Origin of the sequence: Kitasatospora sp. NPDC085464 (assembly GCF_044541955.1) — a bacterium.
GTDB lineage: Bacteria > Actinomycetota > Actinomycetes > Streptomycetales > Streptomycetaceae > Kitasatospora.
Genome location: NZ_JBITTM010000010.1, coordinates 168,437 through 210,206 on the forward strand (window position 1 = coordinate 168,437; position 41,770 = coordinate 210,206).

General features: G+C 71.8%; 42 protein-coding genes and 1 pseudogene (1 of these 43 only partly in view). 15 read left to right on the forward strand and 28 right to left on the reverse strand.

Annotation, left to right across the window (positions count from 1 at the left end; all coding sequences use genetic code 11):
• The 3 genes in view from ACIGG8_RS11475 to ACIGG8_RS11485 are tightly spaced (each overlapping or abutting the next) and all read left to right on the forward strand, a layout consistent with a single transcriptional unit that may run on beyond the window.
• Positions 1–802 carry the 3' portion of a hypothetical protein gene (locus tag ACIGG8_RS11475; RefSeq protein ID WP_396547230.1) on the forward strand. 779 nt of this gene lie to the left of the window's left edge, so the window shows 802 of its 1,581 coding nt (coding positions 780–1,581); its start codon lies off the left edge, out of view; it ends in the stop codon at positions 800–802.
• Positions 799–1,188, forward strand: coding sequence for a hypothetical protein (locus ACIGG8_RS11480; protein ID WP_396547231.1), 390 nt, complete (start codon positions 799–801; stop codon positions 1,186–1,188). Before ACIGG8_RS11475 ends, ACIGG8_RS11480 begins: the two co-directional genes overlap by 4 nt.
• On the forward strand, positions 1,188–1,679 hold the full coding sequence (locus ACIGG8_RS11485) for a hypothetical protein (protein ID WP_396547232.1): 492 nt from the start codon (positions 1,188–1,190) through the stop codon (positions 1,677–1,679). Before ACIGG8_RS11480 ends, ACIGG8_RS11485 begins: the two co-directional genes overlap by 1 nt.
• Before the next feature lie 73 nt (positions 1,680–1,752).
• Here the strand turns inward: ACIGG8_RS11485 and metF are convergent, their stop codons facing one another.
• Positions 1,753–2,721, reverse strand: coding sequence for a methylenetetrahydrofolate reductase [NAD(P)H] (metF, locus tag ACIGG8_RS11490; RefSeq protein ID WP_396547233.1), 969 nt, complete (start codon positions 2,719–2,721; stop codon positions 1,753–1,755).
• A gap of 244 nt (positions 2,722–2,965) precedes the next feature.
• On the opposite strand from metF, the gene ACIGG8_RS11495 reads away from it, so the two are divergent.
• The 3 genes from ACIGG8_RS11495 (at position 2,966) to ACIGG8_RS11505 (ending at position 4,159) form a co-directional block, all read left to right on the forward strand.
• Positions 2,966–3,292: a heavy-metal-associated domain-containing protein gene (locus ACIGG8_RS11495; protein WP_396547235.1), complete on the forward strand. Its 327-nt coding sequence runs from the start codon at positions 2,966–2,968 to the stop codon at positions 3,290–3,292.
• Between the two features lie 114 nt (positions 3,293–3,406).
• Positions 3,407–3,688 carry a metal-sensitive transcriptional regulator gene (locus ACIGG8_RS11500; protein ID WP_350521159.1) on the forward strand — a complete coding sequence of 94 codons (282 nt, stop codon included), beginning with the start codon at positions 3,407–3,409 and terminating at the stop codon, positions 3,686–3,688.
• Between the two features lie 177 nt (positions 3,689–3,865).
• A complete protein-coding gene (locus ACIGG8_RS11505) occupies positions 3,866–4,159 on the forward strand; it encodes a hypothetical protein (protein WP_396547237.1) in 294 nt (97 codons plus the stop codon).
• 73 nt (positions 4,160–4,232) lie between these two features.
• On the opposite strand, the gene ACIGG8_RS11510 is transcribed toward ACIGG8_RS11505, so the two are convergent.
• Both ACIGG8_RS11510 and ACIGG8_RS11515 read right to left on the reverse strand, forming a co-directional pair.
• On the reverse strand, positions 4,233–4,775 hold the full coding sequence (locus tag ACIGG8_RS11510; RefSeq protein ID WP_396547238.1) for an MOSC domain-containing protein: 543 nt from the start codon (positions 4,773–4,775) through the stop codon (positions 4,233–4,235).
• A 125-nt stretch (positions 4,776–4,900) separates the two neighbouring features.
• Positions 4,901–5,545 carry a TetR/AcrR family transcriptional regulator gene (locus ACIGG8_RS11515; RefSeq protein WP_396547240.1) on the reverse strand — a complete coding sequence of 215 codons (645 nt, stop codon included), beginning with the start codon at positions 5,543–5,545 and terminating at the stop codon, positions 4,901–4,903.
• 140 nt (positions 5,546–5,685) lie between these two features.
• Between ACIGG8_RS11515 and ACIGG8_RS11520 the strand changes: the two genes are divergently transcribed.
• Positions 5,686–7,371, forward strand: a complete 1,686-nt coding sequence (locus ACIGG8_RS11520) for an FAD-dependent monooxygenase (protein WP_396547241.1) — start codon at positions 5,686–5,688, stop codon at positions 7,369–7,371.
• On the opposite strand, the gene ACIGG8_RS11525 is transcribed toward ACIGG8_RS11520, so the two are convergent.
• Positions 7,353–7,781 carry a DUF4345 domain-containing protein gene (locus ACIGG8_RS11525; protein WP_396547242.1) on the reverse strand — a complete coding sequence of 143 codons (429 nt, stop codon included), beginning with the start codon at positions 7,779–7,781 and terminating at the stop codon, positions 7,353–7,355. The genes ACIGG8_RS11520 and ACIGG8_RS11525 overlap by 19 nt on opposite strands.
• 147 nt (positions 7,782–7,928) lie before the next feature.
• Between ACIGG8_RS11525 and ACIGG8_RS11530 the strand changes: the two genes are divergently transcribed.
• Together ACIGG8_RS11530 and ACIGG8_RS11535 are read left to right on the forward strand one after the other, a co-directional pair.
• Positions 7,929–8,567 (forward strand): TetR/AcrR family transcriptional regulator, encoded by a 639-nt coding sequence (locus tag ACIGG8_RS11530; RefSeq protein WP_396547243.1) that lies wholly within the window; start codon positions 7,929–7,931, stop codon positions 8,565–8,567.
• A gap of 125 nt (positions 8,568–8,692) precedes the next feature.
• Positions 8,693–10,006, forward strand: a complete 1,314-nt coding sequence (locus ACIGG8_RS11535) for a cytochrome P450 (RefSeq protein WP_396547244.1) — start codon at positions 8,693–8,695, stop codon at positions 10,004–10,006.
• Between the two features lie 185 nt (positions 10,007–10,191).
• On the opposite strand, the gene ACIGG8_RS11540 is transcribed toward ACIGG8_RS11535, so the two are convergent.
• Positions 10,192–11,352: a Dyp-type peroxidase gene (locus tag ACIGG8_RS11540; protein ID WP_396547246.1), complete on the reverse strand. Its 1,161-nt coding sequence runs from the start codon at positions 11,350–11,352 to the stop codon at positions 10,192–10,194.
• 292 nt (positions 11,353–11,644) lie between these two features.
• On the opposite strand from ACIGG8_RS11540, the gene ACIGG8_RS11545 reads away from it, so the two are divergent.
• The 3 genes from ACIGG8_RS11545 (at position 11,645) to ACIGG8_RS11555 (ending at position 15,682) form a co-directional block, all read left to right on the forward strand.
• Positions 11,645–12,802, forward strand: coding sequence for a right-handed parallel beta-helix repeat-containing protein (locus tag ACIGG8_RS11545; protein WP_396547247.1), 1,158 nt, complete (start codon positions 11,645–11,647; stop codon positions 12,800–12,802).
• A 350-nt stretch (positions 12,803–13,152) separates the two neighbouring features.
• The gene (locus ACIGG8_RS11550) at positions 13,153–14,505 is read left to right on the forward strand and encodes an MFS transporter (protein ID WP_396547248.1); all 1,353 of its coding nucleotides are present in this window, start codon (positions 13,153–13,155) and stop codon (positions 14,503–14,505) included.
• A gap of 262 nt (positions 14,506–14,767) precedes the next feature.
• Positions 14,768–15,682: a ribosome-inactivating family protein gene (locus ACIGG8_RS11555; protein ID WP_396547250.1), complete on the forward strand. Its 915-nt coding sequence runs from the start codon at positions 14,768–14,770 to the stop codon at positions 15,680–15,682.
• 185 nt (positions 15,683–15,867) lie between these two features.
• Here ACIGG8_RS11555 and ACIGG8_RS11560 read toward each other — a convergent pair whose 3' ends face one another.
• From ACIGG8_RS11560 to ACIGG8_RS11570, 3 genes and pseudogenes are all read right to left on the reverse strand, one after another.
• Positions 15,868–16,701, reverse strand: coding sequence for a hypothetical protein (locus ACIGG8_RS11560; protein ID WP_396547252.1), 834 nt, complete (start codon positions 16,699–16,701; stop codon positions 15,868–15,870).
• 417 nt (positions 16,702–17,118) lie between these two features.
• Entirely contained in the window at positions 17,119–19,173 is a 2,055-nt protein-coding gene (locus tag ACIGG8_RS11565; RefSeq protein ID WP_396547254.1) for a transglycosylase domain-containing protein, read from the reverse strand.
• A gap of 226 nt (positions 19,174–19,399) precedes the next feature.
• A pseudogene (locus ACIGG8_RS11570) lies at positions 19,400–19,564 on the reverse strand (pirin family protein); the annotation flags it as partial.
• A gap of 92 nt (positions 19,565–19,656) precedes the next feature.
• On the opposite strand from ACIGG8_RS11570, the gene ACIGG8_RS11575 reads away from it, so the two are divergent.
• Complete coding sequence (locus ACIGG8_RS11575; RefSeq protein ID WP_396547255.1) at positions 19,657–20,799, forward strand: site-specific integrase; 1,143 nt, start codon at positions 19,657–19,659, stop codon at positions 20,797–20,799.
• Here ACIGG8_RS11575 and ACIGG8_RS11580 read toward each other — a convergent pair.
• Together ACIGG8_RS11580 and ACIGG8_RS11585 are read right to left on the reverse strand one after the other, a co-directional pair.
• Positions 20,744–20,989 carry a helix-turn-helix domain-containing protein gene (locus ACIGG8_RS11580; RefSeq protein ID WP_396547298.1) on the reverse strand — a complete coding sequence of 82 codons (246 nt, stop codon included), beginning with the start codon at positions 20,987–20,989 and terminating at the stop codon, positions 20,744–20,746. The two genes, ACIGG8_RS11575 and ACIGG8_RS11580, sit on opposite strands and share 56 nt — an antisense overlap.
• Positions 20,990–21,116: 127 nt before the next feature.
• Positions 21,117–22,493, reverse strand: coding sequence for a serine hydrolase domain-containing protein (locus ACIGG8_RS11585; RefSeq protein WP_396547257.1), 1,377 nt, complete (start codon positions 22,491–22,493; stop codon positions 21,117–21,119).
• Positions 22,494–22,597: 104 nt separating this feature from the next.
• Between ACIGG8_RS11585 and ACIGG8_RS11590 the strand changes: the two genes are divergently transcribed.
• Complete coding sequence (locus tag ACIGG8_RS11590) at positions 22,598–23,293, forward strand: TetR/AcrR family transcriptional regulator C-terminal domain-containing protein (protein WP_396547259.1); 696 nt, start codon at positions 22,598–22,600, stop codon at positions 23,291–23,293.
• Between the two features lie 613 nt (positions 23,294–23,906).
• Positions 23,907–24,878: a LuxR C-terminal-related transcriptional regulator gene (locus tag ACIGG8_RS11595; RefSeq protein ID WP_396547261.1), complete on the forward strand. Its 972-nt coding sequence runs from the start codon at positions 23,907–23,909 to the stop codon at positions 24,876–24,878.
• 78 nt (positions 24,879–24,956) lie between these two features.
• On the opposite strand, the gene ACIGG8_RS11600 is transcribed toward ACIGG8_RS11595, so the two are convergent.
• The 18 genes from ACIGG8_RS11600 to ACIGG8_RS11685 form a co-directional block, all read right to left on the reverse strand.
• Positions 24,957–25,226 carry a hypothetical protein gene (locus ACIGG8_RS11600; RefSeq protein WP_396547263.1) on the reverse strand — a complete coding sequence of 90 codons (270 nt, stop codon included), beginning with the start codon at positions 25,224–25,226 and terminating at the stop codon, positions 24,957–24,959.
• Between the two features lie 70 nt (positions 25,227–25,296).
• Positions 25,297–26,523: an ABC transporter permease gene (locus ACIGG8_RS11605; protein WP_396547264.1), complete on the reverse strand. Its 1,227-nt coding sequence runs from the start codon at positions 26,521–26,523 to the stop codon at positions 25,297–25,299.
• Positions 26,520–27,401 carry an ABC transporter ATP-binding protein gene (locus tag ACIGG8_RS11610; protein ID WP_396547265.1) on the reverse strand — a complete coding sequence of 294 codons (882 nt, stop codon included), beginning with the start codon at positions 27,399–27,401 and terminating at the stop codon, positions 26,520–26,522. Before ACIGG8_RS11610 ends, ACIGG8_RS11605 begins: the two co-directional genes overlap by 4 nt.
• Complete coding sequence (locus ACIGG8_RS11615; RefSeq protein ID WP_396547266.1) at positions 27,402–28,334, reverse strand: thiopeptide-type bacteriocin biosynthesis protein; 933 nt, start codon at positions 28,332–28,334, stop codon at positions 27,402–27,404.
• Positions 28,331–30,772, reverse strand: coding sequence for a lantibiotic dehydratase (locus ACIGG8_RS11620; RefSeq protein WP_396547268.1), 2,442 nt, complete (start codon positions 30,770–30,772; stop codon positions 28,331–28,333). Before ACIGG8_RS11620 ends, ACIGG8_RS11615 begins: the two co-directional genes overlap by 4 nt.
• Entirely contained in the window at positions 30,769–31,893 is a 1,125-nt protein-coding gene (locus ACIGG8_RS11625; RefSeq protein ID WP_396547269.1) for a PqqD family peptide modification chaperone, read from the reverse strand. The genes ACIGG8_RS11620 and ACIGG8_RS11625 overlap by 4 nt, the downstream gene beginning before the upstream one ends.
• 181 nt (positions 31,894–32,074) lie before the next feature.
• Positions 32,075–32,245, reverse strand: a complete 171-nt coding sequence (locus ACIGG8_RS11630) for a hypothetical protein (protein WP_360261954.1) — start codon at positions 32,243–32,245, stop codon at positions 32,075–32,077.
• Between the two features lie 84 nt (positions 32,246–32,329).
• Entirely contained in the window at positions 32,330–32,497 is a 168-nt protein-coding gene (locus ACIGG8_RS11635) for a thiocillin family RiPP (RefSeq protein ID WP_360261953.1), read from the reverse strand.
• 56 nt (positions 32,498–32,553) lie between these two features.
• On the reverse strand, positions 32,554–32,724 hold the full coding sequence (locus ACIGG8_RS11640) for a thiocillin family RiPP (protein ID WP_396547271.1): 171 nt from the start codon (positions 32,722–32,724) through the stop codon (positions 32,554–32,556).
• A gap of 46 nt (positions 32,725–32,770) precedes the next feature.
• Positions 32,771–32,941: a thiocillin family RiPP gene (locus ACIGG8_RS11645; RefSeq protein ID WP_396547273.1), complete on the reverse strand. Its 171-nt coding sequence runs from the start codon at positions 32,939–32,941 to the stop codon at positions 32,771–32,773.
• A gap of 49 nt (positions 32,942–32,990) precedes the next feature.
• A complete protein-coding gene (locus tag ACIGG8_RS11650; RefSeq protein WP_396547274.1) occupies positions 32,991–33,164 on the reverse strand; it encodes a thiocillin family RiPP in 174 nt (57 codons plus the stop codon).
• Between the two features lie 42 nt (positions 33,165–33,206).
• Positions 33,207–33,923 (reverse strand): nitroreductase family protein, encoded by a 717-nt coding sequence (locus ACIGG8_RS11655; RefSeq protein WP_396547276.1) that lies wholly within the window; start codon positions 33,921–33,923, stop codon positions 33,207–33,209.
• On the reverse strand, positions 33,920–35,563 hold the full coding sequence (locus tag ACIGG8_RS11660; protein WP_396547277.1) for a nitroreductase family protein: 1,644 nt from the start codon (positions 35,561–35,563) through the stop codon (positions 33,920–33,922). Before ACIGG8_RS11660 ends, ACIGG8_RS11655 begins: the two co-directional genes overlap by 4 nt.
• Before the next feature lie 4 nt (positions 35,564–35,567).
• A complete protein-coding gene (locus ACIGG8_RS11665) occupies positions 35,568–36,248 on the reverse strand; it encodes a TOMM precursor leader peptide-binding protein (protein WP_396547279.1) in 681 nt (226 codons plus the stop codon).
• A gap of 37 nt (positions 36,249–36,285) precedes the next feature.
• Complete coding sequence (locus ACIGG8_RS11670) at positions 36,286–37,647, reverse strand: YcaO-like family protein (protein ID WP_396547280.1); 1,362 nt, start codon at positions 37,645–37,647, stop codon at positions 36,286–36,288.
• A gap of 862 nt (positions 37,648–38,509) precedes the next feature.
• Positions 38,510–39,934, reverse strand: coding sequence for an RICIN domain-containing protein (locus tag ACIGG8_RS11675; protein WP_396547281.1), 1,425 nt, complete (start codon positions 39,932–39,934; stop codon positions 38,510–38,512).
• 474 nt (positions 39,935–40,408) lie between these two features.
• Positions 40,409–40,987, reverse strand: a complete 579-nt coding sequence (locus ACIGG8_RS11680; RefSeq protein ID WP_396547283.1) for a hypothetical protein — start codon at positions 40,985–40,987, stop codon at positions 40,409–40,411.
• A gap of 34 nt (positions 40,988–41,021) precedes the next feature.
• Entirely contained in the window at positions 41,022–41,606 is a 585-nt protein-coding gene (locus ACIGG8_RS11685) for a hypothetical protein (RefSeq protein ID WP_396547284.1), read from the reverse strand.
• Between the last annotated feature and the right edge of the window lie 164 nt (positions 41,607–41,770).

A 41,770-nucleotide genomic window follows, 5' to 3' on the forward strand; every position in this document is an offset into this window, starting at 1 on the left:
CGCCTACCTCTGGAAGGCCCTGGCGGCCGGGCACCCGGTGGCCGACGTCCAGCAGTTCGCCGCGCTGATCCACCCCCACGGCGACGACCCGCGCTGGCTGTCCGAACACCTGGTCCCGGCGCTTGGTTCGGATCCCTTGCGGGAGGAGTCCACCACCCAGGCGACCGGGCTGACCTACAAGGGCACCACGGTCCTCGACGGCTCCGACATCTACAGCCAGGGCAGCGTCAACGACTGCGTCGCCGCCTCGACGGTGGTCGCGAGCCTCAAAATCGACCCGGTGACGATGCTCCAGCTCACCACGGGCAACATGACCGACGTCCCGGGGTCCGACTCGCCCGAGTACTTCAAGCAGCGCCTCCAGCAGCTCTTCATCGGCCAGTACCAGCAGGGCCAGCTCGCCGACGGCGGCCAGAAGGTCTACCCGGAGAACAACGGCGGGATCGGACCGAAGGGCAACACCTTCCTCGCCAACCAGAACCTCGGGAAGGCCACGGGCTCGACCTACGAGTACGTCAACCTGGACACCGACGACGACCGGCGCGCGGCCGTCACCCGGATCGAGAAGGCCTTGGACGAGGGCAAGCCGGTGCCGTTCTGCGCCTTCGACGAGGCCAGCAAGGGCGGCTACCACCAGATGGTGATCGTGGCCCGGGACGGCGACCGCCTGCAGGTCTACAACCCGTGGGGCCAGTCGGTGTGGGTGACCGAGGACCAGTTCATCCACAACAGCATCAATACCGGTGGCCTCACCGGCGATGCGAAGATCAACCGGCCCTACGGCGCGGAGCTTCCGAAATGACCGATTTCCTCCCCGACACCGAACTGATGACCGGCTACGACGTCGAGTCCGCCCTCACCCGCGGCCTGCTGATCGACGGAGTCCCGCGCCGGGTGCTGTTCGGCGAGGCGGCCATCGCCGCCTCCTACCAGGCCGAGGCCCTGCGCATCGGCCCCGACCCCCTGGGCGTCCTGGCGCAGTACGTGCGGGCCGGCGGCTTCGCCGCCGCGCTCGACCTGCCCGAACCGGTGATCGGCCGGGAGCCGGCCGAGCTGGTCCGCGGCTGGCTGCGCGCCGCCGCGGCCGGCGGGGCGGACCTCGGCCGCGAGGTCCTGTTCGCCCGCTGGCTGGCCGAGGTCGCGCTCCTGATCACCATGCGCCGTCGAGTCCGGGAAGAGGGCAGCTGATGCGCCGAACCATCACCAGCGTGGTGGCACTCGTGGCCGTCGCCCTGCTGCTCGTCTCCTACCTCGACGGCTGGTGGTCCGACTCCGACCCGGCCGGCCCCGCGGCCGTCACCGCCACCCGGCCGCAGGTGGAGGTTCCCCTCCCCGACAATGGGTGGAACGCCACCTCCCCGTATCCGACCAGCGCGGTGACCCTGACGGTCGGACAGCGGCTCGGCGTCAGAACGGTCAACGGCGCGCTGCAGAAGAGGTGGTACCTCTACTCGGGGGGCGACGGCAGCGTGCTGCGGCCCGGTGAGGACTTCGTCGTCAGCTCCTGCCCACCCGTGCCGGGTTGCACCTCCGAGTTCGATCTGACCTTCACCGCCCTGGCGCCGGGAACCACCACCCTGACGTGGTTGTTCGGCGAGGGGGGCTGCGTTGCCGGCGTACCGAAGTACGAGGGGGACAGGTGCGACATCTCCAAGAGCATCCAGGTCACCGTGCACTGATCGGAGGCCCTGCTTCGGCCGGGCCTCCGCCCGGGCGTTCCGGCTCCCGGGCGCTGGTCGTGGCGCTCTCCCGTCAGGCAGGACTGCCGATCAGGGGTCGGGCCGCGGGTGCCGGGGCCCGGGACGCCTGCTCCTCCCCCGCCGGCCGGTCGAGCCCGAGGTTGCGGTGGATCTCCAGGGCGGCGGTGGAGCGGTTCAGGGTGATGTAGTGCAGGCCGGGCGCGCCCTCGCTCAGTAGGCGCTCGGCCATCCGGGTGGCGTGGTCGACGCCGATGCGGTGCGCGGCCGCCCGGTCGCCGCGGGCGGCCTCCAGGCGCAGCGCCAGGCCGGCCGGGAAGGACGCCCCGCTGAGCTCGGCGAAGCGGCTGATCTGGCGCACGTCGGTGGCGGGCATGATCTCCGGGATGACCGGGGTCCCGCAGCCCGCCGCGGCCAGCCGGTCCCGCAGCCGCAGGTAGTGCTCGACCTCGAAGAACATCTGGGTGACGGCGTAGTCGGCGCCCGCCCGGCACTTGGCGACGAAGTGCCGGACGTCGTCGTCCCAGTCCGCGGAGCGCGGGTGGCGCTCGGGGAAGGCCGCCACGCCGACGGTGAACGCGCCGCACTGCTTGACCAGCCGGACCAGGTCGACGGCGTGCCGCAGGCCCTGCGGGTGCTGCTCCCAGACGCCGTTGGGGTTGCCGGGCGGGTCGCCGCGCAGGGCGAGCACGTCACGGATCCCGACGTCCGCGTAGCGCCGCAGGACGGCCTGCAGTTCGGCGGTGGAGTGGCCGACGGCGGTCAGGTGGGCGACCGGGCGCAGCGTGGTCTGCGCGGCGATCCGCTCGGTGGTCTCGATGGTGCGGTCGCGCGAGGAGCCGCCGGCACCGTAGGTGACCGAGACGAAGGTCGGCGCGGTCGCCTCCACCCGCCGGATCGCGGCCCACAGGGCGCGCTCGCCGGAGTCGTCCTTGGCGGGGAAGAACTCGAAGGAGTACGTCCGTTCGCCGGCGGCGAGGATCTCGCGCAGGCCGCGCGGGCCGGGTCGGGTGGTCTGGTCCATGGGGTTCACCTCGTGTGGTGGGCGGGGTCGGGACGGCGCCCTCCCACCCTGCCCGACCACCCGCAACAGGGGCGCCACAGCGCGGCGTTGACGTATCCGGGGCGGGTGGAGGCGGCCGCCGAGCAGGGGACCGCTCAATCCCTTTGATACCCTAGGGGGGTATGGTACCTTCTCGCATGAAGGAAGCAGCCGGCCGACCGGGCCACTCCGGAAGGCGCCGGGCACTGACGACAGGAGCACACCCATGAGCGAGACCAGCGAGACCACCCTCACCGTCGAGTCGACCACCGCCGGGGCCTCCTCCTGCTGCGGCTCGTGCAGCACCGGCGCCGACGCGGCACCCGTCGGCGCGGGCCTGACCTCGGCCTTCCAGGTCAAGGGCATGACCTGCGGCCACTGCGTCACCTCGGTCACCGCCGAGCTGAAGAGGATCGAGGGCGTCACCGACGTCGCCGTGGACCTCGTCTCCGGCAGGGTCACCGTCGGCAGCACCCGGCCGCTGGCCGACGCCGACGTGGCCGCCGCCGTCGACGAGGCCGGCTACGACCTGGTCGGCCGCCTCGACGGCTGACTCCCGAGGCCCGGACGGACGGGCAGGCGCCACCGCCCGTCCGGGCCGACTCCCCCGCCGGAGCGCGCCGGTAGAGTGAGCTCCCTCCTCACCGCACAGGAACCGGAGACGGCCATGGCCAGCTACAGCTCCCACAAGGACGACTTCCTCAAGCGGCTCCGCCGCATCGAGGGACAGATCCGCGGCCTGCAGCGCATGGTCGAGCAGGACACCTACTGCATCGACGTCCTCACCCAGGTCTCCGCCGCCAGCCGCGCACTCCAGTCCTTCGCCCTCCAACTCCTGGACGAGCACATCGAGTGCTGCGTCCGCGACGCCATCGCCGAGGGCGGCCAGGAGGCGGGCGTCAAGATCCGCGAGGCCAACCAGGCGATCGCCCGCCTCGTCCGGTCCTGATCCGACCGGCACGACACCCGCTCCGCGCGCGGGGCCCGCGAGAACGGGCCCGGGTGCGGCCGAAACCGATACGGCGAAACCCCGGGAGAGCGGCAGCCGGGTACGGGTAGGGGGTATCCGACGAGATATCCTCGAAGCCCTTCGGGCCTGCGGCGCAGACGAGTTGGGGGATCCGCCATGACGTCGATCGAGTTCGTCCGCCGACTGGACGGTCTGGTCTACCACTTCGACCAGGACGGCACCTTCCACGGCCGGCCGTCGTTCAAGCGGACCGACCTGGACGTCTGGTGCCGCTGGCTGCCCGAGCGCGGCTGGTGCACCGTCGACGCCGCCGGGGTGCCCAACTCCGCGCCGCTGCCCGGGGGAACGGCCGGGGAGCCGTTCCCGCCGCTCTGCGCCTGGCGCAGCTGGAAGGCCGGGAAGTCGTACCTCTACGACCTGCGCCGGGTCGACGGGCAACCGCCGCACTGACGGCCCGCGCGTCCCCTGACGTCCGGTCGTGAACCGTCGCGCCCGGGCACGACCTCAGCCCGGTCGCGGACCTTCAGACCCGGTCGAGCGCCCGGTGCGGCCCGTCCGGCAGTTCGACGGCGATCACGTCGCCGGGCCGGACCGCGCCGCCCGTACGGACGATGCCCATGATCCCGGCCCGGCGGACGATCGTCCCGTCCGTGGCGCGGCCGACGACCTGCTTCAGCAGGCCCGTCCGGTAGTTCTCGATCTGCGCGCACGGGTTGCGCAGGCCGGTGATCTCCACCTCCGCCTCCGCACCGATCCGCAGCAGAGCGCCGACCGGCAGGCCGAGCAGGTCCACGCCCTCGGTGGTGATGTTCTCGCCTAGCGCACCCGGCGCCACGTCGAACCCGGATCCGGCGAGCTCGGTGAGCAGTTCGCGGTGGATCAGGTGGACCTGCCGCAGGTTGGGCAGGGTCGGGTCCTGGGCGACGCGCGAGCGGTGCCTGACCGTCACCCCGGCATGCACGTCGCCCTCCACGCCGAGCCCGGCGAGCAACCTGATGCCGGCCCGGTTCGGCTTGGTGAACGCGTACTCGGCGTTGCTGCTGACCGCCACCACGGTGCCGCTCATGCTTCGGACCCTCCTCGCGGACGCACGTTCGATGGGCTCCGAGCATAGGCCAGGCCTGACGGGTCGGCGGGATCGATGCCCGGCGGGCCCGGAGGGATCGGCGCCCCGGCGGGACCGACGGACCGTCAGTTCCCGGACGGGGCACGCAGCAGCGGCATCACGACCTCGTCCAGCACCTCCGCCACCACGTCGTCGGACGGTACGGCGCCGCCCGTCAGGAAGGCGTCGCGCAGCAGGTCGAGCGGGAGCGAGACGACGCGCGGGGTGATCCGGTCGGGGTTGATCTCGCCCCGGTCGGCCGCGCGGCGCATCATCGCACCCAGGCTGCCGACCGGCCCCTCGGCGGTGAGCCCGCCGGTGAAGCCGGCCCGCAGTTCGGGATCGCGAAGCAGGTCGACCAGGAAGCCGTGGACGGCGTCGGTCGGCAGGTCGTCGAAGCGGTGCAGCAGACTGGCCATGAAGAGTGCGAGGTCGGCGCGCAACTCGCCGGTGTCCGGCGGCTCCTGGTAGTCGGGGGCGTTGCGGCCGAGGGCAGCGATGACCAGGGCGGCCCGGTTCGGCCAGCGGCGGTAGAGCACCGGCTTGCTGGTCCGCGCCCGGGCGGCGACGCCTTCCATGGTGAGCCGGTCGTAACCGTGGTCGGCGAGTTCGGCCCAGACGGCGTCCAGGATCGCCCGTTCCAGCTCGCTCCCGCGCCGCCGTGACGCGCCGGCCGGCCCCGCCGCCGGTCCGGTTGCCGATCCCGATCCCGATCCCGCTCTCTCGCTCACCACCGGGTCCCGCGCCTCCCGCGTCCGTCGCACCCACTCTCGTAGATACGTTGCGTTTCTTATCGATCCGAGTCTACAGTCAGAGACAAGAAACGCGCCGTATCTTATGGCCGGATGGATGGGTACCCAGGGGGTCCGTCATGCACAACGTCACGCCTGCTGTCACGCACAACGCCGCACGCACCACCCCGCACACCACGCACGCCCCGCACACCGCACGCACCACCACGCACGCCGCACGACCCGCCGGCGACACCGGCCGGGCCGAGGTCCTGGTGGTCGGCGCCGGCCCGGTGGGCCTCGCGCTCGCCCTCGGGCTGGCCCGCGCCGGGGTGGACTGCCGCGTCATCGAGCGGGAGCCGCGGTTCCGCGACCGCGGCGTCCGCGGCAAGGGGATCAACCCGCGCACCCTGGAGGTGTTCGACGACCTCGGCGTCGTGGACGCGATCCTCGACCGCGGCACGCTCGACCTCAAGGTCCGTACGTACGAGGGGAGTCGGCTCGTCGGCGAGGTGGACCCGGCACCCGGCAACCGCCCCACCCCCGACCGCCCGTACGCCGGCATGCTGCTGCTCGGCCAGCACCACACCGAGGAGGTGCTGCGCGGACGGCTCGCCGAACTCGGCGTCACCGTCGAGACGGACACCGAACTGGTCGACTTCACCCAGGACGCGGACGGCGTGCTGGCCACCGTCCGGCGCTCCGGCCGGACCGAACGGCTGGACGCCAGCTTCCTGGTCGGCTGCGACGGCGGCCGCAGCTCCGTCCGGAAGCTGACCGGGATCCCCTTCCTCGGCGAGACCTGGGAGGAGGAACGGTTCCTCATGGCCTCGATGGAGGTCGACGGCCTGGACACCGACGCCATGCACATCTGGAACGACCCCCGGCTCGGCGTCGGCGCCCTGGCCATGATCCCGATGCGGGCCGACGCCAACTGGGCGGTGCACGCCTCCGTCGCGCCGGACGAGCACGGCGCGATCCCCGACCCGACCGCGGAGACCTTCCGCCGGCTGTTCGCCGAACGCGCCGCACTGCCCGGGGTCACGCTGCACGAACCGAGCTGGTCCACCGTCTGGCGGCCGACGGTCCGCATGGTCGAGCGCTACCGCGACGGCCGGGTACTGCTCGCCGGCGACGCCGCGCACTGCCACTCCGCGGCGGGCGGCCAGGGCATGAACACCGGCATCCAGGACGCGCACAACCTGAGCTGGAAGCTGGCCGCCGTCCTGCGCGGCGCGCCAGACGCACTGCTCGACAGCTACCAGGACGAGCGCCTGCCCGTCGCCCGCGCCGTCCTCGCCGCCACCTCGGCCCAGCACAAGGCGCTGTTCGGCGCGGACGGCGCCCGCGCACTGACCGACCAGTTCGTCAACCCGGCCGCCGCGGGCTCCGACTTCACCGGACTCTCCGTCGGCTACCGGAGCGGGCCGCTCGGCCGGAACCTCGACGACACCACCGGCGTCCGGGCCGGCGACCGCGCCCCCGACGCGCCCTGCACCACCGCCGACGGCAGGCCGACCCGGCTGTTCGACCTCTTCCGCGGCCCGCACTTCACCCTGCTGACCATCGGCGGGCCCACCGATCCGGCCGGCCCGCCCGCTCCGGTCGACCTGCCCGACCTGCTCGACCTGCGCTCCGTCGAGCTGCGCCGGGCCGCCGTCCTCGACCCCGACGGCCACCTGGCGCGGGCGTACGGGCTGCGCGGCGGCGCCGTCGTCCTCGTCCGGCCGGACGGCTACGTCGCGCTGACCGGCGCCACCGGCGACCCGGGTGCCGCCGACCCGGGCGCCGCCGGGCACCCCTGGGGCTACGCCCCGGTGGCCTGAGCCGGGGCAGAGAGCCGCGACGACGCCTCGGCCCGCGCCTGTTCGTCCGCGTCGGCGAGCCAGAAGTAGACCGGCGCGAGCCCGAGTTCGATCCCCATCAGCACCACCTGGAAGCCGTGCGGCCACCCGTCCACCGCGATGGACAGCACCCGCCCGAGGCCGCCCAGCAGGAACACCGCCGCCAGCCACCGCACCACCCGGGCCGGCACCGGCGCCTGCCGGGCGGCCCAGATCCAGGCGGCGCCGTACCCCGCGAAGATCGCGCCCATGAAGCGGCCGAAGCTGTCGATCGTGGGGCCGGCGTCCGCGGCCCCGGGCACCGCGGCGTTCCCCACCAGGATGTGGAAGAACCCGATCGCCACATCGGCGACCCCCATCGCCCACACGAGCACCCGCAGCGTCTTGGCCATGACCCGTCCACCCGTCGTCGGTCCCGTCGGAGCGCGCCCGCTCGGCGCACGCACTCACCGGCATGCGCCCTCACGACGCACGCCCTAGTTGACACGCGTCTACTAAGCTCGACCACAAGTGGACACGTGTCAAGTAACCTGGCGCGCATGCCAGTCCACGAACGACGCCGCCGGCTCTCCCCCGCCGAGCGGCGCGCCCAGCTGCTCTCCGTCGGCGCCCGGCTCTTCGCCGCCCGCCCGTACGAGGAGGTGCTGATGGAGGAGGTCGCCGAGCAGGCCGGGGTCTCGCGTGCGCTGCTCTACCGTCACTTCCCGAGCAAGCACGACCTGTTCGCCGAGGTCTACCGGCAGGCGGCCGACGAGCTGCTCACCAAGTCCCGGTTCGATCCCGCCGACACCCTGATCGAGCAGCTGGTCGAGGGCATGGACGCCCACCTGGACTACTTCGTCGCCAACCGGCACGCCGTGCTCGCCGCCAACCGCGTCCTGGCCGGGGACCAGGTGATCCAGACGATCATCACCGAGGAGCTCGACGCCCTGCGCGGCCGACTGCTCGGCGTCCTCCCGCTCGCGGACGAGACGGCGCGGCGGGCCGTGTCGCAGATCCTGCGCAGCTGGCTGGTGTTCGTCCGGGTTCTGGTCATCGACTGGCTGACCGAGGAGAGCTGCACCCGCGACGAGCTGCGCGACGCCTGCATCGGCGCCGTCCTGGGCGCGCTGCGGCCGTTCCTGCCCGGCGCGCCGTTCGGGGGCATACCATCGGGCACAACGGGAGAAGCGCCCTAAGCCTCCAAGTCCCCATGAAAATATGACAGTTGGATCGTCCGTTCTCCGACTCCCCACTCCCTTCTCCCGTCGACCAGCCGGCCCGCCCACCCGCCGCCCGCCGCCCGCCGACCCCGAAGGGACCCATGGATTCCCCCGCCGCCACCAGGACCGCCCTCCCCCCGCTCCACCGGCTCCCCGTCTCCCCCGTCCGGCCGCCCCACCCGACCACCCTCCCCGACGGCACCCCCGCCTGGCTGGTCACCCGCTACCACGACGTCCGGCAGGTCCTCGGCGACCCCCGGATCACCCGGGCCGACCTGCACGACGTGGGCACCGCGGGCGCCACCGCCGACGTCGCCGCCAACCCGGCGTCCCTGTTCAACCAGGACGGCCCCGCCCACCGCCGCCTGCGCGCCACCGTCCAGCGGGCCTTCACCCCGCGCGCCATCGCCGGCTGGCAGCCCTGGGTCGCGGCCGCCGTCCAGCAGTCGGTGGACGCGCTGGTCGCGGCAGGCCCGCCCGCCGACCTCGTCGCCGCGTTCACCCGGCCGGTGCCGTTCGCCGTCACCACCCGGCTGATGGGGCTCGACGGCGACGGTCCGGACAGCCTGGACGAGGAACGGCTGCACCGCTGGACCCTCGCGCTGCTCGCCCAGGGCGGCGCCCCGGGCGACGGTTCCGCGGACGGGGACGGCGACGCGAACGGCGACACGAGCGCGGACGACGCCGCGGACGGCGACACGAGCGCGGACGACGCCGCGGACGGCGACCCGGACGCGGACGACGCCGAAGACCACGCCGAAGCCCTCGCCGAGTACGGCGCGTTCACCACCGAGCTGATCGAACGCCGCCGCCGCGAGCCCGGCGACGACCTGGTCAGCCGCCTCGTCCAGGCCGCCGACCACGACGGCGGCATCCCCGAGGAGTCCCTCGTCCACCTCGTCGCCGGCCTCACCGCCAGCGGCAACGAGAGCGTCGCCGGCGCCCTCGGCAACGCCCTCGTCTACCTCCTCGGCGAACGCGCCGAGCACTGGCCCCGCCTCGCCGACCCGGACACCGCTGAGCGGACCGCCGAACGCCTGCTGCACTTCATCCCGCTCGGCGACGACGAGGCCACCATCCGCCGCGCCACCGCCGCGATCGAACTCGGCGGTGCCACCATCCCGGCCGACGCCGTCGTCGCCATCAGCCTCGGCAGCGCCAACCGCGACCCGGACGTCTACCCCGAGGGCCTCGACGCCGGCCTCGACCTCCCCCTCGCCGCGCCCACCCTCGCCTTCAGCGCCGGTCCGCACTACTGCATCGGCGCCTGGCGCGTCCGCCTCGAAATGCGCGAGTCCCTCCGGCGCCTGGCCGCCGCCCTGCCCGGCCTGCGCCTCACCACCCCGGTAGCGGAGCTCGCGTGGCAGCTCGGCAGCACCACCCGGAGCCCGGCACGGATTCCGGTCGACTGGTGAACCGCACCGGGCCGTACCGCCCCGACCGCAGGCGGTACGGCCCGCGCGCGGCACCACGCCCGCGCCAGGCACCCCGCCCGCGGACGGCGGGTACGGCCCGCGGACGGCGGGTACGGCCCGCGGACGGCGGGTACGGGCCCGCGGACGACGGCCCGGCCCGGTACGGCGCTACGGCCCGCGGGCGTTCAGCCGAACAGTCCCGCCCCCAGCACCCCGCCCTCCTCCGCCCCCGGCAGCACGTACACCACCGCCGACGCCGTGTGCTCCAGGAACGGGTTGAGCGCGTCCCGCGCGGCCAGCCGGTTCTGCACCCGGGTGAACTGCGCCGGGTCCCGCACGAAGGCGCAGAACAGCAGGCCCCGGTCGCCCGGCCCGTCGTCGTAGCTGTAGCCGCGCCGCAGCATCCGGGCGCCGCCGTCCAGCCGGGGGCTGGAGAGCCGGACGTGGGCGGTGGCCGGGATGAGGTACGAGCCGTCGGGGTTCTTCGCGTAGATGTCCGGCTCGTCGTGCTCCGCCGAGCCGGTGAGCGGCGCGCCGTCGCCCTCCCGGCGGCCCATCGCCAGGTTCCGGCGGTCAGCGGGGAGGGCGCCGAAGGCCGCGGTGTCCATCCGGATCCGCCGGTAGACCAGGACGGTCCCGTGCCGGTGCGGGCCGGGCGGGCCCCAGACCCACTGCCCGGCGGCCTCCTCGTCCGGGTTCGCGGTGCCGTCCTTGAAGCCGAACAGGTTCCTCGGCGTCGTCCCCGCGGCCGTGCGGGGCAGGAAACCGGACTGCGTCCACCGCACCGACGCGCCCGCCGCCCCGGCCGCCGCGCCGACCTGCTCGGCGACGACGGACAGCGGCCACCGGTCCGCGGCGCACAGCTGGACCAGCAGGTCGCCGCCGCCGCGCGCCGGGTCGAGCCGGTCGCCCGGGAAGGCGGGCAGCTCCGCCAGCACCGGCGCCGGAACGTTCAGCCCCAGCCGGGAGGCGAGCCCCGGCCCGACCCCCACCAGGCTGCTGAGCCGGGCCGGTTCGCCGCCCTGCAGGCGCGCGTCCGCCGACGTGCCGCCGACCGCGTCGGCCAGCACCCGGGTCAGCTCCCCGAGAAGGCCCCGCAGGGCGGTCCGGCCGTCCGAGGTGGCGGCGGGCGGCAGGTCGAAGGCCAGCAGCTGGGTGGCGGGCTGCTGCGGGGCCGTCACTCCGGCCTGCCGCTCGCCGTGGAAGGGAACCGACGGCTCGGGCGGCGGCGCCGCGGCCCGTCCGCCGTCGCCCCCGGGGGCGAGCGCCGTGAGGCCGGCGCCGACCCCCGCACCGACCCCGGCGGCCAGCACCACCCCGCCCGCCAGCAGGGCCCTTCGGTCCACCCCGGGACCGACAGTTCGTGGCCGGTCCTGCGCCTTTCCGGTTTCGGCATGCATGGGCGCCATTGGAGACGATAGAACACGCCTTATGCAACTTTTGACCACACGTCAATTCCACTCCACCACAACCCGGCGCCCCGGAAAGGCGGTCCGGACCCTCCTCCCCGCCCTGCTCGGTGCCGCCGCGCTCGTCATCTCCGGCTGCTCGTCCGGAGGTTCGACCTCGTCCGATGCAAAACACCCGGAAGGAACGGTCGTTCGGGTCCCACAGCACTTCCCGACCGTCCAGCAGGCCGTGGACGTGGCCCGCGAGGGCGACACCGTCCTGGTCGACCCGGGCACGTACCGCGAGAGCGTCCGGATCACCAAGCCCCGGATCGTGCTGCGCGGCACCGACCGCAACACGGTGGTGCTCGACGGCGGCGTGCGCCTCGCCAACGGCGTCACCGTCACCGGGCCGGGCTCGGTGGTCGAGAACCTCACCGTCCACGGCTACCTCGCCAACGGCGTCCTGTTCACCGGCGTCACCGACGAGAAGCTGCAGCAGCGCGGCGCCGGCGGCTCCGCCTACGACCCCCTGGACACCGCCCGCTTCCCGGCCGTCCAGGGCTTCCGGGCGACCCGCGTCACCGCCTACGACAACGGCCTGTACGGCATCTACGCCTTCGACGCGCGCGGCGGCGTCATCGAGGACTCGTACGCCTCCGGGCAGGCCGACTCCGGCATCTACGTCGGGCAGTGCAAGCCCTGCGACACCCTGGTGCGCGGCAACACCGTCGAGCGCAACGCCGTCGGCATCGAACTCACCAACGCCTCCGACGGGTTGACCATCCTCGGCAACAAGGTCACCGGAAACCGGGTCGGCGTCACCGTCAACTCCAACGACCTGGAGGCCCTCGCCCCGCAGCACGGCGCGGTGATCGCGGGCAACGTCGTCACCGACAACAACGCCGCCGACACCCCCGAGCAGGCCGACGGCGGCTTCGGCATCGGCATCGGCATCGGCGGTGGCACGGCGAACCAGGTGCAGCGCAACCTCGTCCGGGGCAACCGCGCCGTCGGCATCGTCATCACCGACCCGCCCGGCCACCCGGCGAGCGGCAACCGCGTCGAGGGCAACCGCGCCACCGGCAACGGCACCGACCTCGCCCTGGCCTCCGTCGACCCGGCCAACTGCTTCAGCGGCAACCAGCCCGCCGTGCAGAGCCCGGAGAACCTGGAGACGGTGGCGGCCTGCGGGGTCCAGGGCCGCGGACCGGTGCCCGCCGGCCGCACCAGCCCGGTCCAGGCGCCGCCCGGCATCCCGTTCAGCCAGGTCCCGGCCCCGCCCGCGCAACCGTCCCTGCCCGACCCGACCGCCCCCGCCCGCCCCGCGACCGACCTCCCGGGGCCGGTCGACCCCGCCGCCTACCCGCTCCCGGACACCGCCGACGCCGTACCCCCTGCCCACTAACGACGGAACCGCCGACCCGCGCCGACCGAGGAGCCCGATGGACCACGGCTGGATCACCGTCCTCATCCTCGGCCCCCGGGGTGGGCGGCCCGGCCGTGCGCCCGGCTGGTGGTGCTCGGCCTGGCACTGGCGGGCGGGCTGGGCTGACCACGCTCGTCAAAGGCGTCTCCGGCCTCGGCTAGCCCGGGGCCGCGGCCGGCCGGGAAGCCCCCCGGGGTCCGCAAACCCGCAGGACAGTCCGGACAGCTCAGGACGTCCCCGACTTCCTTGCCGACACGGTCGGTTCGGGACACCCCGGGCAGTTCGGAATCCGCCCGAACAGTCCTCCGCGGACATGACATACTGCGTCGGTGACCGCAGCAGACCTGGCAGAGAAGCCACCCAAAAGCCGTCCGCGACTGGGCCGGAAGTTCACCCTGTTGTGGTCCGCCTCGGCGATCTCCTCGGTCGGCGACGGCATGCGGGAATCGGCCCTGCCCCTCCTGGCGGTGGCGGTCTCCGACTCGCCCAGCGCGGTCTCGGTGGTCTCCGTCGCCACCTCGCTGCCCTACCTGCTGATGTCCCTGTACGGCGGCGTGCTCGCCGACCGGTCCGACCGGCGGCGGCTGATGTGGACGATCGACGCCCTGCGCGCCGTCGTCGTCCTGGGCTTCGCCGCCTGGGTCTTCGTCGCCGACCCGCCGCTGGTCGCGCTCGCCGCGGTGGCCTTCCTGCTCGGCTGCGGCGAGACGGTCTTCTCCAACGCCGCCACCTCGGTCGTCCCGGAGGTGGTCCGCCCGGACCAGCTCGACGCCGCCAACGGCCGGATGCAGGCCAACATGCTCGTCGGCGGGAACCTGATCGGCCCGCTGCTCGGCTCGGCGCTGTTCGCCGTGGCCGCCGGCTTCCCCTTCACGGTGGACGGCGCCTCCTTCGCGCTCGCCGCCGTCCTGGTCGCCGCGACCGGGCGCTCCACCACCGCCCGGGCCAAGGCCGGCCGCCCGGTGCTCACCGAGATCCGCGAGGGCGTCAACTGGCTGGTCCGCCACCGCGAGGTGCGGATGCTCGCCGTGCTCTCCGCCCTCGGCGCGATGACCTGCTTCATGGGCACCACCATGATGGTCCTGATGGTCACCCGGGTCGTGCACGCCCCCGCCGCCTCGTACGGCATCGTCCTCGCGGCCGGCGCCATCGGCGGCACCGCCGCGAGCACCCTGGCCGGCCGGCTCAGCGGCCTGCTCAACCGGGGCACCAGGATCGCCCTCGCCTTCCTGCTGATGGGCGTCTCGCTGATCCTGATGTCGCTGAGCAACTCGGTGTTCGAGATCGCCGCGCTGTACGGCGTGATCGGCTTCGGCATCGTGACCTGGAACATCCAGGCGATCTCGCTGCGCCAGCAGGCCGTCCCGAAGGAGCTTCTCGGCCGGGTCAACAGCTGCTACATGCTGCTGACCCGACTCGGCATCATGACCGGTGCCGCCCTGAGCGGCTGGATCGCCTCCGTCACCAGCATCCGGACCCCGATCGTGCTGGCCGGCACCCTGCTGCTCGCCCTCCTGGTCGCAGTGCTCTTCCTGCTCCCCCGGATGACGGCGATGGAGACCCCCCGGGTCGAGGCCCCCGCGCCGGAGGCCGCCGACGCCGCAGCCGCCGCCACCGGCACCGCCGCCGCTCCCACCGCTGACGCTCGCACCGCCGACGAGGCCCCGAAGACGGGCGAATGACACCCGCCGGGGGGAAGCGACTCCCCCCGGCGAGGCACGGCAGCCGGACCGGCTGCGAGCGCACGGGGCAGGAAGCCGGGCACCCGCCCGGCCCGCCACGCCCGAGCCGCCCCTTCGCGGCCGTTCGCGCGCAGGTCAAAGGGCGTGCACGACAGGACAAATGCGGCAGCAGGAATGCCCGGATGCTGGATCGGAACGCTGGGACCGCGCCCGGTCGCGGTGACCAGCCCCCTCCGATCACCCGTCATCCGAGAAGGAACCCGTGCTCAAGAAGACCTCCTCCGTGCTGCTGTCGATCTCCGCGGCCACCGCACTCCTCGTCTCCCTGGCGGGCACCGTGTCCGCGGCGACCGCCCCCGCCGTCCACCCGGCCGCGGTGAGCCAGGCGGGCCCGGCTGCGGTGAACCGGGCGGCAGCGCTGGTGAACTGGCCCGTGATCGACTGGGACATCACCAACATCACCGCCGGCGGGGCGGAGCACGCGAACCGCTACTGGAACCTGATCGACGCGATCCACCGCAACAGCTACGGCGATGCGACCGACGCCCCCGACGGGACCCTCCAGCAGACCACCCGGAACACCAACCGGCTGATCCAGGTGCGGGTCAACAACAACGGCTCCCACCTCGTCTCCGTCTACCTGTGGGCCGACAACCTCTATGTCGCGGGCTTCTACTCGCCGAGCGCCAACCAGCACTGGGCCTTCCAGGACGGCCGCCAGCAGCAGTTCCAGAACGACCTGGGCGTGACGGTGCGGCTCATGCCGCGCAACGGCAGCTACCTCAGCCTCAACGGCGGCACCACGCGCGAGAACCTGCACCTCGGCGCCCAGAACATCTTCAACGCGCTCCGGGACCTGAACAACGTCGGGACCTGGGACCAGACCCGCATCGACCGGGGCATGCTGATGGCCATCACCGTCTTTTCCGAGGCCGCCCGGTTCGGGCCGATCTTCAACCGGGTCCACGGAAACATCAGCTCCTGGGCCGACGTCCAACTGAGCGTGGACTACCGCGACATGGAGAACCAGTGGGGCGCGCTCTCCCGGGCCGCCCACAGCTGGCGGCAGGGCCAGTCGGCCTCGGTGCGGCTGATCGGCAACAACGTGACGAACTTCGACCAGCTGCGGCGCGTGGTCGGCTTCGTGGAGCTCCACGGCTCCGAGGCGCTGCTGTAGCGCCCGCCGGGCAGCCGACGTGAGGCCAGCCGACGTGAGGCCGGAACGGCGCCTCGCCCGACCGGGGGTGAGGCGCCGTTCCGGCTTCCACACAACGGTTCTGAGTGCCGGCCAGCAAGATCGACCCTTGCACCGGACCGTACGGGTACCACCGCGGTGCCCCGGCGGGGCACCGCGGCCCGGGCCTAGCGGCCGCTCACGCCCGCCGCCCTCCCGCGCAGGGACACCCCGAAGCGCGTACGCAGCCGGTGCACCTCCCACCAGGCCACCGCGGTGACCGTCGCCGGACCGCCGACGATCGAACACAGCTGCACGGCCGGCGGACCGGGCGGCAGCCCGCCGATCGCCAGGCCGATCAGGGCCAGCTCCCACACCAGCACCCCGGTCAGCACGGGCGGGAACACCGCGTGCACCCGGTCCATCGTGAAGGCCGTGCGGACGACCGTCGGCGAGGCGAACGCCACGAACATCAGCGCCCAGATCGGCACCGCCAGCATCAGGATGTCGAACAGCTGGCCGACGAACAGCACCTGGACCGACCCCTGCACCTTCTGGGCGAGGAAGAGCAGCACCGGCACCGCCGTGCACGCGCCCACGTACCGCAGCGCCATCAGCACCGCCGGCCGCACCTGGGCCCGCATCGCGGGCCGCGCGGCGGGCCCGGCCAGCCGGAACAGCACCCCCACCACCGCCGGCGCCGTCACCAGCACCAGCCACGGCGTGATCACCAGCCGCAGCTCCCACTGGTCGTTGGCCTCGCTCCAGTCCCCGGGCGACCCGTACACCGCCAGCACCGTGAACCCCGCGGCGAGCGCCAGCCACCCCCGTATCCGCTGCACCCGCAGCACCACCGGATCGCTGATCCCCCGCGGCCCGGGCGCCACGAACACCCGCCGCGCCAGCTGCCGCGCCGACCGCGCCATCGGGTAGAGCCCCAGCAACAGCAGGAACGGCCACAGGCAGAACAGCAGGGGGAGCCACACCCACCCGCCGAACGCCCGCCGAGCGGGCGCCACCACCTCCCGCAGGGTGGGCCACTCCTCGCCCCGGAAGCGCTGCCACAACGGAACACGGCCCGGCGGCTGCCACGGCTGCTGCGGCCACGGCGGCCGGCCCTGCCACTGCCACTGCCCCTGCCCCTGCCCCTGCCCCTGCCCCTGCCCCTGACCCTGCCCCTGACCGTATCCCTGTCCGTATCCCGGTCCCTGCCCCGGCCACGAGAAAGGGTCCTGCTCCCCGTACGTCACGCCACTTCCCCCACGCGGTCCCTGCCCCCACCGGACACCCAGTCAACTCCGCAGCCCAGCAGAATACTGCCGCCCGCCGACACCCCGCCCGCCCTTTCCCGCCCGACGGCACCATGGCACCACGAAGCCGTCGACCCACCAACCCCGTGGGGCGCGTGGGTCGACGGCCTTCGCCGGAATGACGGACCGTTACGGCAGCTGGACCGAAGGGAAGGTGCCGGCCCGGGTGCCGTCCAGGGCGCCGTCCATCGCGTCGCGCCAGATCGGGCCGGCCAGGGTGCCGCCGAAGGCCTGGTCGATCACCTTGCCGCCGATCTTCTGGCCGTCCAGCGGCTTCGGGTTGTCGGTGTCGCTGACGACGGTGGCGCCGGCCATCTCCGGGGTGTAGCCGACGAACCAGACCTGGCGGCTCTCGTTGGTGGTGCCGGTCTTGCCCGCGCTGTCGCGGCCGGTGAGGCCGGCCATCTTCCCGGTGCCGTCGTCCACGACGCCCTTGAGCATCGCGGTGACGGTGTCCGCGGTGTCGGCGGACATCACGGACGAGCAGTTCGCCTGCGGCACGGCCAGCTGCTTGCCGTCGGGGCCGGTCACCGAGGTGAGCGCGGTCGGCGCGCAGTAGGTGCCGTGGGCGGCGAAGGCCGCGTAGACGCCCGCCATCGCCAGCGGGGTCAGGTCGTTGCTGCCGAGCGTCATCGACGGCACCACCTGGAGCTTCTCCCCGCCCGCCTGCTCGGTGATGCCGAGCTTGTTGGTCATCTGGGCGACGTTGCAGAGCCCGGTGTCGGCCTCCAGCTTCGCGAAGTAGGTGTTGACCGACTGCGCCATGGCCGTCTTCATGGTGAACTGGCCGGTGAGGGTCGGGCTGTCGTTGTGCACCTGCCCGGACGACGGGAACTTCGCGCCCGAGCAGTCCTTCATCGCCGGCCACGGGATGCTGTAGTCGGTGGTGTAGCTCTGGGCCGGCGTCAGGCCGCTCTCCAGGGCCGCCGCCGCGACGATCGGCTTGAAAGTCGAACCGGTCGGGAAGCCCAGCCCGCCGCCCATGGCCTTGGTGGCGTTGTAGTTGATCTGGGTCTGGTGCTGCTTGTCGTCGACGCCGTACGGACGGCTCTGCCCCATCGCGAGGATCTTGCCGGTGCCCGGCTCGACGATGCTCATAGCGGTCGCCGCCTGGTCCCCGGCGTTCACGTGCCCGGTGACCGAGGTGTACAGCGCCGCCTGCGCCTTGGGATCGAGCGTGGTGTGGATCTGCAGCCCCCCGCGCTTCCACACCGCCTGCCGCTCGGCCGCCGACTTCCCGAACGCCGGGTCGGTGAGCACCACCTTGCGCACGTAGTCGCAGAAGAAGCCCTCGCCCTGCTTGGCCAGGATGCAACCCTGCTGCGGCGCCTGGACGTTGAGCCCCAGCGGGGTCGCGATCGCCTGCTGGGCCTGCTCCTTGGTGATGTGCCCGTACTCGGCCATCTTCCGGAGCACCGTGTCCCGCCGGTCCTTGGCCGCGGTCGGGTTGACCACCGGGTCGTAGTTGGTGGGCGACTGCTCCAGACCGGCCAGCATCGCGGCCTGCGGCAGGGTGAGGTCCTTGGCGTGCACGCCGAAGTAGCGCCGCGCGGCCGACTCGATGCCGTAGGCCTTCTCCCCGAAGAAGGTGATGTTCAGGTAGTTGGTGAGGATCTGGTCCTTGCTCAGGGTCTCCTCAAGCTTGATCGCGTACTTCAGCTCCTGGATCTTGCGGCCGACAGTCTGCCGCTGCGCCTCCTGGACCTTCTGCGGGTCGTCGCCCGCCTCGTCGACGAACACGTTCTTCACGTACTGCTGGGTCAGCGTGGACGCGCCCTGCGCCGTGGTGCCGGAGGAGGCGTTCTTGTCCAGGGCCCGCAGCACGCCCTTGAGGTCGATCGCGCCGTGCTCGTAGAAGCGGTTGTCCTCGATGTCCACCAGCGCGGTCTTCACCAGCGGGGATATCTGGTCCGCCGGGACCACGGTGCGGTCACGGTCGTACACGGTGGCGATCGTGCCGCCCTGGGCGTCGAGGATCGTCGAGGCCTGCGACAGCGCCGGCGTCTTGAAGTCGTCGGGCAGGCTCTGGAAGTCGTCCGCCGCCGACTGGGCCCCCAGCCCGGCCGCCGCCACGGCCGGCAGGGCGATCCCCGCCGCCACCACACCCGCGACCACACTGATCCCGATCAGCCGCAACCCGTGCCCGAACTTCCGCATGCCCGCCCCCGCCCGCTCCTGTGCCATGGACAAGGACCCTACGTGCACGTCATGAGGAACCCGTAAGAGATCCGGTACCGATCTGTCACAACTCTGCGACAACGACCACCACCCCCGTTTACCCCGCCGCCCCGCCCCGGCTACCGGACCCGCACCGGGCGAACCGGACCCACCGACCGCGCGTCCGCGGCTCCTCCTCGTTCAACGTAGGGGTCGCAACTGCCGCAGCACGACGGCGAGCGGGCACCCGGCCTCAGCGCTCGCGGCCGCGGGGCTTGAGGGGCATGGCGGGGAGCTCCGGGGCGGGGAGGCGGTCGCCGGCGTAGCCGTGGACGGCGCCGAAGCGGGTGCCGGCCATCCAGTCGGTGCGAGCCTGGGCGATGTCCTCGGTGGAGCGGCCGATGAAGTTCCACCACATACCACCGCTCTGCCGTTTCTTCCCAGCTCAGGGGCTTGATCGACCATCCGGGGTCAGCAAAAGGTCAGCAAGGCGCCCGGGAGTCGACAACCATGGCCACCATCAACCTCGTCCGCGGCATGGGCAGCTTCTTCAAGGAGTGCGAGCACCCCGAGAGCCGGTGGCCGAGGTGCCCGCACGAGTACAAGATCCGTTACCGCAACGCGGCCGGGCGGCAGACCGAGGAGTCCGGCTTCGCCACCCAGGAGAAGGCGAAGGCCCGGCTCGCAGAGGTCTACCAGGCGAGGAAGAACGCCCCGCAGAGCCAGCGCAAGGCGGAGCGGATCCAGAAGTACGGCCCGATGCAGTTCGAGCCCTACGTCGAGGAGTGGAAGGCCGACCAGCGCCACCTCGGCGCGGCCTCCCTCCGCCACCTCGACTCACTGCTGGAACACCACCTCTACCCCGCCTTCCGCAGCCGCCGGATGGGCACCTTCGACCACAAGGTCGTCGAGGCCTTCATCCAGACCATGGAGCGCAACGGCGTCGGCCTCGCCACCCAGCCCAACGCCTTCGACAAGCTGAAGTCGATCCTCCTCGACGCCCACCGCGTCGGCCTCTACGACGAGAACCCGTTCGACGGTGTCAAGCCGCCCCAGTACGACCCGAAGCGCGCCGTCATCCCCTCCCCCACCCAGCTCCAGGGGATACGCACCGCCGGCGACGACGCCTTCGTCGTCATCGCCGATCTGATGAGCGGCTGCGGCCTACGCAACGGCGAGGCCACCGCGGTCAACATCAACAACATCGTCGCCGACGATGTCTACCGCGTCACCGATCAGGTCAACCAGACCACCAAGGACTACGCCCCGCTCAAGCACCGCAAGGAGGGCGACTACCGCGACGTCCCGCTGCCGGCACGGGTCAAGCTGACCATCGAGTGGTACGCCGACAAGTACGGCACCGTCGACGGCTACCTCCTCCGCCACCCTGTCTCACCCACAACATCCCGATCACCGACGTCGCCGAGTGGATGGGCCACAAGAGCATCGACGTCACCTTCAAGATCTACCGCCACCTCATGCCCGGGTCGATCAGCCGCGCCGCCCAGCTTCTCAACCTCGGCCTCGCTGCCTGAACGAACGAGGAGGGCCCGCCCCGACGGGGGCAGGCCCTCCTCGTCGCTCGCGGTCGCTCAGGTCACGCAGCCGACATGCGCTGCTGCTTCACCCACGCATGAACGTCGGACACCGTGAACTGCAGCTTCGCATTCCTCCCACTCCCAAACCTGTACGGCACGAGGCCCACACGGGGCGCCTCCCGATACACCCACGGGACCGACATGTTCAGATACTCCGCAGTCTCTTTGACGTTCATGAACTGCTCGGACACGGGCTCTCCTCTGCGACGGCCGACGGCTACTGCTGCCGCACTCGGTCGGAGCATCGCAAGGAACAACGGCTTGGCCGCGCCGGGGTGTTGTGGTACCTCGTGTTGCACGCTTTTCAGGTTCGGTTCGGCCCGCTTGACTTCCTCGGCGATCAGGGGCGAGGCCGGGGCCAGGACAACCCGGTCAGGCCCAGGCACGGGCGCGGCCGAAGAGGCGCCCGGCGAGGTCGACGCCGATGACCCTGCCGTCGGCGTCGCGGCTGAAGAAGCCGCGCTGCCCCTTCAGTCCGCCGTCGGTGACGACGTACTCGTCGCCGTCGTCGGTCAGGAAGCCGATGGTGGCCGCCGGGTAGTCCGGGGGCATCTCCACGTCCGAGGCCGCTCGGAGTTCCGGTTTGATGCCGACAGCGAGGGTGAGACGGGTCCCGTCGGTGGCGATGTCGAGGTTCATGGCGTCGATCTCGTAACCGCCGACGACCTCCTGCGCCCGCGCCTCGTCGTACGGGACCGGCTCCGCTTCCTTCTCGACCACGCCGAGGTAGTGCTCCAACGCCCAGCGGGCGACGGCCTGGTTGAAGGTGTAGCCGTCGGGGCCGGCGTTGGCCAGCGAGACGACCGCGAAGTTGCGCTCGGGCACGATGAGCAGCTCGGCGAACTGGCCGTTGCCCGACCCGCCGTGCCCGATGGTGCGGACGCCGTCCACGTCGCGCAGGAACCAGCAGATGCCGAAGGCGTCGCCGAGCGTGCTGGCGCGCAGCTCGACGGTCGGCTCCTTCATGCGGTGCAGCGCCTCGGCCGGCAGCACGCCCTCGCCGGTGCCGAGCTGGAACCGGGCCCAGCGCAGCAGGTCGCTCACCGAGGACACGATGCCGCCGCCGGGGTTGTTGCCACGCGCGCCGGCCCGCCAGGACTTCCACGGCTGGGCGAGCCGCAACTGCCCGTCCTCACCGCGGTTGTGGCCCACGGCGAAGCTCCGGACCATGACGTCGTCCAGCTCGAAGAAGGTGTTCGACAGGCCTACCGGCTCCAGCACCAGCGACGCGGCGGCCTTCTCGAACGGCAGGCCGGTGACGGCTTCGACGATCCGCCCGGCCAGGTTGTAGCCGGCCTGGCTGTACGAGGCGCGGGCGCCAGGCGGGGCGATCAGGGGCAGCTCTGCCATCTTCGCCACGAAACCGGCCAGGGTGTCGGCCTCGTCGCCGGTGTCGATCAGGTTCCAGTCCAGGCCCGCTGTGTGGTTGAGCAGGTTCAGTACGGTGATCTGCTCGGCAGCCCGCTCGTCGGCGAGTCGCAGCTCGGGAACATACCGCCGCACCGGCGCGTCCAGCTCGACCTTCCCCTCCGCGACCAGGCGCATCAGCGCGGTCGCGGTGAAGGTCTTGGTCGTCGAGGCCAGGTGGAAGAGGGTCTGCTCGTCGACCGGCAGCGGGTGATGGACGCTGGTCACGCCGTGGGAGGCGTAGTTCTCCTGACCGCCCGCCAGGATCCCGACGGCGACGCCCGGGATGCCGAACTCCTCGGCGGTCGCCTCGACGAACCGGTGTAGCGCTTCCTGTGACATCTGGTCCCCCTCAGCCGTCTTGAACTAAGTACAGGAAGACCATAGAGCCCTTCTTGAACAAAGTGCAAGCGTCGATCTGAACTTAGTTCAACTATGCTGATCCCATGCCACGGCAATCCCTGACCACAGATCAGATCGTCCGCACCACCATCCAGCTGCTGGACGACGACGGGCTCGACGGCCTCAACATGCGCAGCCTGGGCAGGCGGCTCGACGCTGCCGCCACGGCGATCTACTGGCACATCAAGACCAAGGACGACCTGGTCCGGCTGGCCGGCGACGCGATCTGGGACGAGGTCAAACTGCCCGATCTCGACGCCACCGACTGGCGGACGGCCGCCACCGCCATGGCCTCGGGCATGCACGCCATGCTCACCCGGCACCCGTGGCTCGGCCAGGCATACGGCAGCCACCTCCTCTACGGCCCCGGCAAGGCTCGCCACGACGACCACCTCCTGGGCGTCTACGAGAAGGCGGGATTCGCCCCCGCCGACGCGGACCGGGCGGCCGCCACGGTCTTCACCTTCGTCCTCGGCAACGCCCTCCCACCCGCCGCCCAGGTCTCGCTGACCCGGCGGCTCGGTGCCGGTGGCGCTGACCCCGAGCGCAGGCTGGCCGACACCATGGCGCAGGCGACCGACATCGCCATGGGCTTCCCGCGGCTGCGCGAGCGCCTCGGCACCACCGCCGCGACCGAGTACGCGAGCGCGCCCGACAACAGCTTCGAGTTCGGTCTCCAGGCCATCCTCGACGGCTTCGAGGCCCGCCTCGCCGCAATGCCGGACGGCCGCCGCGGATAGCCCTCGACCCGGGGCGGGCGAGTGTGACGGAACGCCGGATCAGGACGACGGCTCGCCCCCGTGACGCAGCATCCCGTCAGGACGTGACACGTCAGGCTGACATCCGCCCGCCGTCACTGCCGTTGGCCGGGCACGGCCGAATCCCCTCAGGGCGGACTCGTCAGCCGGCGGCCGCTCCACCATCCGCCGCTCCGCCTCCCCCGTTGGTGCACCACCGGCAGCGCCGCGCTCAGCAGGATCGGCCGCAGTGTGAACAGCGTCCTGCACTGCCGCCGTGGATGCGCCGCTTTGGAGACATCAAGGTTCCATCAGGGTTTTCCCGCACAGCCCGGTCGAGAACACCTGCCCCGGGCGCCTCCCGCCGGCCGGGAGGGCCGTGAATACGCTCCGTCCGCCCGCTCGCCGACCAGCACCGGTCCGCCCAGCAGGCGTTCCATCGCAGGCGAAGCACCTGATCCGCACGCTCGTCAGACTCTCACTCCGGTCCTCACTCGGCCGGTCCCTCTCGCCCTGGGGCCTGTCCCCGGTCGGCGTTACGATCGCTCGTCAGTCACATAGCAATCGGTTACGAACGAATCCCGTTCGGTGTCCGATGTCTCGGAGGACGAGGGGAATGTCAGAGGCCGGGCTGTCGCATCTCGGGGTCGCGGCGGACGAGGAACGGGTCTACCGCTGCGCGCTGCGTTCTCCGGGGCTGGGGATCGAGTCGCTGGCACCGGCGGCCGGGATGGATGTCGAGGAGCTGCGGACGGTCCTGGAACGTCTGGAGGCCGCCGGGATGGTGACGGTGGCCGAGAGAGAGGGCGTCGTGCCGACGGATCCGTTCGTGGTGACCGAGCGGCTGGTCGAGTCGAGGCTCACCGAACTCCAGGCCGAGATCCAGCGCGTCATCGCAGCCCGGCACGTGGTCGGCGTCCTGCTCGACGACCAGCGGGACGGCCGCCGGCAGTCCCCACCGGACGGCGTGGAGCGGGTCGAGGGCCCCGACCGGGTCCGGGCCCGCATCGACGAACTCGCCTTCTTCGCGCGCCACGAACTGCTGTCCGTCCAGCCGAACGGTCCCTTGACCGCCGCCGCGATCGAGGGCGCGAAGGAATCCGATGAGCGGGCCCTCCGGCGCGGTCTGAGGATGCGCACCATCCTGCGGTCCGACGCCCTGCATGACCCGAGGACGGCCGAGTACCTCACCGAGTTGAGCGCGCGGGGCGCGCGGATCCGCACGATGGACGGCCCGCTGGAGCGGATGCTGATCTTCGACCGGACCACCGCCCTGGTGCCGATCGACCCTCGGGAGACCAGCCGCGGAGCGCTGGTCGTCCATCAACCGGGGATGATCTCCAGCCTCATCGCGCTCTTCGAGCGGTTCTGGTGCGCGGGCGAGGACCTGGACCAGGAGCACCTGACGGAGATCGAGCGGCAGGTGCTGAAGACCATGGTCCGGGTCGAGAAGGACGAGGCGGGCGCGCGCGAGCTGGGCATTTCGGTCCGGACCTACCGCGGCCACGTCGCCAGCCTGCTGCGCCGTCTGAGCGCCACCCACCGCGCCCAGGGCGTCCTGGCCGCGCGCGACCGGGGATGGCTCTGACCCAGGGGCGACGCGATCGTCTTCCCGGCCGAGCCGGCCGGGAAGACGATCGCGGGTGACACGCTCGTGCGGTGGTGGTCAGCCGGCGTCGACGACCTCGGTGACGGTGAACCGGTTGAGGCTGTCGGGGCTCAGCCGGTGGCCCTCGACCACGAGGTACTGGTCCGCGCTGACCCGCAGGATCTGGGCCTTCTTCGCGGCCGACGCGAAGTCGGGGTGGTCGCCGCGGGCGGCCTCCAGCGCGAACGCCCGCGCCTGCTCGAGGGTCATCGGCTCGGAGGCCTTGATCTCGGCGCCGTAGCGGTTCTTGGTCAGGCCGATCTCGGCCACGACGACGTGGTTGCTCATGGGGTTCCTTCCTTTCTGGGGCGGCCGGCCGGGTCTGATCCCGGCCGGCCGACGACGTGGGCGCAGCCGATTACACGCCCGCCGAACGGGTCGCCGTGGGCTCGGCCCGGTCCGCGCGCAGCGAGGCGAGCAGCGACAGCCGACTGCCGGTGTGCAGGACCGAGGAACGGTAGGCCCGGGCGGCGATGCGGACGGTGAGCGCCGCGAACAGGGCCGCGATCGCGAGGGAAGCGACGATCTCCCACCACGCCGCGGTACCCGCGAAGACCCGCGCCGGCATCGTGACGGTGGAGGCGATCGGCACGTAGGAGGCCACGGTCACGACCGCTCCCTTGCCGATGATCGAGACCATGTAGGTGGCCGTGACGATCATCTGGAGGGGCGCGGTGGCGGACTGCACGTCCTGGGTACGGGAGGCCAGTGCTCCCAGCCCGGCGAACAGGCAGCAGACCGTTCCGAAGCCGAGGACGTAGAACACCAGGAACCAGCCGCTGGAGGCGACGATCGAGCCGAGGTGGGGCACCCCGCCGGCCGCCAGCGCGGTGAGCAGGCCCACCGCGGTGAAGACGGCCATCTGGACGATGCCGAGCACGAAGTTGCCGGCGACCTTGCCGACGAGCAGGGAGCGGGTCGGGATCGCGGCGAGCAGCACCTCGACCACCCGGGATTCCTTCTCCTCCACCACGCTGTTGGCCGTCGTCGTGCCGAAGAGCTGGCAGGACATGAAGAACAGCAGGCCGAAGACGAAGGTCACGCCGTACTGGTAGCCGGCCTCGTCCGAGGAGGAGTCCAACTGCACGGGGGCCAACTCGGCGCCGCGCATGACGTCGGGGAGGGAGATTCCGAGCGTTTGGGCGTTCTGCTGCATGGTCTGGGCCGCGACGGCCTGGGCGAGGTACCCCTGCAGTTCCGCGGCCGGCTTCCCCTTCGCCTCCAGGTGCCAGGCATGCGCGCCTGCCGTGTCGTCCAGCACCAGGAAGGCGTCGGCGTCCCCGTCCTTCACGGCCCGCTCGGCAGCCGCCCGGTCGGGCAGGTACCGGGATTCGAGCTTCACGTCCGTCGCGGTGCGGGCCGCGGCCGTCACGGTCTGCTCGGCGCCCGGAGAGACGACGGCCACCGTGTAGCTCGTGGTGCGTCCGGAGAAGACGTGCAGGGCGATCACCCCGCCGACGATGAGGACGATCATCGCCACGGTGGATATCCACAGGGCCTTGCTCCGGGCACGGACCCGGACCTCGCGCTGTGCCACGCGCAGCCAGACCGGTGAGGTCCGCTCGCTCTGCTGGGCCCTGGTCATCGGGTCACCTCCTTGTAGATCTCCGACAGCGGCACCGGCACCTCGCCGAAGTGCGACACCGGGCCTCGCGTCATCGCCGTGCGCAGCACCGTCTCCGCCGCCCCCGCGTCGACCGGGGTGAAGCGGGCGCTGCCGCCGTCCGCCGAGAGGACCTTGATCCGGGTGGTGCCGCGGATCCACGTCTCCACGGCCGGCGCGTCGATGCGGATAACCGAGTCGTGGCTCGCCCGGAGTTCGGCCGCGGTGCCCGCGGCCACGATCCGGCCGCCGGAGAGGATGACCAGTTCGTCGCAGAGCTTCTCCACCAGGTCGAGCTGGTGACTGGAGAACAGCACCGGGACACCGTCGTCGCTGCAGGAGCGGATCAGCGTGCCGAGGGCCTCGACCGCCTCCGGGTCCAGGCCCGAGAACGGCTCGTCCAGGACGAGGAGTTCGGGCCGGTGCATCAGCGCGACGGCGATCTGGGCGCGCTGCTGGTTGCCGAGCGAGAGGTCCTCCAGCTTGTCCGCCGCACGCTCGGTGAGGCCCAGGACGTCCAGGATCTCGTCCGCCCGTTCCGTCGCCCCGCGCTTCGTCATTCCGTGCAGGGAGCCGAAGTACACGAGCTGCTCACGAACGGGCTGGCGCGGGTAGAGGCCCCGCTCTTCGGGGATGTACCCGAAGTTCCGGCGCTGCTCGGTGGTGAGAGGCGAGCCGTGCCAGCTGATCTCGCCGCCGTCCGGCGCGAGCAGGCCCATGATGATGCGCATCGTGGTCGTCTTGCCCGCGCCGTTCGCACCGACGAAGCCCGTCAGCTTCCCGGGGGCCAAGGCCATGGACACGTCGTGGAGGACCTGGCGGTCACCGAACGCCTTCCTGACCTGGTGAAGTTCCAGCACTTACGACTCCTCGGAGGGGAACGCGGGGGTATTGCGGTCGGGCGCGGCAGCGCCGGTCCCCGGGCCAGCCAGCAGCGAAACCAGAGCCTCTTCGACGGGTGCGATGCCGAGCCGATTGAGCGTCAGATGCAGGTGGTGGAAAGCCAGATACATCGGTTTCTGATGCGCCTCCCGCTTCTCGATGCCGATCAGCATATCGGCGCACAACGCGTTGACCATATCGATCAAATGTGCCGATTCGGACAGTCGCCCGCACTTCTCCGACACGGCGGAATCGATCCGTTCGTGAGCGGTCCGGAGATTGGCGTCTCGCGTGATCCCCTCCGCCGCCGAGGCGTGTTTCAGGCCGGACCACCAGGTGTAGTGGGTCCGCAGGAAGCCGTCGCGCTCCGCTCCGTCCAGGCCGAGCCCGTCGAGGAGCCGGGTCACGACCAGCCGACCGAGGGCGATCCGGTACTCGACGGTGCCGTCCGACGCCGCGACCAGCCGCAGAGCCGTCGCACTGGAGGCCTGGAAGACGCGTTCCGCGACCTCCAGCCCCTCCGGGCCGCCCCACTTGGCGTACTCCGGCTCGTAGAGGTCGAGCCGGACGTCGGGACGCGATCCGGTGCTGCCTGTCGGGGCGACCGGCAGAACGGTCAGCGGAGCCGGTCCCGGCCTGCCGGTGAGCGCCGTCAACTGCGCCAACAGTGACGTCCGTCGCAGTGCGAGCGCATCGGCCTGGTCTCGGTCGACGAGGAACCTCAGCCGCACGTGCGGGCCCGAGCCGTCCAAGTAGCGCAGGTAGAACCAGCGTTCGGCCTCCGGGGCGACCTGCTCGACGAGCGGGGCCACCACCTCGGTCAGGGCCGCGTCGAGCAGGTCGAGGTGACCGGGGTACAACTTCAGGTACAGCCAGGTGCGCTGATCGGATACGGCGGTCGCGGCGGTCATCGGTGGTCTCCGGAGGGACGGTCCCAGGCCAGGAAGCTGACGTGTTCGCACATCCGCGGGCCGTCCGGCCCGGCGATCCACGCCTCGTCCCGGCCGGGCAGCGCCTCCTCGATGCGCAGGGTGTGCGCGCCCGCGATGAGTGGCAGCGCGGTCGCGACGGAATGGGGCGAGGCCAGGTCGAGCCACATGGGCTTGCGGCGGTTGGCGTCGAGCGGGTCGGCGCCCAGGGCGAGGAAGAACACCTCGCGGGGCAGCCGCTGGTCCCGGCGCCAGCGGTCCAGGCGCAGCAGGTGGTCGGCCGTCGACTCTCCGCGCTCGGGCTTCGGGAAGGCGGACGCCGGGAGGATCCAGCGCGCCCGTCGCAGCACCACCCGGCCGGCGGTCGCCCTGGGCGTCACGACCGGCTCGGGGCCGACGGCGGTCAAGGCCTGGGCCCGCAGGAAGGGGTGATTGTCCCTGGTCAGCGGCGAGCGGTCGATCCAGGGGTCCATGACGGCCAGGGCCAGCCGGGCGGCTCCGGTGGCGATGTGGGCCGGCACGATGCCGGTGTACACGGGCGCGACGGGACTCCCGTCGGGGCCCTCGAACTCAAGGGTGTCGGTCGCGGCGTCGTGCCGCAGGGCGAGCCGGTCGAAACCGAGTGAATCCGCGGCGCGCTCCTGCTGTTCGGCGGGCCAGTGGAGCTGCGGCAGGTAGCCGGCCCCGGCGTGCTGCAGGTTGTTGACCTGACCGGAGAAGGTGAGCGCGCGGACCTCGCAGCCGGGGAAGAGCGAGCGCAGCCAGCCGAGTTGGGCCCCGGTCACCGCCTCCTTGCCGAGCAGGCTGCCGAACCGGGTGACCAGGCCGCCCAGGGCACTGCCGTACTGGTTGACCACCATGCGGTAGTCGCCCCGGTGGGCGGCTGCGGCGCTCCCGGCCGCGAGCTGGTAGAGGACGGCCGTGGACGGCGGGGCGGCGGTGCGTCCCACCGGAAGGCCCGCGCGCTCGCCGAGTCCTGCGGCGTCGACCGTCATGTCGCTGATCCGCGCCCGGTGGAAGGCGGCCTTGAAGGTGCTGTCGGCCTGCAGCTGCATGAAGAAACCGGCGGAGTCCTCACACCGCCCGCCCGCCCCGTACCGGGCCCGGAAGGCGTCCAGCACGGCGTCGTAGACGTACGAGCGGACGACGTAGGGGCGCAGGTTCTCCGCGACCGTCCGCAGGTCCGCCTCGACCGAGGCGGGTAGCGGGCCGACCGGCTCGGCACTGGCGCCGTCCTCGTGGACCAGCTGCGCGCTCCAGCGCGGGGCCCCGCAGCGTTCGGCGAGCTGGTCGGCGCGCGAGCGGATGTCGGCCAATACGCCTCGTCGACCGACTGGCTCGGCGCACGCAACCCCACACACCAGTGCGTCGAGCTCGGTCATGAGACGGGCCAGCTCTGCGGCGTCCTCGGCCGAGCTACGGCCCAGGGCATCCGCCAGATCGATCAGGGGGCTGTGGCTGCCCGCCTTCCAGGGGACGACCGGCACGAGCAGCCCCGTCCGCACGTAGCGGGCCAGCCGGCCGGGAGCGAGGGCGGTCGCGGGGACGGATCGGACCTCGTCGAGGTCCGCCCGGTAGAGGCCCGCGTCGACGATCCGCTCGGTCGACCAGAGGAAGCCCCCGTTGTCGGAGAGCGAGGTGAGTACGACGGAGTCGTTGCCGTCCGTCGCCGCGACGGAATGGGCAGGGGCATAGGTGAAGGCGTCGGAAAAGCGCGGGGTGGCCGCGAGTTCGGCAATCAGGCCGTGCACGTAGCCGACCGGTAGCGCAGTCTCGGTGCGCCCTGCCGGCTGGGGCCGTGTCGGCCCGTGCAGCGCGACGGTGGTCAGCCGGCCCAGCGGGCTGGGCTTGAGGGCCGCGCGGACCAGGTAGCTCAGCAACGTCCGCGACGTGCGGGCGCCCGGCCTCAACTCCGCATCGCCGGCCTTCTCCGGCAGGTGCGCGGCGACCAGCGGCAGGGAGAGGGCGAGCGGCCCGGAGTCGAGGTGGGCGCGAAGGGTGTCGGCGGTACGGGCCGCGCACTGCGCGACGGCGTCCTGGAGCCCCGCCAGTTGAAGGGCGAGCGCCTCCTGAGCCACTCGCCAGCGGTCCGTGACGGCGGCGGGAACTCCTACCCCGACGAGGAGGTCGAGGTCCTCGGAGCCGAGGCCGCCGCCGCCGTGTGCGAGCCTCCTGGCCCTCAGCAGCCGACGCCGAACACTCCGGTCCGCGGCGGGCACCAGCGGGAAGATCGCGTCGCCGAGCGCGGCACCGGCGGCCGTCAGCTCCGCCTCGACCTCGGCGAGGCGGTCGAGGCGCTCCCGGACCGGCTCGCTGAGCGTGAGGGCCGTGACGGGCAGGCCGCCGACCCGGTCGAGCCGGAAACCGGCGAGCCGGGCGGGCCCGGCCTCCGTCCGGAGCGTGGTACTGGGGTTGGTCACGACATCAGCCCAATGGCGAGAACGATCAGGTTGAGGAGGATCAGGCCGGCCGCGAGCAGGGTGTACAGCAGGCTGACGGCGAAGTAGCAGAGGTAGCCCACCCGCGCGCGACGGGGGATCGATCGCAGGTAGAGCGGCAATGGCTTGCGGGTGACCCGGTGCAGCACGTACGTCAGGGCCCGCCCGCGCATGTTGATCGCGCCGAGGGCCGCCTCGACCGCGTGGTAACCGTCGCTCGGGAAGAGCGGGTTGAGGTTCGCGGTCACCGCCAGCAGCTGGAAGCCCACCAGGATGCGGAAGAACAGGGAGGCGTCACCGGAGGTGTTCAGCGCCGCGAGGGACCAGACCCCGGCGAAGCCCAGGTCGCAGATCGGCCCAACCAGGGAGATCAGCACGCGCCCGAACCGGCCTTCGTGCCGGTAGGTGTCGGTACGGTCCACGTAGGCCATCGGGAACAGGTAGAGCATCAGCCCGACCCCGGCGTTCCGCGGCCGGATCCGGTTGTAGGTCATGGCGACCGCGTGGCAGAACTCGTGGACGACGACCTCGCCCAGCATCACCGCGACGGCGGCCGCCACCATCCACGCCGCCGGACGGGTGCTCCCCGCCGACGAGGTGAGGGCGAGCACCACCAGGGGGATCGCGACCACCGGCACGGCCAGCAGCAGCGCGGCGAGCGGCCGGACCGGCAGGCGGCGCAGCACACCGGCGACGGGATCGGCGTAGCGGCTCGGGTCACGGACCAGGGGGAAGCGCTTGACCAGGTCGAGCCGCCCGTACCGGATGGCCCGCTCGGTGCCGGTGGCCGGCAGCGGGTCGAGGTTGAGCACCGAGGCACGGCGCAGGTCGGCGAGGAAGTTCGGCAGGACGCCCCGGATCTGCTCCTCCTGCTCGGGGTAGCGCTCGGTGAGCGAGGCCACGAGCTCCGCGCCGGTCATGCCCTCGCCCAGGTGGCGCAGGATGGCCAGGCCGCTGGGCGAGATGTTCAGGTACCGGCCGGCCGGGGAGACGAGCATGGTCCGGCCGCCGGCGCCGGTGATGATCTCGACACCGTCGCGCATGCGCAGCCGCTCGGTGTCGAGCCACGGCTCCGGCGCCACGGTCTCGGGGCTGGATGGCACGTTGTCCTCGCTTTCGGTGTCCGGATCACACCCGGAGCGGACCGGTACCAGTCCGCTCCGGGCCGGTCTCTGGGAGACTTCATGGGTGGGGAGTCGCGTCGATTGGAGCGACGCGACTCCCCTGCCTGGTCACGTCCCGGCGCGGGCGCCGGTGGTCACCAGGGCCGACCTAGGGCCGTCCTCAGGACGAGGCGGTCGAGAAGCTGCTGCCGCTCGACGCGCAGCTGCCGACGAAGGAGCCGGCGCAGGCCAGCGAGCCCGCGGTGGACAGCGACATGTTGGTGGCGTCGTCGAGCTCCTCGACGAAGGCCTCCAGGTCCAGGTCGTCGCCCAGCTGAATGGTGTTCTCCATGGTTTCCCTCCCTGCTGTGTGTTCGTGACGGGTGATCCGCTGCGGGCGGAACCGCGTGGATCAGTGGATCGGTAGCTCAGCGGATCAGCTGAAGGTGCTGCCGGTGCTGGCGGTCGAGGCGCAGCTGCCGACCGTGCTGCCGAAGCTGCCCACGCTGCCGAAGGAACCGAGGGCCGCCGTCTCCGGCAGGTCCTCGACCAGCAGCTCGTCGGTCAGGAAGAGCTGCAGGTCGTCCTCGTTGAGGTGCTGCATGGTCGTCACCTCCTTTCGCAGGTGTCGAGCCGTCGGGGACAAGACGCCACCGAGCGTCAGCTGTTGTACGAGGAGACGGTGGCGGCGGAGCTGAAGGTGCCGGTCACGGAGCCGGCCGAGGAAACGGTCCCGGCGCTGCTCCAGCCCGCGGCGCCGCTCTCCGGAAGGTCCTCGACGGAGGCCTCGGCGGCCGCGAACAGGTCGACCTCGAAGTCGGTGTTCTGCATGGTGTGTCACCTCCTTTCGCAGTTCGAAGGGATACCAGGGACCCTGTCACCAGGGGCTGGTGGTGGAGGCCGTCGCCGCGGAGCCGAGGCAGCCGGTCACGGTGCCGGCGGACGAGAGGGTGCCGAGGGTGCCCCAGGCGGCGGCGCTGTCGGCGAGGATCTCGACCGACGCGTCGTCGGCCGCGAACAGCTCGAGTTCGAGCTCGGTGTTCTGCATGTGTGTCACCTCCTCTCCGCGAAGGCTCGGACGTGGCCCTCGCTCGCGGTCACCCGAACGAGCTGGCGGAGCCGAAGCTACTGGCGCAGCCGGTGGCGGTGCCGACGGTGCTGGCCGACGCGATGGTCGAGTACGCGGCGGCGGAGTCCTGGAGCTCCTCCAGGAACAGGCCGGACGCGCCGTCCTCGGCCATGACGAGGTCAAGGTCGTTGAGCTGGTCCATGGGTTGTCACCTCCTTTCCTCGGGTCGGAGCGGTGCGGGTGGTCAGCCGTTGGCCGATCCCCCGCCGTACTCGCCGGACGCGTCGAAGCCGTGGCCGACGGCCAGGGCCAGCAACTGCGTCCGCCGAAATCCATCGATGCCCACCAGTCGCTTCAGCGCGGACGGCAGGAAGCCGGCGAAGATGCTCCCGGACAGGCCGGCGTCGACCGCGGTGAGCCAGGCGGCCTCGCAGGCCGCGCCGCTGCGCTCCAGAAGGCGCCGGTGACCGTGGGACCCGGCCGATTCGAGGGCGTCCTCCAGCGAGCCGGTGGCCAGCAGGATCGCCGGGGCGAGCGCGAACTCGGGCTGCAGCACCAGGGCGCTGAGCTGCTCGACGCCGACGATGTCCGCGATCGGCTCGAACCCGTCGGGGCCGTACCGGTGGACGGCGGGCCGCAGCCCGGTCACCGTTCGCGCCGCCACCAGGAATTCCAGCGGCCGCGCGGCCCACTCGCCGGGCCAGAGCGCGGCGTCGGCGCCGTGACCAGCATCGATCACCCGCCGGAGCAGGCCGGCGTCCACCGGCCGGTCCGCGAAGAAGCGGTTGGCGCGGCGGCGTCGCAGGGCCGGGCTCAGACCGTCCTCGGCGAGGGCGTCGAGGACGGTCTCGTCGTGCCACTGCCACGGCACGTCGGCTTCCGGCACGGTTCGGAGCTGTGCCAGGGACTGGCGCTCGGTGTCCTGGCGGAGTTCGGCCATCAGATCCAGCAGGTCGCTCATCGCGTTCCCTCCCCGGGGTGGGACCCGGCAGCGAGGCCGAGCCGGACCACTGCCGTCACACACTCGAATTCGCGTTCCACGCCCAGCGCCGTCGTCAACGCGGCATCGTCCCAAGCCGCTTCGTTGGCCATCGGCAGGCCCAGGCGTCGGCTCGCCAGGAGCAGGTGGCTCAGCGCCACGCCGGTGTCCAGGTGGATCACCCGGTAGGCGAAGGTCCGGTACTTGCGGGCGACGCGCACCAGCGCCCCGGTGACGACCAGCAGCACGGGCTCGGCCATGTCCGCGTACTCGGGCGGCAGTTCCGCCACCCGGGCCAGGCGGTGACCGATCGCCTGGTACGCGTACCCGCCGGGCACCAGACCCGGGACATCCCGCACCAGGAGGTAAGCCGTCGGGGAGCCGAGGTTGCCGCCCGTCGGCGCGAAGCGCAGCAGCTTCTGCCGACGGTCCTGCGGCTGCTGCTTGAGGCCGAAGGCCGCGGCGAGCAGCGTGCCCAGCAGTTCGACGGTGAGCGGCTGCGCACCGGCGTCCAGCAGGGCGAGGTCCGGGTCGCCGAGGTCGGTCGTCTCGGCGTCCGGGTACTCCTTGGCGTCGTACTGGAGCGCGAGGTTGGAGGGCTCGAAGTGGACCTGGTGGTCCCTCGGGTTCACCAGCCGCCTCGGCGGGAACGCCACCGAGTGCTCGTAGGCGTAGGCGGGCGGCGGGTCCTGCAGGGCGACCGAGGGGTCGCCGCACAGGTCGCAGCCGGGGCGCGGCGCGATCATGCGGGTCTCGGACGCTCCGGCCCGGAGGTCGACCCGGGTGCGGCCGTGCAGGGAGGCCGGCTTGCCGACCCTGGCTACCAGGCCCAGCACCTCAAGGGCGGTCATCGCCGCCGCGGCCCGAGCGTCGATGACACCCAACTCTCCGGTTACGGTCGGAACTTGGGCAAGCACACAGTCCGGGCACGCACCGTGGTCATTCGCGCTGTACGGGCCGATGGAGAACCCGTCCCCGTCCGGGCCCGTGAGCAGCACGGGCACCTCGCTGGCACGCAGCGCGCGGTACACCTCGCGGGCGTCGGCCTGGTTGACGGCATCGACGTGGAGCACGGCGAGCGCGGGGTTCGCTCCGGTCAGGGAAGCCGTGGCGTCGAGGCGGACGGTGGGCGCGCCCATCGCGTGCAGCCGCTCGGCCAGCAGGTCACCGAACGCACCGCCCGCCCAGAGCGCGACCGGCGCCACGGCCAGGCGATCCTGGGCCTCGTCGGCGTTCGCGTTCACCCGGGTGCTGTCGAGCAGTCGGGCCAGCAGGACGGACTGCGGGTCCGTGCGGCGGGGCACGCCCTCCTGGAGCAGGCCGCAGGAGTAGAGGAGCAGCAGGACGGCGCGCACCTGCGGAGCCGCCCGGCCGAGCGCCGCGGCAAGCTGGTCGAGGTCGCGGGTGCCGTCGAGCAGCGGCAGCAGGTCCGGGAGGATCTGCCGGGCGGAGCGACCGCTGAGGGTGCGCCGGTTGCCAGTGCCCTCGACGATCAGGCCGTCCTCCGACCAGTGCAGGACTACGCCCGGCACCACCGACGGGTGTGCGGGCAGCCGGAACTGCGGGTCGCCGGCAGTGGCGTGCGCCAGCTCCACGGCGGACAACTGAGTGGTGGTCGGCATGGGTTCACCCCCTCCTGGTGGTGAGGACCGGTTCGGTCGAGGTCGAGGTCGAGGTCCGGATGGTCGGGGCTAGGTCCCACAGGTCGTCGGCGAGCCTGCGCCAGGTGGCGTCCGGCTCCGGTCGGTGGCACCGGTCGCAGCCGTGCACGGGCACCACCGAGAGGGTGGACAGCGTGGCGGACAGCAGGTCGAAGCTGCGGACCCGGCCGCGTTCGGAGTCCCCGTCACCGCCGAGCACGGCGTCGGCGGCGAGGCCGGTCACCGTTTCGGCGAGGACGGCGTGGGATTCGAGAAAGCCGTCCGGTCCCAGCGCCGGGTCCGCGTCGTAGGCGCGCAGCAGCCGGCGGTCCAGTTCGCGCAGTTGCTGGTGCTGGTACTGGCGGGCCAGGAAGCACCGGTAGCAGGGGCCGCGGCCGCCGAGGACGGTCGGGCCGACACGCAGGGCGCTCACGCCCATCGTCACCGGTAGCCAGGGCGTTCCGGTGGCGAAGGCCACGCGGTCCACCAGGTCGAACAGGGTGGGCGTCTCCCGCCACGCGGCGACCACTCGCAGCCTGGTCCGGGGCCACCGGGCCGGCTGGAAGAGGTCGGTCTCCGGGGAGACCACGGCCTGCCGACGGCTCACCAGCCGGTCCGCGACCGCGCGGCCGAAGCCGCCGACCGCCAGCACGTGCAGATCGAACATAGCGTTGCTCCTACCGCTCCAAAGCGCTCTGCCGCCCTTACGCGAAGGGCTGGGGCCAGGGGTTGACGTCCGCCTCCCGGTACGCCGGGTACCCCATCGCGCGCGGGCCGTCGTAGAGCCGCGGGTGCGCGAGGTACCGCGCGCGGTACGAGAAGGAGAGCGGCATCAGCTGCGGGATGATCACCTTGATCACCCGGAAACCCACCTCGCGGGCTTCCGTGGTGGTCATCTCGACCGCGTACACGTCCATGCCGTGCCGCTTCAGCCGTTCCAGGACCAGTCGTAGGTCCGCTCGGGCGTCCCCGGTGGACGGCCGGGGCAGGGCCGAGAACGGCTGTACCCCGTTGTCCGGTGCGCGCAGGAAGTCGTACGCGGCGGTGCGTTCGGCCGCGCCCATGTAGGTCGCGCCGTGGAAGACGCTGTGGAAGTCGTCGATGCTCGCGGGTGCCGGCTCCGCAGTGCCGAGGGCGATGCGGGACGAGGCCGTCTCCCGGAGCATCTTGGCAGCGGCCCGGTCCGGGTCGAAGTCCGTCGCGCACATCACCACATGGCGTACTCGGCGGCTGCGCGGGTCGTCGTCGAGACTGTAGAGCGTCGGGATCCCGAGCTCGGAGGTCGCGTCGTAGAAGGTGGTCCGGATCCCCTTGCGCTCCACCTCGCGCAGCGAGCGGGCCAGTTCGTCCGACACGGTGTCGAACTCGATCCGGGGCAGTGGCAGCTTCTGCAGCCAGGTGAGCGCGATCGCGTCGCGTTCGATGACCTCGCAGATGCCGTTGAGCAGCGCGCGGTCCAGGTCCGTGTGCGTGGCGCAGCCCGTGGAGATGGGCAGGATGAAGCGCTCGGTCGGCGTGAGGGCCGGGATGTGCAGCCACACGGCCACGGCCGGCACCAGCACCGGCCGACCCTCGGTCAGCGACCAGGCCGTGGTCCAGCGGATCGGTTCGTCCCGCTCCGGTGCGGTCACCGGGCAGGCGGGGTGGGCCAGTTCGGCCTCGCTCGCCTGAGGGAACGTGCGCAGATCGGCGGCCCGCTCACCCAGGTCGTCGGCGGTGGCCCACACCAGGTCCTTGGGCAGGACGCAGCTGGAGTAGCGTTCGAGCGCTTCGGCGATGGAGATGGCGCGTGCCAGGTGCGGATCGGTGCCGCCTCCCCCGCCCCCGAGCTCGACGCCCGAGGCGCGACTGCTGGTCGAGCGGATGTTGGGCTGGACGTGCTCCAGCTCCCCCATCGTGGAGTTGTAGACGCTCAGACCCGAGGACTCCTGCGAGATCCGGGCGACCCGCCCGACCAGCCCGCCGCCGTGTGACACCAGGGCGTCGAGCCGGCGAAGCCCCTCGGGCAGGGGCTCGGGGGCCGCGTCGCCCCCATCGAACCGCTCCGTGCGGCTCACGTTCACCATGGAGTGAACCCTTCGGAAGAAGTCTGGAATTCACGTGTCCGGACACCCGGACACACCTTTTCGGCACGGCCCGGAAACCAATTCCGGCACACGGCAGCCGAATTCCCACGCATGTCGTTGTCAACCGGACGGGAAACGCGCTTCCGCGCGACGTCGTCCGTCAGTCCCAGGCGTGCGTCCTGGGGCGCGATCCGTTCGACCGGAGCACGTCGGCGGCAGCCGGAGCTCCCGGTCGCGGAGCGGTCGCGCGACCGGCCGAAAAGGCACTCGTACCGGCTCCGGCCTGGGTGGCACCGGCACCGCCCGTGGCCAGAATCGTCATGGCGGCGACAGTGCCGAGGAGCATGGCCCCGGTCGTCCGAGCAGGATTCCTCCTGCCGCGCCGCGCGCAGAGAACCGCGCTGTTCATCATTTCCCCCGAGTTACTGCGGTGTTTCTCAACGGCTTGAAATATGCCACCTCCGACGGTCACCGGGAGGAGGGTTGGAATGCAGCATGTTGCAGACGGCCGATGCACCAAGATGCAGCCCGTCGAGGCTTGCCGAGTGCACCGGTGGCAGGGCCGCGTCATTCAGGCGAAGTATCCGTTTTGATGCCGGTTCAGGCAGCGGATGCGGCTGTGAAGTTCGGCGATCGGGTTGGAACGGAGGCAGGCACGGCCTCCGGGTGGTCACGAGGTGTCGAATCCCTGATCACCACGACGGAAGACCGTGCCTGCCCGACTCACCAGGACGTCGAGAACTCAGCCGGAGCGGGCGTCAGGCCAAGGGACGGGGCGCGTCTCCTCGCCTGCGGCTGCCCTGGCGCTGGGCGGCAGAGGAGCAGATAGCGCAGGCCTTCGCCCGTTCGTGTCACCGGGTCGTCAGCTGAGCGCCCACTGCTGGGTCCAGCCGGTCTTGCAGGTCCATACGCCCAGGGTCTTGAAGTCCTCGTCGTAGGTCAGGCAGTCGTTGGAGCTGATCCGGAGCTGGTAGGTGCCGTTCCCCGCGCTGGCGAGCTCCCACTTCTGCTCGTCGGCACCGCTCCAGGGCTGGGTCTCGGCGAGATAGCTGTCGGTGTTCTCGGTGAGAGCCAGGCCGGAGGAGACGTTGGTGATCTTGTAGCGGCCGCCGCCCAGGGAGGTGAACTTCCACTTCGAGTCGCTGCCGCCCCGGATCCCGGCGACGACCGGCGCTCCGGCGTTGGAGCCGGTGACGACGGCCCCCAGACCGTCCGACAGGCGCAGGTACGGCGTGCCGTCGATGACCTTGCCGCCGTCACCCGTTCCCCCGCCGCCACCCGCGATCACGCCGCCCCAGTGCCAGCTCTGGTGTGCGAGGCTGCCGTTGGCCGCCGATCCGCAGCCCCAGACCTGGAGCCGGGTACCGTTGGCGACCACGCCGTTGGGGACGTCGATGCAGACATCCTTGCTGCGGTCGGTGGGGTCCTCCATGTGCCGGAAGGTGCCGTCCGGCGTCAGGTACCAGCGCTGACTGGCGACCTCCACGCAGTCCCAGAGCTGGAGCCTGGTCCCCTGCGTCGTGTTGTCACCGGGCAGGTCGAGGCACTTGCCGTTGGCGCGGAGCTGGAAGCCGTTGTACGTCCAGGACTGGTTGCTGCCGCCGTGGCAGTCCCACAGCTGGATCGGGGTGCCGTTGGCGGTGCCGTTCTGGTCGACGTCCAGACAGGCATGGTGACCGGGACTGGCGTCCGGGCTCAGGCTGCTGGTCTGCTGCGGGGTGGACCGGGCGGGAAAGTGGAGGGTGCGGTCGGTGTGGCTGCAGGCGATCTTCCCGCACGGAGGGTGACGGACCGAGTCCGTCTCGCTGTCGCTCCCCACGAAAGCCCAGTTCGAGTAGCCACCATCCCCTTTGTTGGTGAACGTCGACTCACCCTTGAAGACCCAGAGCCGGAAGTCGTCGTAGCCGAACGGGCCACCCTCCGAGTCGTGGTGCTGCAGTTTGAAGGTCGTGTCGAGCAGCACGCCGTGCATGTTCGCCGTGTAGGGGTTGGTGAACCATTTGGTGTCGTAGGCGTCGGTGCCGTCGTACTTGAACACCAGGATGTTGTAACCGGGCGCCGTGGCCTGGAACTGGGTGACGGCGTCCTGGGTGAACTTCGCGTTGTCGCTCTTGGCCCCCCGGGCCGCCGAGACGAAGACGTTGATCTCGCCGAAGATGGAATTGATCAGGGCGCTGATGCAGTTGCCGCCCCCTGGGGTGTCCTGCCCCGCACAATTGTTGGCGCCGGCCGCAGCAGCCCGTTGCGGTGCGGACAGGCCGCCTACGCCTGCGATCGCGAGGGCCATCAGCAGAACCGCCGCGGTGGCGCGTTGGTGCAGGGTTTGTTTCAGTCGCGAGAAAGCGCGCATAGTGAACACCAAATTCCTCACTGGAATGTGCGAGATTCGGATGCTAGATCCACTTCTCCGCCGACCGGATCGCCTTGACGAACCCCATACGCCCACCGGCTCGATCTTGATGCGTCACCCGGTGACGGAGACTGGGAGCCCCCCTCCGGAGGCTTCCCTCGCCCCGGGCTGACCGCAATCAGACGGCGCGGGTCGTGCCGCAGCGGAACGTCCCGCCAGGGCAGCTGCTTCAGGCAGGCACGGTCTTCCGTCGTGGTGATCAGGGATTCGGCACCTCATGACCACCCGGAGGCCGGGCCTGCCTCCGTTCCGGCCCGATCAGCGAACTTCACAGTCTCATCTGCTTCCTGAAGCAGCATAAAAGCTGACAATTCGCCTGAACGACGCCGCCCTGCCATCGGTGGTCGGTGGTCAATCAGCCATCAGATGCACCATCACGCTCACCGAGCCGGAGACCACCGCGAGCAGGGCGAGGCCCTTGAACAGGCCGACGGTCACCCGCCAGAGCGTTCGACAAGGACGGCCCTCGCGTAGGCGCGCAGCCCACCGGGGTGCGACCAGCGCGACGGCCTGCGCGATGCCGACGGGACCGGCGACCACGGCGAACAGCCCGACCGAGACGCCGAGCACCCGGACACCGGTGTAGGCGGCGCCGACCCGGTAACAGTCGTCCGCGGACTCGACGTACTGCACGGGCAACCGGGCGCCGACCCGGAGACTGCCGGCATAGGGGACCGGGCGCGCCACGATGGCGCCCGAGTCGGAGGTGAACCGGCCGTAGCAAGTGGTGTGCGCTCCTTTGCCGGCGCCCTCGGTGAGGCAGCCTGTGACGGTCAACAGGCCCGGCTGACCCGCGAGTCGAAGCGGGTACGCGATGGTGAGCACGCAGACGGCGGTCAGGGCTGCACCAGCCAGCATCACGGCGAGGCTCGCGAACGCCAGGACCGGCGCGGCGCACCACCGCCCGGCCCTGGACCTCGGATCGCTCAAGTACACGATTCCTGCCCCTCGCCTGAGCGCTCCGTCACGTTCCCGGTCGCCACGTGTCCGCCTCCGCCTTCCACGGCCGGCAGCGGACGCGCCGGGCCGCGACTGCGCAGCCCAACAGCGCCAGGACGCCCAGGAAACCCGACAGCACCAGCCCGGTCACCCCAGGGCTGCCGGACCAGGCCCACCTCACGACGTTGGTCGTCCAGGCGGCGACGACACCGCACGTGAGCCAGAGGATGCGGCGCCTGGTCCCTAGGCCGACGGGTGGGAGCAGGGGAAGCAGGTCGTCGGCCGGCGGGACCGGGCCAGCCTCCGGGGGCCAACCCGGCGGCGTCCAGCAGTGCGCGCTCCGGTCGTCCGTCCAGTCGACCGGGGCGGGGGCCTCCGGCCGCAGGTCGGGGTGGCGCATCCATGCGGCCCGGTGCCGGGCGGCCGGGTCCGGGTCCAGGACCAGCACGGTCCAGGACCCGGCCCCCGCCACCACCCGGTGTTCCACCGGCCGGTATCCGTACAGGTATGCGACCCACAGTTCACGTCGGAGCCCGATGCCGGTGCTGGTCGTCGACACGACCACCCTCGGCCTGCCGTCGAGCCGGCCGGCCAACCAAGTGAAGTCCATGCCCGTGATCGAACCAGCCCCGCACGGCCCGGAATGTTCCTTTGACGGTACTCTGACGAACTCGTCTCAGACCTGAATCCGCAGGTAGTGGGGGAGGATGGCGGCTGATACGACGACAGGTGCGCTTTCGGTTTGAGAAGATCGGGGTTCCTACACCGTGACCA

Coding starts and splice junctions, on each gene's coding strand:
- ACIGG8_RS11480 (WP_396547231.1), top strand. CDS start 799: ATGACCGATTTCCTCCCCGACACCGAACTGATGACCGGCTACGACGTC.
- ACIGG8_RS11485 (WP_396547232.1), top strand. CDS start 1,188: ATGCGCCGAACCATCACCAGCGTGGTGGCACTCGTGGCCGTCGCCCTG.
- metF (WP_396547233.1), bottom strand. CDS start 2,721: ATGGACCAGACCACCCGACCCGGCCCGCGCGGCCTGCGCGAGATCCTC.
- ACIGG8_RS11495 (WP_396547235.1), top strand. CDS start 2,966: ATGAGCGAGACCAGCGAGACCACCCTCACCGTCGAGTCGACCACCGCC.
- ACIGG8_RS11500 (WP_350521159.1), top strand. CDS start 3,407: ATGGCCAGCTACAGCTCCCACAAGGACGACTTCCTCAAGCGGCTCCGC.
- ACIGG8_RS11505 (WP_396547237.1), top strand. CDS start 3,866: ATGACGTCGATCGAGTTCGTCCGCCGACTGGACGGTCTGGTCTACCAC.
- ACIGG8_RS11510 (WP_396547238.1), bottom strand. CDS start 4,775: ATGAGCGGCACCGTGGTGGCGGTCAGCAGCAACGCCGAGTACGCGTTC.
- ACIGG8_RS11520 (WP_396547241.1), top strand. CDS start 5,686: ATGCACAACGTCACGCCTGCTGTCACGCACAACGCCGCACGCACCACC.
- ACIGG8_RS11525 (WP_396547242.1), bottom strand. CDS start 7,781: ATGGCCAAGACGCTGCGGGTGCTCGTGTGGGCGATGGGGGTCGCCGAT.
- ACIGG8_RS11530 (WP_396547243.1), top strand. CDS start 7,929: ATGCCAGTCCACGAACGACGCCGCCGGCTCTCCCCCGCCGAGCGGCGC.
- ACIGG8_RS11535 (WP_396547244.1), top strand. CDS start 8,693: ATGGATTCCCCCGCCGCCACCAGGACCGCCCTCCCCCCGCTCCACCGG.
- ACIGG8_RS11565 (WP_396547254.1), bottom strand. CDS start 19,173: ATGGCACAGGAGCGGGCGGGGGCGGGCATGCGGAAGTTCGGGCACGGG.
- ACIGG8_RS11575 (WP_396547255.1), top strand. CDS start 19,657: ATGGCCACCATCAACCTCGTCCGCGGCATGGGCAGCTTCTTCAAGGAG.
- ACIGG8_RS11580 (WP_396547298.1), bottom strand. CDS start 20,989: ATGCTCCGACCGAGTGCGGCAGCAGTAGCCGTCGGCCGTCGCAGAGGA.
- ACIGG8_RS11585 (WP_396547257.1), bottom strand. CDS start 22,493: ATGTCACAGGAAGCGCTACACCGGTTCGTCGAGGCGACCGCCGAGGAG.
- ACIGG8_RS11590 (WP_396547259.1), top strand. CDS start 22,598: ATGCCACGGCAATCCCTGACCACAGATCAGATCGTCCGCACCACCATC.
- ACIGG8_RS11595 (WP_396547261.1), top strand. CDS start 23,907: ATGTCAGAGGCCGGGCTGTCGCATCTCGGGGTCGCGGCGGACGAGGAA.
- ACIGG8_RS11600 (WP_396547263.1), bottom strand. CDS start 25,226: ATGAGCAACCACGTCGTCGTGGCCGAGATCGGCCTGACCAAGAACCGC.
- ACIGG8_RS11605 (WP_396547264.1), bottom strand. CDS start 26,523: ATGACCAGGGCCCAGCAGAGCGAGCGGACCTCACCGGTCTGGCTGCGC.
- ACIGG8_RS11615 (WP_396547266.1), bottom strand. CDS start 28,334: ATGACCGCCGCGACCGCCGTATCCGATCAGCGCACCTGGCTGTACCTG.
- ACIGG8_RS11630 (WP_360261954.1), bottom strand. CDS start 32,245: ATGGAGAACACCATTCAGCTGGGCGACGACCTGGACCTGGAGGCCTTC.
- ACIGG8_RS11635 (WP_360261953.1), bottom strand. CDS start 32,497: ATGCAGCACCTCAACGAGGACGACCTGCAGCTCTTCCTGACCGACGAG.
- ACIGG8_RS11640 (WP_396547271.1), bottom strand. CDS start 32,724: ATGCAGAACACCGACTTCGAGGTCGACCTGTTCGCGGCCGCCGAGGCC.
- ACIGG8_RS11645 (WP_396547273.1), bottom strand. CDS start 32,941: ATGCAGAACACCGAGCTCGAACTCGAGCTGTTCGCGGCCGACGACGCG.
- ACIGG8_RS11650 (WP_396547274.1), bottom strand. CDS start 33,164: ATGGACCAGCTCAACGACCTTGACCTCGTCATGGCCGAGGACGGCGCG.
- ACIGG8_RS11655 (WP_396547276.1), bottom strand. CDS start 33,923: ATGAGCGACCTGCTGGATCTGATGGCCGAACTCCGCCAGGACACCGAG.
- ACIGG8_RS11660 (WP_396547277.1), bottom strand. CDS start 35,563: ATGCCGACCACCACTCAGTTGTCCGCCGTGGAGCTGGCGCACGCCACT.
- ACIGG8_RS11665 (WP_396547279.1), bottom strand. CDS start 36,248: ATGTTCGATCTGCACGTGCTGGCGGTCGGCGGCTTCGGCCGCGCGGTC.
- ACIGG8_RS11670 (WP_396547280.1), bottom strand. CDS start 37,647: ATGGTGAACGTGAGCCGCACGGAGCGGTTCGATGGGGGCGACGCGGCC.
- ACIGG8_RS11675 (WP_396547281.1), bottom strand. CDS start 39,934: ATGGCCCTCGCGATCGCAGGCGTAGGCGGCCTGTCCGCACCGCAACGG.
- ACIGG8_RS11685 (WP_396547284.1), bottom strand. CDS start 41,606: ATGGACTTCACTTGGTTGGCCGGCCGGCTCGACGGCAGGCCGAGGGTG.